The sequence below is a fragment of the Nocardioides palaemonis genome, assembly GCF_018275325.1.
Taxonomy (GTDB): domain Bacteria; phylum Actinomycetota; class Actinomycetes; order Propionibacteriales; family Nocardioidaceae; genus Nocardioides; species Nocardioides palaemonis.
The window spans coordinates 283,497-336,971 of sequence record NZ_JAGVQR010000003.1 but is presented as its reverse complement, the minus strand read 5'-3'; the positions used below and the strand labels follow the sequence as shown (position 1 = coordinate 336,971).

General features: G+C 73.3%; 62 protein-coding genes (2 of these 62 running past the window's edge). 29 read left to right on the top strand and 33 right to left on the bottom strand.

All coding sequences use genetic code 11. The annotated features are described in order from the left end of the window. Positions 1–402, top strand: the final stretch of a protein-coding gene (locus tag KDN32_RS13970; protein ID WP_211732858.1) for an AfsR/SARP family transcriptional regulator. 474 nt of this gene lie to the left of the window's left edge; 402 of the gene's 876 nt are visible here — the last part of the coding sequence; its start codon lies beyond the left edge, outside the window; the stop codon is at positions 400–402. A gap of 3 nt (positions 403–405) precedes the next feature. Here KDN32_RS13970 and KDN32_RS13965 read toward each other — a convergent pair whose 3' ends face one another. Then, positions 406–1,392, bottom strand: a complete 987-nt coding sequence (locus KDN32_RS13965) for an LLM class F420-dependent oxidoreductase (RefSeq protein ID WP_211732857.1) — start codon at positions 1,390–1,392, stop codon at positions 406–408. A 112-nt stretch (positions 1,393–1,504) separates the two neighbouring features. On the opposite strand from KDN32_RS13965, the gene KDN32_RS13960 reads away from it, so the two are divergent. After that, entirely contained in the window at positions 1,505–1,711 is a 207-nt protein-coding gene (locus KDN32_RS13960; protein ID WP_211732856.1) for a hypothetical protein, read from the top strand. 32 nt (positions 1,712–1,743) lie between these two features. After that, positions 1,744–2,400 (top strand): SDR family oxidoreductase, encoded by a 657-nt coding sequence (locus KDN32_RS13955; protein WP_211732855.1) that lies wholly within the window; start codon positions 1,744–1,746, stop codon positions 2,398–2,400. A 4-nt stretch (positions 2,401–2,404) separates the two neighbouring features. Here the strand turns inward: KDN32_RS13955 and KDN32_RS13950 are convergent, their stop codons facing one another. Together KDN32_RS13950 and paaZ are read right to left on the bottom strand one after the other, a co-directional pair. Next, positions 2,405–2,617 carry a PLDc N-terminal domain-containing protein gene (locus KDN32_RS13950; RefSeq protein ID WP_211732854.1) on the bottom strand — a complete coding sequence of 71 codons (213 nt, stop codon included), beginning with the start codon at positions 2,615–2,617 and terminating at the stop codon, positions 2,405–2,407. A gap of 23 nt (positions 2,618–2,640) precedes the next feature. Beyond that, entirely contained in the window at positions 2,641–4,707 is a 2,067-nt protein-coding gene (gene paaZ, locus KDN32_RS13945; protein ID WP_211732853.1) for a phenylacetic acid degradation bifunctional protein PaaZ, read from the bottom strand. 122 nt (positions 4,708–4,829) lie between these two features. Here paaZ and paaA point away from each other — a divergent pair, with 122 nt between their 5' ends. The 6 genes from paaA (at position 4,830) to paaI (ending at position 9,170) form a co-directional block, all read left to right on the top strand. After that, the gene (gene paaA, locus KDN32_RS13940) at positions 4,830–5,789 is read left to right on the top strand and encodes a 1,2-phenylacetyl-CoA epoxidase subunit PaaA (protein ID WP_211732852.1); all 960 of its coding nucleotides are present in this window, start codon (positions 4,830–4,832) and stop codon (positions 5,787–5,789) included. Continuing rightward, positions 5,786–6,148 (top strand): 1,2-phenylacetyl-CoA epoxidase subunit PaaB, encoded by a 363-nt coding sequence (paaB, locus tag KDN32_RS13935; protein ID WP_211732851.1) that lies wholly within the window; start codon positions 5,786–5,788, stop codon positions 6,146–6,148. Before paaA ends, paaB begins: the two co-directional genes overlap by 4 nt. Before the next feature lie 92 nt (positions 6,149–6,240). Next, complete coding sequence (gene paaC / locus KDN32_RS13930; RefSeq protein ID WP_211732850.1) at positions 6,241–7,179, top strand: 1,2-phenylacetyl-CoA epoxidase subunit PaaC; 939 nt, start codon at positions 6,241–6,243, stop codon at positions 7,177–7,179. Beyond that, positions 7,176–7,685 (top strand): 1,2-phenylacetyl-CoA epoxidase subunit PaaD, encoded by a 510-nt coding sequence (paaD, locus tag KDN32_RS13925; RefSeq protein ID WP_307854090.1) that lies wholly within the window; start codon positions 7,176–7,178, stop codon positions 7,683–7,685. Before paaC ends, paaD begins: the two co-directional genes overlap by 4 nt. Positions 7,686–7,687: 2 nt before the next feature. Beyond that, a complete protein-coding gene (gene paaE / locus KDN32_RS13920; RefSeq protein WP_211732848.1) occupies positions 7,688–8,737 on the top strand; it encodes a 1,2-phenylacetyl-CoA epoxidase subunit PaaE in 1,050 nt (349 codons plus the stop codon). Then, on the top strand, positions 8,730–9,170 hold the full coding sequence (gene paaI, locus KDN32_RS13915) for a hydroxyphenylacetyl-CoA thioesterase PaaI (RefSeq protein ID WP_211732847.1): 441 nt from the start codon (positions 8,730–8,732) through the stop codon (positions 9,168–9,170). Before paaE ends, paaI begins: the two co-directional genes overlap by 8 nt. On the opposite strand, the gene KDN32_RS13910 is transcribed toward paaI, so the two are convergent. Next, on the bottom strand, positions 9,139–9,768 hold the full coding sequence (locus KDN32_RS13910) for a TetR/AcrR family transcriptional regulator (protein ID WP_211732846.1): 630 nt from the start codon (positions 9,766–9,768) through the stop codon (positions 9,139–9,141). The genes paaI and KDN32_RS13910 overlap by 32 nt on opposite strands. A 238-nt stretch (positions 9,769–10,006) precedes the next feature. Between KDN32_RS13910 and KDN32_RS13905 the strand changes: the two genes are divergently transcribed. Both KDN32_RS13905 and KDN32_RS13900 read left to right on the top strand, forming a co-directional pair. Continuing rightward, positions 10,007–12,121, top strand: coding sequence for a DEAD/DEAH box helicase (locus tag KDN32_RS13905; RefSeq protein WP_249217057.1), 2,115 nt, complete (start codon positions 10,007–10,009; stop codon positions 12,119–12,121). 52 nt (positions 12,122–12,173) lie between these two features. Beyond that, positions 12,174–12,644 (top strand): DUF5709 domain-containing protein, encoded by a 471-nt coding sequence (locus KDN32_RS13900; RefSeq protein WP_211732844.1) that lies wholly within the window; start codon positions 12,174–12,176, stop codon positions 12,642–12,644. A gap of 347 nt (positions 12,645–12,991) precedes the next feature. On the opposite strand, the gene KDN32_RS22945 is transcribed toward KDN32_RS13900, so the two are convergent. The 8 genes from KDN32_RS22945 to KDN32_RS13865 all read right to left on the bottom strand — a co-directional run bounded on the left by KDN32_RS22945 (position 12,992) and on the right by KDN32_RS13865 (position 19,463). Beyond that, entirely contained in the window at positions 12,992–13,120 is a 129-nt protein-coding gene (locus KDN32_RS22945) for a hypothetical protein (RefSeq protein ID WP_283093537.1), read from the bottom strand. Between the two features lie 282 nt (positions 13,121–13,402). Beyond that, on the bottom strand, positions 13,403–14,179 hold the full coding sequence (locus tag KDN32_RS13895; protein ID WP_211732843.1) for a phosphotransferase enzyme family protein: 777 nt from the start codon (positions 14,177–14,179) through the stop codon (positions 13,403–13,405). Between the two features lie 51 nt (positions 14,180–14,230). Further along, positions 14,231–14,905, bottom strand: a complete 675-nt coding sequence (locus KDN32_RS13890) for a hypothetical protein (RefSeq protein ID WP_211732842.1) — start codon at positions 14,903–14,905, stop codon at positions 14,231–14,233. Positions 14,906–14,923: 18 nt separating this feature from the next. Beyond that, positions 14,924–15,667 carry an SDR family oxidoreductase gene (locus KDN32_RS13885; protein WP_211732841.1) on the bottom strand — a complete coding sequence of 248 codons (744 nt, stop codon included), beginning with the start codon at positions 15,665–15,667 and terminating at the stop codon, positions 14,924–14,926. Between the two features lie 7 nt (positions 15,668–15,674). Next, positions 15,675–16,343: a histidine phosphatase family protein gene (locus KDN32_RS13880; protein WP_211732840.1), complete on the bottom strand. Its 669-nt coding sequence runs from the start codon at positions 16,341–16,343 to the stop codon at positions 15,675–15,677. Then, the gene (locus tag KDN32_RS13875; protein ID WP_211732839.1) at positions 16,340–17,422 is read right to left on the bottom strand and encodes a phosphotransferase family protein; all 1,083 of its coding nucleotides are present in this window, start codon (positions 17,420–17,422) and stop codon (positions 16,340–16,342) included. The genes KDN32_RS13880 and KDN32_RS13875 overlap by 4 nt, the downstream gene beginning before the upstream one ends. Further along, the gene (locus KDN32_RS13870; RefSeq protein WP_211732838.1) at positions 17,419–18,216 is read right to left on the bottom strand and encodes an SDR family NAD(P)-dependent oxidoreductase; all 798 of its coding nucleotides are present in this window, start codon (positions 18,214–18,216) and stop codon (positions 17,419–17,421) included. Before KDN32_RS13870 ends, KDN32_RS13875 begins: the two co-directional genes overlap by 4 nt. After that, entirely contained in the window at positions 18,213–19,463 is a 1,251-nt protein-coding gene (locus KDN32_RS13865) for an acyl-CoA dehydrogenase family protein (protein ID WP_211732837.1), read from the bottom strand. Before KDN32_RS13865 ends, KDN32_RS13870 begins: the two co-directional genes overlap by 4 nt. A 40-nt stretch (positions 19,464–19,503) precedes the next feature. On the opposite strand from KDN32_RS13865, the gene KDN32_RS13860 reads away from it, so the two are divergent. Then, positions 19,504–20,097, top strand: coding sequence for a TetR/AcrR family transcriptional regulator (locus KDN32_RS13860; RefSeq protein WP_307854089.1), 594 nt, complete (start codon positions 19,504–19,506; stop codon positions 20,095–20,097). Here KDN32_RS13860 and KDN32_RS13855 read toward each other — a convergent pair whose 3' ends face one another. Together KDN32_RS13855 and KDN32_RS13850 are read right to left on the bottom strand one after the other, a co-directional pair. Further along, a complete protein-coding gene (locus KDN32_RS13855; protein WP_211732836.1) occupies positions 20,098–21,705 on the bottom strand; it encodes an MXAN_6640 family putative metalloprotease in 1,608 nt (535 codons plus the stop codon). A 62-nt stretch (positions 21,706–21,767) separates the two neighbouring features. Continuing rightward, on the bottom strand, positions 21,768–22,163 hold the full coding sequence (locus KDN32_RS13850) for an FAD synthase family protein (protein WP_211732835.1): 396 nt from the start codon (positions 22,161–22,163) through the stop codon (positions 21,768–21,770). A gap of 79 nt (positions 22,164–22,242) precedes the next feature. Between KDN32_RS13850 and KDN32_RS13845 the strand changes: the two genes are divergently transcribed. Together KDN32_RS13845 and KDN32_RS13840 are read left to right on the top strand one after the other, a co-directional pair. Then, positions 22,243–23,541, top strand: a complete 1,299-nt coding sequence (locus KDN32_RS13845; protein ID WP_211732834.1) for a DUF445 domain-containing protein — start codon at positions 22,243–22,245, stop codon at positions 23,539–23,541. Between the two features lie 4 nt (positions 23,542–23,545). Further along, entirely contained in the window at positions 23,546–23,803 is a 258-nt protein-coding gene (locus KDN32_RS13840; RefSeq protein WP_211732833.1) for an RNA-binding S4 domain-containing protein, read from the top strand. A gap of 6 nt (positions 23,804–23,809) precedes the next feature. Here KDN32_RS13840 and KDN32_RS13835 read toward each other — a convergent pair whose 3' ends face one another. Continuing rightward, positions 23,810–24,619 (bottom strand): ABC transporter permease, encoded by an 810-nt coding sequence (locus tag KDN32_RS13835; RefSeq protein WP_211732832.1) that lies wholly within the window; start codon positions 24,617–24,619, stop codon positions 23,810–23,812. Then, positions 24,616–25,512: an ABC transporter ATP-binding protein gene (locus tag KDN32_RS13830; RefSeq protein WP_211732831.1), complete on the bottom strand. Its 897-nt coding sequence runs from the start codon at positions 25,510–25,512 to the stop codon at positions 24,616–24,618. The genes KDN32_RS13835 and KDN32_RS13830 overlap by 4 nt, the downstream gene beginning before the upstream one ends. Positions 25,513–25,651: 139 nt before the next feature. Here KDN32_RS13830 and KDN32_RS13825 point away from each other — a divergent pair, with 139 nt between their 5' ends. Then, on the top strand, positions 25,652–26,839 hold the full coding sequence (locus KDN32_RS13825; protein ID WP_211732830.1) for a sensor histidine kinase: 1,188 nt from the start codon (positions 25,652–25,654) through the stop codon (positions 26,837–26,839). After that, positions 26,836–27,540 (top strand): response regulator transcription factor, encoded by a 705-nt coding sequence (locus KDN32_RS13820; protein ID WP_307854086.1) that lies wholly within the window; start codon positions 26,836–26,838, stop codon positions 27,538–27,540. The genes KDN32_RS13825 and KDN32_RS13820 overlap by 4 nt, the downstream gene beginning before the upstream one ends. A gap of 1 nt (position 27,541) precedes the next feature. Here the strand turns inward: KDN32_RS13820 and KDN32_RS13815 are convergent, their stop codons facing one another. The 7 genes from KDN32_RS13815 to KDN32_RS13785 all read right to left on the bottom strand — a co-directional run bounded on the left by KDN32_RS13815 (position 27,542) and on the right by KDN32_RS13785 (position 34,074). Beyond that, positions 27,542–27,913: an FKBP-type peptidyl-prolyl cis-trans isomerase gene (locus tag KDN32_RS13815; RefSeq protein WP_211732828.1), complete on the bottom strand. Its 372-nt coding sequence runs from the start codon at positions 27,911–27,913 to the stop codon at positions 27,542–27,544. Positions 27,914–27,935: 22 nt separating this feature from the next. Further along, positions 27,936–28,367, bottom strand: a complete 432-nt coding sequence (locus KDN32_RS13810; RefSeq protein WP_211732827.1) for a CBS domain-containing protein — start codon at positions 28,365–28,367, stop codon at positions 27,936–27,938. Positions 28,368–28,450: 83 nt separating this feature from the next. After that, positions 28,451–29,341, bottom strand: a complete 891-nt coding sequence (locus tag KDN32_RS13805; RefSeq protein WP_211732826.1) for an inositol monophosphatase family protein — start codon at positions 29,339–29,341, stop codon at positions 28,451–28,453. Positions 29,342–29,360: 19 nt separating this feature from the next. Beyond that, entirely contained in the window at positions 29,361–30,365 is a 1,005-nt protein-coding gene (gene rsgA / locus KDN32_RS13800) for a ribosome small subunit-dependent GTPase A (RefSeq protein WP_211732825.1), read from the bottom strand. Then, a complete protein-coding gene (aroA, locus tag KDN32_RS13795) occupies positions 30,362–31,660 on the bottom strand; it encodes a 3-phosphoshikimate 1-carboxyvinyltransferase (RefSeq protein ID WP_211732824.1) in 1,299 nt (432 codons plus the stop codon). The genes rsgA and aroA overlap by 4 nt, the downstream gene beginning before the upstream one ends. Before the next feature lie 18 nt (positions 31,661–31,678). Then, the gene (locus tag KDN32_RS13790; protein ID WP_211732823.1) at positions 31,679–32,209 is read right to left on the bottom strand and encodes a DoxX family membrane protein; all 531 of its coding nucleotides are present in this window, start codon (positions 32,207–32,209) and stop codon (positions 31,679–31,681) included. A gap of 65 nt (positions 32,210–32,274) precedes the next feature. Then, positions 32,275–34,074: a sigma-70 family RNA polymerase sigma factor gene (locus KDN32_RS13785; RefSeq protein ID WP_211732822.1), complete on the bottom strand. Its 1,800-nt coding sequence runs from the start codon at positions 34,072–34,074 to the stop codon at positions 32,275–32,277. 332 nt (positions 34,075–34,406) lie between these two features. Between KDN32_RS13785 and KDN32_RS13780 the strand changes: the two genes are divergently transcribed. From KDN32_RS13780 to KDN32_RS23535, 6 genes are all read left to right on the top strand, one after another. Beyond that, the gene (locus KDN32_RS13780) at positions 34,407–34,988 is read left to right on the top strand and encodes a hypothetical protein (protein ID WP_211732821.1); all 582 of its coding nucleotides are present in this window, start codon (positions 34,407–34,409) and stop codon (positions 34,986–34,988) included. A gap of 9 nt (positions 34,989–34,997) precedes the next feature. Continuing rightward, positions 34,998–35,759 carry an SOS response-associated peptidase gene (locus tag KDN32_RS13775; RefSeq protein WP_211732820.1) on the top strand — a complete coding sequence of 254 codons (762 nt, stop codon included), beginning with the start codon at positions 34,998–35,000 and terminating at the stop codon, positions 35,757–35,759. Further along, a complete protein-coding gene (locus KDN32_RS13770) occupies positions 35,756–36,418 on the top strand; it encodes an alpha/beta hydrolase family protein (RefSeq protein WP_211732819.1) in 663 nt (220 codons plus the stop codon). The genes KDN32_RS13775 and KDN32_RS13770 overlap by 4 nt, the downstream gene beginning before the upstream one ends. A 96-nt stretch (positions 36,419–36,514) precedes the next feature. Next, the gene (locus tag KDN32_RS13765; RefSeq protein ID WP_211732818.1) at positions 36,515–37,174 is read left to right on the top strand and encodes a sigma-70 family RNA polymerase sigma factor; all 660 of its coding nucleotides are present in this window, start codon (positions 36,515–36,517) and stop codon (positions 37,172–37,174) included. Beyond that, positions 37,171–37,461 (top strand): mycothiol system anti-sigma-R factor, encoded by a 291-nt coding sequence (gene rsrA / locus KDN32_RS13760; RefSeq protein WP_211732817.1) that lies wholly within the window; start codon positions 37,171–37,173, stop codon positions 37,459–37,461. Before KDN32_RS13765 ends, rsrA begins: the two co-directional genes overlap by 4 nt. Positions 37,462–37,536: 75 nt before the next feature. Further along, complete coding sequence (locus KDN32_RS23535) at positions 37,537–37,611, top strand: 50S ribosomal protein bL37 (protein ID WP_369759046.1); 75 nt, start codon at positions 37,537–37,539, stop codon at positions 37,609–37,611. 74 nt (positions 37,612–37,685) lie between these two features. Here the strand turns inward: KDN32_RS23535 and KDN32_RS13755 are convergent, their stop codons facing one another. After that, entirely contained in the window at positions 37,686–38,060 is a 375-nt protein-coding gene (locus KDN32_RS13755) for a thioesterase family protein (protein ID WP_211732816.1), read from the bottom strand. 68 nt (positions 38,061–38,128) lie between these two features. Here KDN32_RS13755 and KDN32_RS13750 point away from each other — a divergent pair, with 68 nt between their 5' ends. Further along, on the top strand, positions 38,129–38,665 hold the full coding sequence (locus tag KDN32_RS13750; RefSeq protein WP_249217056.1) for a SigE family RNA polymerase sigma factor: 537 nt from the start codon (positions 38,129–38,131) through the stop codon (positions 38,663–38,665). Continuing rightward, complete coding sequence (locus KDN32_RS13745; RefSeq protein ID WP_211732815.1) at positions 38,662–39,975, top strand: hypothetical protein; 1,314 nt, start codon at positions 38,662–38,664, stop codon at positions 39,973–39,975. Before KDN32_RS13750 ends, KDN32_RS13745 begins: the two co-directional genes overlap by 4 nt. Here the strand turns inward: KDN32_RS13745 and KDN32_RS13740 are convergent. The 3 genes from KDN32_RS13740 to KDN32_RS13730 are packed head-to-tail and all read right to left on the bottom strand — an operon-like array spanning position 39,957 to position 43,010. Beyond that, complete coding sequence (locus KDN32_RS13740; RefSeq protein ID WP_307854084.1) at positions 39,957–40,436, bottom strand: GNAT family N-acetyltransferase; 480 nt, start codon at positions 40,434–40,436, stop codon at positions 39,957–39,959. The genes KDN32_RS13745 and KDN32_RS13740 overlap by 19 nt on opposite strands. 17 nt (positions 40,437–40,453) lie before the next feature. After that, positions 40,454–42,145: an acetolactate synthase gene (locus KDN32_RS13735; protein ID WP_211732813.1), complete on the bottom strand. Its 1,692-nt coding sequence runs from the start codon at positions 42,143–42,145 to the stop codon at positions 40,454–40,456. A gap of 25 nt (positions 42,146–42,170) precedes the next feature. Continuing rightward, positions 42,171–43,010: a DUF2785 domain-containing protein gene (locus KDN32_RS13730; protein WP_211732812.1), complete on the bottom strand. Its 840-nt coding sequence runs from the start codon at positions 43,008–43,010 to the stop codon at positions 42,171–42,173. Positions 43,011–43,047: 37 nt separating this feature from the next. Here KDN32_RS13730 and KDN32_RS13725 point away from each other — a divergent pair, with 37 nt between their 5' ends. Beyond that, positions 43,048–44,526, top strand: coding sequence for a sensor histidine kinase (locus KDN32_RS13725; protein WP_211732811.1), 1,479 nt, complete (start codon positions 43,048–43,050; stop codon positions 44,524–44,526). A 15-nt stretch (positions 44,527–44,541) separates the two neighbouring features. Here KDN32_RS13725 and KDN32_RS13720 read toward each other — a convergent pair whose 3' ends face one another. Further along, entirely contained in the window at positions 44,542–44,793 is a 252-nt protein-coding gene (locus KDN32_RS13720) for a WhiB family transcriptional regulator (protein WP_056601527.1), read from the bottom strand. A gap of 187 nt (positions 44,794–44,980) precedes the next feature. Between KDN32_RS13720 and KDN32_RS13715 the strand changes: the two genes are divergently transcribed. Continuing rightward, on the top strand, positions 44,981–45,376 hold the full coding sequence (locus KDN32_RS13715) for a hypothetical protein (RefSeq protein ID WP_211732810.1): 396 nt from the start codon (positions 44,981–44,983) through the stop codon (positions 45,374–45,376). Here the strand turns inward: KDN32_RS13715 and KDN32_RS13710 are convergent. The 4 genes from KDN32_RS13710 to sodN all read right to left on the bottom strand — a co-directional run bounded on the left by KDN32_RS13710 (position 45,373) and on the right by sodN (position 47,874). Continuing rightward, positions 45,373–46,176, bottom strand: coding sequence for an RNA polymerase sigma factor SigF (locus KDN32_RS13710; protein ID WP_211732809.1), 804 nt, complete (start codon positions 46,174–46,176; stop codon positions 45,373–45,375). The genes KDN32_RS13715 and KDN32_RS13710 overlap by 4 nt on opposite strands. A gap of 1 nt (position 46,177) precedes the next feature. Further along, positions 46,178–46,591, bottom strand: coding sequence for an ATP-binding protein (locus KDN32_RS13705; protein WP_211732808.1), 414 nt, complete (start codon positions 46,589–46,591; stop codon positions 46,178–46,180). Between the two features lie 78 nt (positions 46,592–46,669). Beyond that, the gene (locus KDN32_RS13700; RefSeq protein ID WP_211732807.1) at positions 46,670–47,302 is read right to left on the bottom strand and encodes a GNAT family N-acetyltransferase; all 633 of its coding nucleotides are present in this window, start codon (positions 47,300–47,302) and stop codon (positions 46,670–46,672) included. Between the two features lie 170 nt (positions 47,303–47,472). Continuing rightward, positions 47,473–47,874: a superoxide dismutase, Ni gene (gene sodN, locus KDN32_RS13695; RefSeq protein ID WP_211732806.1), complete on the bottom strand. Its 402-nt coding sequence runs from the start codon at positions 47,872–47,874 to the stop codon at positions 47,473–47,475. Between the two features lie 149 nt (positions 47,875–48,023). Between sodN and KDN32_RS13690 the strand changes: the two genes are divergently transcribed. Both KDN32_RS13690 and KDN32_RS13685 read left to right on the top strand, forming a co-directional pair. Further along, positions 48,024–48,332, top strand: coding sequence for a S24/S26 family peptidase (locus KDN32_RS13690; RefSeq protein WP_307854083.1), 309 nt, complete (start codon positions 48,024–48,026; stop codon positions 48,330–48,332). A 20-nt stretch (positions 48,333–48,352) separates the two neighbouring features. Further along, positions 48,353–49,525: an NAD(P)-dependent malic enzyme gene (locus tag KDN32_RS13685; protein WP_211732805.1), complete on the top strand. Its 1,173-nt coding sequence runs from the start codon at positions 48,353–48,355 to the stop codon at positions 49,523–49,525. Positions 49,526–49,542: 17 nt separating this feature from the next. On the opposite strand, the gene KDN32_RS13680 is transcribed toward KDN32_RS13685, so the two are convergent. Beyond that, positions 49,543–52,956 (bottom strand): PKD domain-containing protein, encoded by a 3,414-nt coding sequence (locus KDN32_RS13680; protein ID WP_211732804.1) that lies wholly within the window; start codon positions 52,954–52,956, stop codon positions 49,543–49,545. Between the two features lie 117 nt (positions 52,957–53,073). Here KDN32_RS13680 and KDN32_RS23365 point away from each other — a divergent pair, with 117 nt between their 5' ends. Next, on the top strand, positions 53,074–53,475 hold the 5' end (the start) of the coding sequence (locus tag KDN32_RS23365; protein WP_211732803.1) for an alpha-amylase family glycosyl hydrolase. The gene runs 1,203 nt beyond the window's last position; the window shows 402 of its 1,605 coding nt (coding positions 1–402); it begins with the start codon at positions 53,074–53,076; its stop codon lies off the right edge, out of view.

Sequence of the window (53,475 nt, the reverse complement as noted above, 5' to 3'; positions counted from 1 at the left end):
GCCGGGGTCGCGCGCGAGCAGGGGGAGCCGCCCACGGCCGTACGCCTGGCTCGCGCCGCCCTGCGCTCGTCGCCCTACTGCGAGGGAGCACTGCGCGAGCTCATGTCGGCCCTGGCGGCCAGCGGCCAGACCGGACGAGCGGTCCAGGCCTTCGAGGAGGCCCGCGGGCGCTACGAGGCCGACCTGGGGGTGGGGCTCGGCCCGGAGACCGAGGAGCTCTACCTCCATCTCCTCCGTCCGCAGGCGACGCGGTCGGCCGGCACCGTGCCGGCCCTGATCCGGCTGCTGCGCGAGGCTCTGCAGGACCAGGCCGCCCTCGACCTCGACGACCCGGTGGTCCGCGACGTCAGCCTGGTGCTGATGCCGAAGCCGAAGCCGATGCCGGTCCCGCAGGCGGGGTGAGCGTCACGGGGCAGCCGACCGCAGCTTCTCCAGCAGCGGCCCGGCTGCCTCGGCGAGGAAGCGGTCCTGGCCCTCGTCGCCCACCTGCACGAGGGCGACGTCGGTGAAGCCCGCCTCCCAGAAGTCCGAGACCGCCTCGACGATCGCGTCGAGGTCGGGTCCGCAGGGGATGGACTCCGCGACGTCCTCGGGCCGCACGAACTGGGTCGCCCCCGAGAAGCCGGCGGGCGTCGGCAGGTCGGCGTTGACCTTCCAGCCGCCGGCGAACCACCGGAACTGCTCGTGGGCCCGGGTGATCGCGGCGTCGCGGTCGGGGTCCCAGCAGATCGGGATCTGACCGACCGCGCGGGCGCCGGAGCCGATGCGGGGTGCGCCCTCGGTGGCGTTCCACGACTCGACGAGGTCGGCGTCCGGCTCGACCGCGACCAGGTGGTCGGCCAGGGGAGCGAAGCGCTCGATGCCGCGGTCGCCGGCGACGGCCAGGGCGATGTCGACCCCCTGCTCGGGGAGGTCCCAGATGCGGGCGGAGTCGACCTGGAAGAACTCGCCGCGGTGGTTCACGAGCTCGCCGGTGTGCAGCGCACGGATCACCTCGATCGCCTCGGCGAGCATGTCCTGGCGCTCGGCGATCGCCGGCCACCCGGCGCCGACCACGTGCTCGTTGAGGTTCTCGCCGCTGCCCAGGCCCAGGGTGAAGCGTCCCTCGGCGAGCAGCTGCAGGGTCGCCGACTGCTGTGCGACGACGGCCGGGTGGTAGCGCAGCGTCGGACAGGTCACGTAGGTCATCAGGTCGACGCGTGAGGTCGCGTGGGCGACGGCCCCGAGCATGGTCCACGCGTGGGGTGCGTGGCCCTGCTCGGTGAGCCACGGGGAGAAGTGGTCGCTGGAGACCTCGAAGTCGAACCCGGCCTCCTCCGCGGCGACGGCGTAGCCGACCAGCTCGCGCGGCCCGCTCTGCTCGGTCATCAGGGTGTAGCCGAAGCGTGTCATGGTCTCGACGCTAGCCAGCGGCGCGGACCGGCCCACCACCCGCCGAGGTGGGCTGCGCGACGGTGCGGGCTGGTTGGCTGGGCGTGACCGACCACGTCGTCCAGGAGGACCGATGATCGACGCAGCCCATGACGCGAAGCCGACGGACGAGCAGGACGGCCAGGTGTCCGAGCTCGCCCAGGAGGCACCCGAGCCGATCAGCTCCGGGGACTCCGTCGCCGGGCAGCCGGAGCAGGAGTCCGGTGACGTCGAGGAGGGGGCCCAGGGGCCCAACGCGATCCCGGACGACCCCACCGGCAAGCACCCGCACCAGCCCTGACGACCCGGCAGGAGTGCGGTAGGAATGACCGCATGGGACGACCAGTGATCCTCGTCGTGGGTGCCGGACCCGGAGTGAGCGGCTCGGTGGCGCGCCGCTTCGCCGACGAGGGCCACGACGTGGCGCTCCTCGGGCGCGAGCAGCCGGTGCTCGACGACCTGGTGGCCGACCTCGAGCCGCGAGGGGTCGCCGTGGGCCATGCCGTCACCGACGTCACCGACGTCGCGGCCGCGCACGAGGCCGTACGCCGCTTCGGCGGGCACACCGGGCGCATCGATGTGCTGCACTTCAACCCCAGCGCCTACCGCGAGAAGGACCCGCTCGAGCTCACCGTCCCCGAGCTGCTCGAGGACGTCGCGCTCGGGGTCGGGGCGCTGCTCACGGTCGTGCAGGCGGCGCGGCCGTACATGTCGCGCGGCGCCCGGATCAGCGTCACCGGCAGCATGGCCGCCGACGAGCCGTGGGAGGGCGCGGCCTCGCTGGGCGTGCAGAAGGCCGGTGTGCGCAACCTCGTGCACAGCCTCGACCAGGCGCTCGCACCGGAGGGCATCCGTGCCGTCTCGGTGACGGTGCGCGGCACGCTGGCTCGCGAGGGTGCGTTCACGCCGGACCGCGTCGCCGACGCGATCTGGGACGCGGTCGCCCGCGACGAGGACGCGTGGACCAGCGAGGTCCCCTACGCGGGGTGAGCCGTCAGCGCCGACCGACCAGCAGGTAGGCGATCGGGCCGACGGGCTGCACCGAGAGCAGCGGCCCCCACAGCAGCTTGGGTCCGCGGACCATCGCGGCCGGTCGCTGCTTGAGGTCCTTGGCGCACCACGTGGTCAGGGCGACCTCGGCGAGGCCGGTCACCACGACGATCTTCTTCTGGGTGGGCGTCATGTCGGCCCAGGACTTCTTCGCCATGCCTCGCACCGTAGCGCGGCCGCTCAGGCCTGCCGGTCGTCCTGCTGGTCGTCCTGCTGGTCGTCGTGCTTGGCGACCAGCGTCAGCACGTCGTAGGTCGCGACCGGCTCGTCGTCGCCGTTGGTGACCAGCGCGTCCCAGCGCACCTCGCCGTAGTCGGCCGACGAGCGCGGCGTGACCTGCTTGACGGTGAGGGTGACGCGGATCGAGTCACCAGCCTTGACGGGGGTCAGGAACCGCAGGTTGTCGACGCCGAAGTTGGCCAGCACCGGGCCCGGGGCCGGGTCGACGAAGAGGCCCGCGGCCATCGACACGATGAGGTAGCCGTGGGCGACGATCCCGCCGAACAGCGGGTTCTGCGCGGCCGCCTCGGGATCGGTGTGGGCGTAGAAGGTGTCGCCGGTGAACTCCGCGAAGTGGTCGATGTCCTTCAGGGTGATGACCCGCGGCTCCGTGGCGACGGTGTCGCCGACGCGCAGCGTCGCGAGCGAGTGACGGAAGGGGTGCTCGGGCGTCAGCGTGCGCTGCGACCCGCGGGTCCAGCGGCCGGTCACGGCGGTCAGCATGTCGGGGGAGCCCTGGATCGCCGAGCGCTGCATGTGGTGCAGCACGCCCCGCACACCTCCGAGCTCCTCGCCGCCGCCGGCGCGGCCGGGACCGCCGTGCACCAGCATCGGCAGGGGGGAGCCGTGGCCGGTGGACTCCGGCGCGGCGTCGCGGTCGAGCACGAGGATGCGGCCGTGCCACGGCGCGAGGCCGAGGACGAGCGCGCGCGCGACGCTCGGGTCGTGGGTGACGACCGAGCCGGCCAGGGAACCCTTGCCGCGTGCGGCGAGGTCGACGGCCTCGTCGAGGGTGTCGTAGGACATCACCGTCGACACCGGTCCGAACGGCTCGACGTCGTGCGGCTCGACCGCGCCGGCGCGGGCGCGCAGCAGGACCGGCGCCATGAACGCGCCACGCTCGCCGTCGCCGAGGAAGCCGGAGGTCGCCGTGGGGTCGCCCAGCACGACGTCGGCCGACGAGCGGAGCGCCTCGACGGCCTTGCGGACCTCCTCGCGCTGGCCCAGCGAGGCCAGCGGGCCCATCCGGACCGACTCGTCGCCGGGGTCGCCGACGGTGATCGTGGCGAGCCTCGCGCGGATCGCCTCGGTCAGGTCGTCGGCCACCGCGGCGGGCACGATCACCCGGCGGATCGCGGTGCACTTCTGGCCGGCCTTGGCGGTCATCTCGGTGACGACGCCCCTGACGAAGAGGTCCCACTCCGGGTCGCCGGCGGCGACGTCGGGCCCGAGGACGGAGCAGTTGAGCGAGTCGGCCTCGACCTGGAGCGTCACGCCCCCGTGCAGCACCGACGGGTGCTGGCGCAGGATGCCCGCGGTGTGGGCCGAGCCGGTGAAGGCGACCGAGTCCTGGACCCCGAGGTGGTCGAGCAGGTCGCCGGCCGAGCCGGACAGCAGCTGGAGCGAGCCCTCGGGCAGGATGCCGGACTCGATGATCCGGCGCACGACGAGCTCGGTGAGGTAGGCCGTCTGGCTGGCCGGCTTGACGATCGACGGCAGACCGGCGACGAAGGCCGGGGCGAGCTTCTCGAGCATGCCCCAGACGGGGAAGTTGAACGCGTTGACCTGGACCGCGACGCCGGGGCGGGAGGTGTAGACGTGCTGGCCCATGAAGACACCGGTGCGCCCGAGCTGCTCGAGGTCGCCGTCGCAGACCACGACGTCGTTGGGCAGCTCGCGGCGGCTCTTGGACGAATAGCTGAACAACGTGGCGAAGCCGCCGTCGACATCGATCATCGAGTCGCGCCGCGTCGCGCCGGTGCGCAGCGACACCTCGTAGAGCTCGTCCTTGAGGCCGGTGAGGTGGGCCGCGAGCTCCTTGAGCAGCAGCGCCCGCTCGTGGAAGGTCATCGACCGGATCGCGGGCCCGCCCACGGTGCGTGCGTGGTGGGTCATCGCGCCGATGTCGAGCCCGGCGCTGGAGATCCGGGCGACCTCCTCGCCCGTGGCCGCGTCGAGCAGCGGATCGCCCTCCGAGGAGGAGGACCACCAGCGGCCGGCGGCGTAGCTCTCGAGCAGACGGGTCACGGGGTCTCCCTGGGTCGTGGGCGGTGTGCAGGCGGTGCTTTGCGTGCCACAGTGACTGGTGACACACTAATAGCAGACCGATCGGTCAGTAAATGGTGTCGGACCCCACCAGCGGAGGACGCATGACGATCACGGAGACCGCTCCCGACGAGGCCCTCCAGGCCCACTTCGAGGCCACCGTCGCACGCAACGAGCGGATCGAGCCGCGCGACTGGATGCCGGAGGGCTACCGCAGGACGCTCGTGCGGCAGATCGCCCAGCACGCGCACAGCGAGATCATCGGCATGCAGCCGGAGGGCAACTGGATCACCCGCGCGCCCAGCCTGCGCCGCAAGGCCATCTTGCTGGCGAAGGTCCAGGACGAGGCCGGGCACGGGCTCTACCTCTACTCCGCGGCCGAGACCCTCGGCGTCTCCCGGCTCGAGCTCACCGAGCTGCTGATCGCCGGCAAGCAGAAGTACTCCTCGATCTTCAACTACCCGACGCTGTCCTACGCCGACGTCGGCACCATCGGCTGGCTCGTCGACGGTGCTGCGATCTGCAACCAGGTGCCGCTGTGCCGCACCTCCTACGGTCCCTACGGCCGCGCGATGATCCGGGTCTGCAAGGAGGAGTCCTTCCACCAGCGCCAGGGCTACGAGCTGCTCGCGACCATGATGCGCGGCACCGACGCCCAGCGCGCGATGGTGCAGGAGTCGGTCGACCGGTTCTGGTGGCCCGCGCTGATGATGTTCGGCCCGCCGGACGACGCCTCGCCCAACACCGCCCAGTCGATGGCGTGGGGCATCAAGCGGCACACCAACGACGAGCTGCGGCAGAAGTTCGTCGACATGTCCGTCCCGCAGGCCGAGGCGCTCGGCGTCACGCTGCCCGACCCGGAGCTGCGGTGGAACGAGGAGCGCGGCCACCACGACTTCGGCCAGCCCGACTGGGAGGAGTTCATGGAGGGCGTGAAGGGCAACGGTCCGTGCAACGCGCAGCGGATGGCCCACCGCCGCCGTGCCCACGAGGACGGCGCCTGGGTGCGCGAGGCCGCGACGGCCTACGCCCGCAAGCAGGCCGGGAAGCAGGCCTCCGCATGAGCAACCTGTCCGCCGAGGGCGGCCACGGCGCCGTGCCGCTGGCCGGGGTTCCGACGGGGGAGGGCGTCCCCGCGCCCGAGCCGGAGTGGCCGCTCTACGAGGTGTTCGTGCGCGGCAAGCGCGGCCTCAACCACGTCCACGTCGGCTCGCTGCACGCCGCCGACGACCGGATGGCGGTGCTCCACGCCCGCGACGTCTACACCCGCCGCAACGAGGGCGTCAGCATCTGGGTGGTGCGGGCCGACGCGATCACCGCGTCGAGCCCCGACGAGAAGGACCCGATGTTCGCCCCGAGCGGCGACAAGGTCTACCGCCACCCGACGTTCTACGAGATCGCCGCCGACGTCCCCCATATGTGAGCCCACCCCACGACGTTCTCCTTCCCCCGCTGCGCTCCTCCAGGACAACGCCGCGGGGACCCCGACCCTCCTGACAACCTGCAGGTGAAGCCTTGGACTCCCACATCGACACCCCGCCCGAGGACGAGCACGACAGCGCCTACGCCGGGCTGCTCGTCAACGACGCCCACTGGGCGTTCGGCACCGACTTCGAGGACCCGCTGGCCGGGGTCGACACGACGATCCCCGACGGCGTCGACGCCGCGACGCTGGCGACGTACGCCCTCATGCTCGGCGACGACGCGCTGGTCATGTCGCACCGGATCTCGGAGTGGACCAGCAACGCGCCGGACCTCGAGGACGACATCGCGCTGTCCAACATCGCGCTCGACCTGCTCGGCCAGGCGCGGCTCCTGCTGGCCCGGGCCGCCCGGGCCGACGAGTCGCTGCTCCCGGCGCTCCCCGAGGGCGCGCCCACGCCTCCCGAGGACGCGCTCGCGTTCTTCCGCGAGGCCCACCAGCTCCGCAACGTCCGCCTCGCGGAGGTCGTCAACGGCGACTTCGCCGAGGCGACGGTGCGGGTGCTGCTCTTCTCGGTGTGGCGCCTGGCCCTCCTCGAGCGGCTGCGCGACAGCCGCGACCACGTCCTCGCCGCGGTGGCCGCGAAGGGCGTCAAGGAGGTCACCTACCACCGCGACTACGCCGCCCGCTGGTTCGTCACCCTGGCCGGAGGCACCGACGAGTCGCGGCGCCGGCTGGTCGCGGCGCTCGACCAGCTGTGGCCGCTGTGGCCCGAGCTCTTCGACACCCACCCGGTCGAGGCGGCCGCCGCCGAGGCCGGCGTCGGTGTCGACCCCGCCACCGCCAGCGTCGCCGCGGAGGCCGTGCTCGACCAGGTCCTCGGTGCCGCCGGGCTGGAGCGACCGCAGGTCGCCCGTCGCGCCGGGGTGCTCGGCCGTACAGGTCGCGACGGGATGCACGGCGAGCCGCTCGGCCGGATGCTGGCCGAGATGCAGTCTGTCGCCCGCGCCCACCCGACGGGGCTGTGGTGACCGTGGCCCGCACGGCGGAGCGGGCCCGCGCGGCGGCCGGACGGGTCACCGACCCCGAGCTGCCGATGCTGACCCTCGTCGACCTCGGCGTGCTGCGCGACGTCGACGTCGTCGGTGACGCGCACGTCGTCGTCGACATCACCCCCACCTACTCGGGCTGCCCGGCGATGGCCGCGATGCGCGACGACCTCGTCCGCGAGCTGTCGTCGGCCGGCTTCGACCGCGTCGAGGTGCGGGTCAGCCTCGACCCCGCGTGGACCACCGACTGGATCACCCCAGCCGGTCGCGCGGCGCTCGCCGCCGCCGGGATCTCACCGCCCGGGCCGGCGCCGCGCACCGACGGGCCGATCCCGCTGACCCTGCTGCCCACGGCCCGCCAGGTCCGGTGCCCGCAGTGCGACTCGCCCGCCACCGAGCTGGTCTCGGAGTTCGGGTCGACCGCGTGCAAGGCGCAGTACCGCTGCACGGCCTGCCTCGAGCCGTTCGACCACGTGAAGGAGATCTGAGCATGGCGTTCCACGCCCTGCGGGTGCGCGACGTCGAGCGCCTCACCGACGACTCGGCGGCCGTCAGTTTCGACGTCCCCGACGACCTGCGCGAGGTCTTCGACTTCGCGCCGGGGGAGTCCCTGACGCTGCGCCGGGTGGTCGACGGCGTCGAGCACCGGCGCACGTACTCGATCTGCGCGCCCGCTGGCGCCGCGCCGCGCATCGGGGTCCGGGCGATCCCGGGCGGCCTGTTCTCCACGTGGCTGCTCGACGACCTGGCGCCGGGGGAGACCGTGGAGGTCGCCGAGCCGTCGGGCAGCTTCCGGGCCGACCCCAGCCAGCCCGGGCGCCACCTCTGCATCGCGGCCGGGTCCGGCATCACCCCGATGCTGTCCATCGCCGCGTCCGTCCTGGCCAACCCGGACAGCACGGTCACCCTGCTCTACGGCAACCGCGAGACCACGTCGGTGATGTTCGCCGAGGAGCTCAGCGACCTCAAGAACCTGCACGGCCCGCGCTTCGACCTCGTGCACGTGCTGTCGCGCGAGCCGCGCGACGTCGAGCTGTTCTCGGGGCGGCTCGACGCCGACCGGCTGCGCCGGCTGCTGCCGCTCAAGGTGCCGCTCGGGGCCGTCGACCACGTCTGGCTCTGCGGCCCGCTCGGGCTGGTCCAGGACGCCCGCGCCGTGCTCGAGGAGCTCGGCGTGCCGCGGGAGAAGGTCCACTTCGAGCTGTTCTTCGTCGACGAGCCGCCGCCGCAGCTGCGCCACGCGGACCGCGTCGTCGAGGGCGTCACCAGCGACGTGACGGTCGTCCTCGACGGGCGTTCCACGACGCACGCGGTGCCGCGCGACCAGACCGTGCTCGACTCCGCGCAGGCGGTCCGCAGCGACCTGCCGTTCGCCTGCAAGGGGGGCGTCTGCGGCACCTGCCGCGCCCGGGTGGTCGAGGGCGAGGTGGAGATGGTCCGCAACTACGCCCTCGAGCCCGAGGAGGTCGAGCAGCAGTTCGTGCTGACCTGCCAGACCTATCCCGTCGGCGACGCCGTCACGGTCGACTTCGATGCCTGACCCGCTCGAGCCGGCCCGCGCCATGTGGGCGGCCGACGCGGCGAGCGCGGCGCTCGGGATCCGCCTGGACGACCTCGGCCCGGGGCGCGCCCGTGTCTCGATGGTGGTGCGCGACGACATGGTCAACGGGCACGACCTGTGCCACGGCGGGCTGATCGCCACGCTCGCCGACTCGGCGTTCGCCCTGGCCTGCAACTCCCGGGGTCCGGTCACGGTGGCCGCCGGTTTCACTGTCGACTTCGTGCAGCCCGGACGGCTCGGACAGACGCTGCACGCGGAGGCCCGGGAGGTGACCCTGCGCGGGCGGTCGGGTCTCTACGACGTCACGGTGCGTGCCGACGACCCGGAGGCAGGTGAGGTCGTCGCCGAGTTCCGCGGGCGCAGCCGCTCGCTCGGACGGCCTAGCGAGCCGGGCCCGCCGGCCGACGGCTGAGGCCGTCGAAGGCGAGCGCAACGACGGCGTCGGCGAGCGCCTCGGCGTCGACCTCCTGCGTGCCGGTGTGCACCCACTCGGTCAGCGAGTTGACCGTGCCGAAGAGCAGCCGGCTGACCAGCAGGGGGTCGAGGTCATCGCGCACCGCGCCGTCGGCGGCGGCCGCGCGGACCATGTCGGCGAGCCGCTCGTCGATGGTGCGGCGCCGGGCGAGGGCGTCCTTCTGGACCGGGGTGTTGCCGTGCACGCGCAGCAGCAGGGTGACGGCCGGGAGGTGCTCGACGAGGACCGTGACGCTGCGTCGCACGGCCGCGCGCAGTCGGGTGCCGGCATCGAGGTGGTCGTCGGCGGCGACCTCGTCGAGGGCACCGATGAGGGCGTCGAGGGCCTCGTCGATCGCGGTGCGCAGCAGGTGCTCCTTGCTGGGCACGTGGTGGTAGATCGCCGACTTGGTCAGCCCCAGCTCGCGCGCGACGTCGCCGACGCTGGTCGCGTCGTAGCCCTGCCGGTTGAACAGCTCGACCGCCGTGCGGAGCACGGCCTGCTGGTCGTGTCCCGGCCGGCCGCGGCGGGTGGTGGTCCCGGGACTGCCCTCCATGGGGGACACCGTCCCACATCGGCCGCGCCGATGTGCGGAAGAGTTAACGGTGCGGGACCGGCGGGGTCTACAGTGGTGGCAGCGTCCCGCGCCGTGCCGCACTGATCACCCCGGATCCACCGGCCCGTCTGCGACGCACTCGCTCCAACCTCCACGCCGTGGTGTGCAGGTCAGCGCCGACCCGGGCTCGCCTGCGCATGACCCACTGGCGACGCGTACCCAGTCCGGGAGGACCACCTTGGCCCAGCGCCAGCGCTCACGCGGCGGACGACGCACCCCTGCGCACGCCCGCCACAAGGACAACGAGGGCATCGTGCCCGTGCTCGCCCGCGCCGTGCGCGAGCTCGAGTCGGCCGTGCAGCGAGGTCCGCTCGCCCCGGGTCAACGGGTCCGCTTCCAGGTCGTCGCGCTGCTGGTCCGCGAGCACCGCGGCGACGTCAAGGGGTCGACCGTCCTCACCGACGCGCAGAAGGCCGACGAGCTCAAGCGCCTCGACGGGATCGCGACGATCCTCGCCAAGACCGCGACCCGTGACCCGTCCCTGTTCGGCCTGCTCTCCGAGGAGGCGGTGGTCACCGACAGCGCGCGCGACCTGCGCCTGGAGATGCTGCACAAGGCCGGCATCGAGCCGGTCGTCGAGGAGCCCAAGCCCGACGACGAGTCCGGTCCCGGCCTCGGCGAGCGCCGCGTGGTGCCGCGCTCGGTCGCCCAGCACCAGCTCGCCCACCCGTTCCTGGTCCCCGACTTCGGGATCGGTCGTGAGAAGCGCAGCGTCCACGGCCGGCTCTCGACCTGGGAGCTGCTCGGCCCGCTCTTCCGCTCCTTCGAGCTCGGCGGCTCGTCCTCGTGCATGGACCTGCCCGAGCCCACCACCCTCGCCGCGCCCGGCAAGCTGGAGTTGATGCCCCACCAGGCGGCGATGATCGCCTCCGCCGCCGAGGGCCACCGCACGTTCCTGCTCGCCGACGAGCCCGGCCTCGGCAAGACCGCGCAGGCGCTGCTCGCCGCGCAGGCCGCCGACGCGTACCCCCTGCTCGTCGTGTGCCCCAACGTCGTCAAGACCAACTGGGCGCGCGAGACCGAGCGCTGGACGCCGCGTCGTCGCGCGACCGTGATCCACGGCGACGGCGACCGGGTCGACGCGTTCGCGGACGTCATCGTCGTCAACTACGAGATCCTCGACCGGCACGTCGGCTGGCTCGGCCAGTTCGGCTTCCGCGGGATGGTCGTCGACGAGGCCCACTTCATCAAGAACAAGACCTCGCAGCGCTCACGCCACGTGCTCGAGCTCTCGGAGCGGCTGCGCGCGCGCACCGCGCGCCCGCTGCTGATGGCGCTGACCGGCACGCCGCTGATCAACGACATCGAGGACTTCCGCGCGATCTGGGAGTTCCTGGGCTGGATCGACGGGACCAAGCCGATGGCGCGGCTGATGGAGAGCCTCGAGGAGACCGACCTGACCCCGGCCGACCACGCGTTCTACCCCGCCGCCCGCAAGGCCGTCATCGACATGGGCATCGTGCGTCGCCGCAAGGTCGACGTCGCGGAGGACATCCCGGCCCGCCGGATCGCCGACATCCCCGTCGAGCTCGACGACGAGGACACCCGCTCGATCCGCGCGGCCGAGGAGGACCTGGCCCGCCGGCTGGTCCAGCGCTACAAGGCGGCGCTGGAGACGCGTCGTACGGGCTCGGTCGTCGAGGGGATCGACCACGAGCTGGTGCGCCGCGTCGCGACGTGGGAGCGCGAGGAGATGGACCAGGGCACCGGCGGCGAGAACGTCTTCTCGATGTTCCGCCGGATCGGTCGCGCGAAGGCCGGCCTCGCCGCCGACTACGCCGCGCAGCTGGCCCGCAACGTCGGCAAGGTGGTCTTCTTCGCCCGCCACGTCGACGTCATGGACATCGCGGAGGACACCTTCACCCGCCGCGGCCTCAAGCACACCTCGATCCGCGGCGACCAGACGCCGAAGGCGCGCGAGAAGGCGATCGAGGCGTTCGTCAACGACCCGAGCGTCCAGGTCATCGTCTGCTCGCTGGCCGCGGCCGGCGTCGGCGTCAACCTCCAGGTCGCCTCCAACGTGGTGCTCTCCGAGCTCTCCTGGACCGACGCCGAGCAGACCCAGGCCATCGACCGGGTGCACCGCATCGGCCAGAGCGACCCGGTGACGGCCTGGCGGATCATCGCCGCGCAGACCATCGACACCCGGATCGCCGAGCTCATCGACTCCAAGGCCGGCCTCGCCGCCCGGGCTCTCGACGGCTCCGACGAGGAGGTCTCGTCGTCGGCCAACATCCAGACCGAGGCCCTGGTGGCGCTGCTCACCGACGCCCTCGAGCGCGAGCTCGGCTGACCACACCCGTTCGGCCCTTGTCCCGCCCTGCCGGGTTGGACATGCTCGTGGCATGAGTGAGGACCGCGAGACCTACCTGGACATGTCGATCGACGACGAAGACCAGCTGCAGCCCGAGGACACCCTCGACGACGGTGACCTCAACGACGTGCTGGACCGCGGCTACTCCCCGCCGGACCGCGCCCCCAAGGGCTACGACGACTACCCGACCGAGGCCGAGCGGCTCCAGGGGGAGTCGCTCGACGAGAAGCTCGCGGAGGAGGAGCCGGACGTCGACCCCTACGCGGAGGAGGACGACGACTCCGACCACGAGGACGAGAACGCCCTCGACGAGGAGCTCGGCCTCGACGAGGCCGACGCCCGCACCGGCCGCCTGGTCCAGCCCGACGAGGGGCTGGGGGAGGACATGGACAAGCAGGAGCTGGCCATCGACGTCGGCATCGACGGCGCCGGCGCCTCCGCCGAGGAGGCGGCCATGCACATCACGCGGGGGCCCGACCCGGACGCGCGCGAGGACTACTGAGCACCCTTCTGAACGGCCGCACCGGAGGTCCGGTGCGGCTGTTGGTGCATCCTCGTGTGCGGTGCTTCCCGTCGGGGCGGGACGTCATGAGTTCTCGCGGTTCGAACCGAGACTTCTCATGACGTCGCGGCGGCGGTCGTGTGGTCCGGGCGGGTGCAGCCCCGCAGCACACGTGCGGTGGAGGTGGCCCCGCCCTGACGTCGGCGAGGGCGAGAACCGCCGTGCCGGGCCGGTGGGCCAGCGTCGTACACGTGTCCGAGTTCTGGCCCTCGAGCTGCTGGGCGGAGGTCGACAACTCGGACACGTGCGCCCGAGCGGGCAGCACACGCGTCAACGTCCGGCGACACTCATGCCGACGCGCGAGCCGCCACCGCGACAGCCGGCAGCACCACGTCGTACGCCGCCCCGCTGAGGTGCAGCCCGTCGTCGACGAACGCCCGCGCGCCGAGGGGCGTGAGGAGGCGGTCGGCGTGCACGACAGCGGCGCCCGCGCCTCGGCACGCGGCGACCGCGGCGTCCCGGTAGCCGTCGATGACGGCGTTCGTCCGGTCGCCCGCCCCGGTCAGGCGCGGCGTCGTTCGTGCCGACCGACAGCACCACGACGTCGTCGACGGTGAGGGCTGCCCCGGACACCTGCGCGGGGACGTCGAGGACCGAGGCACCGCCCACCGCCGCATTGCGGACGTCGGGCCCGATCACCGGGAGGTCCCGCCGGACCCGGGCCAGGTGGCTGTCGCCCAGGAGGACGATGCGGCTGCTCACGGCTGGAGGAGGTGGGCGTGGTCGCGCACCCACCGGACCTCGCCGGCCGCCCACTCCTGGCTGCCGTCGGCGACCCAGGTGCGCTGCGGCTCGACACCGGCCTCGGCCAGCGACAGCTCCAGCGCCATCGTCGCCTCCATCCGGGTCGCCACCGTCTCCGCGACGTCGAAGTCGGGCAGCCCGCCACCGTAGGCATCGAGGAACCCGCGGATCCGCGCCGCGCGGTCAGGGACCTCGGGGAAGTGGTGCCAGGTCAGGGCCATCTCGTCGTCGCGGGTCGGCGTGAACCACTGCAGGGCGTACGCCACGTCGTCGAGGCGGGGGCCGCGGTGCAGGAAGTCCCAGTCGATCAGGCCGACGGCCTCGTCGCCGCGCCAGACCATGTTCCACGGCCCGACGTCGCCGTGGCACCAGACTGCGGGCTCACCCGAGGACGCGACGTGGGGTGCGCCGAAGACCGCGCCCGCCGGGGGCTCCCAGCCGGCCGCCGCGTCGTGGATCGCCCGCAGCAGCCGCGCCGCCGACCGCAGCCCGGCCTCGGAGTGCTGGTGCCGCCAGCCGTCGCCGCCCGACTCGCCCTCGATCTCGCGCAGCGTCTCGACGTCGCCGGCGATTCCGAGCGGCTCGGGCACGCAGGTGAGCCCCTGGTCGTGCAGGTGGCGGAGGAACGCGTGCACCGTCGGGGTCCAGGCCGACGCCGGGCGGGTCACGACACCGCCCTCGAGGTCGACGGGGCGCAGTGCCCGGCTGACGGCGTCGTCGGTGGGAGCCATGCCCGGAACGTAGTGCGTCCGGGCCGTCAGGGCACGCGAGTTCCCGCCGGGTCAGGGCTGCGGGGACCGCGGCCGGAAGGACAGCGCCCGCACGTAGCCGTTGACGCAGCGCGCGACGACGACGGCCGCGTCACCGCGCTGCAGCGCGGCGGCGACCTCAGGGCCGCTCATCGCCACCTCCGTGGCCGCGGTGACACGGACCTTGATCCGCGCCCCGAGGAACGGCTGCGGGCCGTCGGTGACGTGCACGAAGGCGCGGTAGGGCGGCTCGTAGCCGCCCTCGGGGAGCACGCCGCCGTCGACGCCCGTCCAGTCGCCCACGAGGTCGAAGGTCCCGGGTCGTCGGCACGTCGGCTCGGTGAACCAGCGGTCGGTCCAGCGTGGCAGCTCGCGGCCCACCCGGACGTAGAGCGTGCTGTCGACGACCAGGGCCAGGTCCGCCGGAAGGTCGGTCAGCACGGCCGCGCTGGCAGGGGTGTCCGGCGGAGTCGTGCCCCGCCCGGTGTCGTCGCACCACTGCAGCGCGACGTCGACCTCCTCGCCCGTGACGTCCGGGTCGCGCACCAGCCCGAGGAAGCCGACGTAGTCCATCCCGTCGTGCTGCATCCGCGCCTCGCACAGCCCGCGCGACGACGAGGTGGTGCCGTCGCCGCCGGAGGAGCCGGCGGCCGCGCAGCCCGCGAGGAGCGCCAGCGCCGCGACGAGCACCCCCGTGGTCGACCTCATCCGGCGAGTATGACGGCCTCAGGCCATCCTCCGCAGCAGCCCGACCGGCAGCCGCTTCACGATGAACCCGAGCGGCACCCACGGCCACGCCGGCACGACGGCAGACGCCTTCTCCTTCTCGATCGCGTCGACCATCGCGCGCACGCCCTTCTCGGTGGAGACCATGAGCGGCGTGCGGGCCGACGTCCCGGACATCTCGGACTCGATGTAGCCGGGGTAGAGCACGGTCACCTTGATGCCCGTGCCGTGCACGTCGGCGCGGAAGCCCTCGGCGAGGTGGGCGACCGCGGCCTTCGTGGCGGCGTACGTCGTGATGTTGCGCGGCATCCCGCGCAGCGCGGAGAACGACGACACCATCACGAGGTGGCCGTGGCCCTGCGCCCGGAAGATCGCGGCGGCGGCCTCGGTCTGGGCGAGCGCGCCGATGACGTTGGTCTCTGCGGTCTGCCGGTTGGCGTCGAACCGGCCGGTGCCGAGCGGCTGGCCCTTGCCGAGCCCGGCGTTGACCACGACCCGGTCGAGGCCGCCGAGCTCGTCGCGGAACTCGTCGAAGACCCGGAACACCGCGTCGTGGTCGGTGACGTCGAGCGCCCGCACGGCCACCCGCCGGTCAGTGTGCGCGGCGAGGATCTCGGCACGGAGCTCCTCGAGCCGGTCGGTGCGCCGGGCGCAGAGGGCGAGGTCGTGGCCGCGGTCGGCGAGCTGGCGAGCCATCTCCGCGCCGAGGCCGCTGCTCGCGCCGGTGATGAGGGTGGTGGGCATCGGGGTCCTAGCGGTAGGTGACGAGGTCGGGGGAGAGGTGGTCGTGGGCGTTGAAGGAGACGAGGGTCGTCCCGCGCTGGCCGCGCACGACGGTCGAGGTGCCGGTGTTGACCGACACCGGGTTGAGCCGCAGCCAGAGGGCCGTCCGGGCGACGGCGTCGTCGGCGAGCAGGGAAGCGCACGCCCAGGCCACCGGTCCGCCGCTGGTGAGAACGACCGCGGTGCCCGAGCGCGGGAGGTCCGAGGCGAGCCGGTCCAGCGCCGTCGAGACGCGCGAGGTGAACGCGCCGAACGACTCGTCGTAGGCGTCGTCGTGGTCGCCGGAGGTCCACCGCAGCGTGGCCTCCTCGAACCAGCGCTGGAACGCGACCTTCTCCGACTCCCCGTCCACCGTGGACGGGCGATCGTGGACGGCGAGCACCTGGAGGTGGTCGAACTCGTCCCACCCGGGGTCGACGTCGACCTCCGAGTCCCACGTCGCGCCGGCCAGCACGCCGTCGGCGGTCTGTGCGTGCCGGCGCATCCGTCCGGTGACCACGAGGTCGGGACGTACGCCGCGCGCGGCCAGGGCGCGACCGAGGACGCGGGACTGCTCGTGCCCGGTGTCCGAGAGGTTGTCGTAGTCGGCCGCGCCGAAGGACGCCTGGCCGTGGCGCACCAGCAGGATGCTGCTCACGCCGCGGTGCCCCCCACGAGCCGGTCGAGGCGCCGGCCGATCACCTGCACGGCGGGTCCGAACAGCGCGTACATCTCGTTGGTGGTCTGGCCGTGGAAGAAGCGGTAGTAGATCTGCTGGGCGATCACCGCCATCCGGAACAGCCCGAAGACCTCGTAGAAGCGCCACTGCTCGGGCGTGACGGAGCGCCCGGTGCGCTCGGCGTACGCCGCGACCAGCTCGTCGCGGGTGAGCATCCCGGGCAGGTGCGTCGGGACCCGGCGCATCAGCTGGAACTCCTCGTCGTCGTCGGCCTGCACCCAGTAGGCCAGCGAGCCCGCGAGGTCCATCAGCGGGTCGCCGAGGGTGGCCATCTCCCAGTCGAGGACGCCCACGACGCGGGTCACGTCGTCGGGGTCGAGGACCAGGTTGTCGAGCTTGTAGTCGTTGTGGATCACGCAGGTCGCCACGTCGTCGGGCTGGTGGGCGTCGAGCCACGCCATCACCTGCTCCAGGTCCGGTACGTCCTCGGTGCGGGCGTTGCGGTAGCGCGTCGACCAGCCGTCGACCTGGCGGCGGACGTAGCCGTGGCCCTTGCCGAGGTCCGAGAGGCCGGCGGCGTCCGGATCGATGCCGTGCAGCTCGGCCAGCACGTCGACGGCGTGCAGGCACAGGGCGCGGGCCTGCTCGGGCGACAGCGGGACGTCGGCCGGCCACTCGCTGCGGGGGATCACGCCCTCGATGCGGTCCATCGCGTAGAAGTCCGCGCCCATCACCTCGGGGTCGTCGCAGAAGGCGACCATCGGCGCGACGTAGTCGAAGACCGGGGCGAGGCGGGACTGGATGAGGTGCTCGCGGTGCATGTCGTGTGCGCCGCGCGCCTTGGTGCCGCGCGGGGCGCGACGCACGATCAGGTCGCGGCCGGAGGGGAAGCGCAGCAGGTAGGTCAGGTTGGAGGCGCCGCCGGTGAACTGCCGCACCTCGGGCTCGCCGTCGAGCCCGGTGGCGTCGTCGGCGTGCGTGCGGATCCACTCCGCGACGCGTGCCACGTCGAACGCGTCCTCCTCGCGCACCTCGCGGGCGCCCGGCACGGCCGTCACCGCGCACCCCCGAGGGCGTCGAGCTTGGCTGCCTGGTCGCGCATCACCGCGTCGTAGCCGTGCCGGTCGGCCCACTTGAGGCGGAAGGCCTGACGAGCCGCCTCGTCGGGGACGATCACCTGCTCGCCCGCGTCGATCCCCGCGAGCACCGCTGCGGCGATCTCCTCCGCGGTGACCCGCGAGCGCTCGACCAGCTGGCCGACGACCTGGCCGACGACGTCGTCGGAGCCCTGCATCGAGTCCATCAGGTTCGTCCGGAAGTAGGACGGGCAGACCACGCTGGCGCGGATCCCGTAGGAGGCGAGCTCGTGGCCGCAGGTCTCGGTGAAGGCGACGACCGCGGCCTTCACCGCGTTGTAGGAGGCCATCCCGGCGGGGTGCACCAGCCCGGCGAGGGAGGCGACGTTGACGAGGTGGCCCGATCGCTGGTCCTTCAGCATCGGCACGAACGCCCGCGTCCCGCGCACCGCGCCGAACAGGTTGATGTCGGTGATCCACTGCCACTCCTCGAGCGTGCAGACGTCGACCCGTCCGCCGCCCGCGACCCCGGCGTTGTTGACCAGCACGTCCAGGCCGCCCCAGCGCTCGCGGACGGCGGCGACCGCGGCCTGCCAGTCGGCGTCGGAGGTGATGTCGAGGGGGTGGAGTGGTTTCAAGGCTCGCTCCGCTCGCTCCTCAACCACCGACGGAAGGTCGGTGGCCAGCACCTCGTCGCCGCGCTCGCGGAACGCCGCGGTCAGCGCGGCACCGAGCCCGGAGGCCGCCCCGGTGACCAGGACCCGGCGGCCGGTCACGCGTGCTTCCCGAGCTCGATCTTGGCGACCACGTTGCGGTGCACCTCATCGGGCCCGTCGGCCAGCCGCAGCGTGCGGGCGCCGACCCATGCGTTGGCGAGCGGGAAGTCGTCGGAGACGCCGGCACCGCCGTGCAGCTGGATCGCGGTGTCGATGACGTCGAGCGCCATGTTCGGGACCTCGACCTTGATCTCGCTCACCGCGGAGTACGCCTCGCGGCTCATGCCCTGGTCGAGCAGCCACGCGGCGTGCATCACCAGCAGCCGGGAGCGGTTGATCGCGATCCGGGCGTCCGCGATCCGCTCCCGGTTGCCGCCGAGGTTCGCGATCGGCTTGCCGAACGCGGTGCGCGAGACGGCGCGCGCGCAGCCGAGCTCGAGCGCGCGCTCGGCGAGCCCGATGGCGCGCATGCAGTGGTGCACCCGACCGGGGCCGAGGCGGCCCTGGGCGATCTCGAAGGCGCGGCCCGGGCCGAGCAGGATGTTGGACGCGGGCACCCGCACGTCGTCGAAGGACACCTCGCCGTGGCCGAGCGGCTCGTCGTAGTAGCCCATCGTGGTGAGCATCCGCTCGACCGTCACGCCGGGGGCGTCGCGGGGGACCAGCACCATCGTGTGCCGCGAGTGCCGGTCGGCGTCGGGGTCGGAGAGCCCCATGAACACCAGGACCTTGCAGTCGGGGTTGCCGACGCCGGTCGACCACCACTTGCGACCGTTGATGACGACCTCGTCGCCCTCGAGGCGGGCGGTCGCAGCCATGTTGGTGGCGTCGGAGGAGGCCACGTCCGGCTCGGTCATGCAGAACGCGCTGCGGATCTCCGCGCGGAGCAGGGGCTCGAGCCACTGCGCCTTCTGCTCCTCGGTCCCGTAGCGCAGCAGCACCTCCATGTTGCCCGTGTCGGGGGCGTTGGAGTTGAAGACCAGGGGAGCGAGGAAGGAGCGACCCATCGCCTCGGCGACCGGCGCGTAGTCGACGTTGCTCAGCCCCTCGCCGCCGTCGGTGCCGAAGTCGGCGGCGTAGCGACCGGCGTGCTCGGCCGGCAGGAAGAGGTTCCACAGGCCCTGGGCGCGCGCCTTCGCCTGCAGCTCGGCGATGACCGGGTCGGGGGTCCAGTGGTCACCGCCGGACTCGCGCAGCCGGGTGGTGCGGGCGTGCACCTCGGCCTCGACCGGCTCGACCTCGTCGGTGACGAACGTGCGCACGCGGGCCTGGAGGTCGGCGGCGCGGGGGGAGAGCGAGAAGTCCATGCGATTGACCTTCGCACACTGTTGAGCAATGCTCAACAGTGTGTCCGATCCCGAGGTCCCCGTCCGGCGCCGCCTGACGGCCGACGACCGGCGTCGACAGCTGGTCGGCATCGGGCTGGCGATGATCGTGGAGAAGCCGATCCAGGACCTGTCGCTCGACGACGTCGCCGCGGAGGCCGGCATCTCGCGCGGGCTGCTGTTCCACTACTTCGCGACCAAGACCGACTTCTACCTCGCGTGCGTCGCCGCGGCCGGGCGCCGGATGCTGCGCAACACCGCGCCCGACCCCGCGCTGCCCGGCGCGGAGCAGGCGGTCGAGACGACCCGCCTGATGGTGGAGCAGATCGAGCGCCGACGCGGGTTCTACCTCGCGCTGGTGCACGGGCACGCCGTCGCCGACCCGCGCGTCGGCGAGGTGATGGACTCGGTGCGCGACGGCAGCACCGACCGGGTGGTCGCGGCGCTCGACGTGCCGGCGCGGCAGCGCGACGTCGTGCGCGCGTGGTGGGCCTACACGGAGGACCGGGCGCTCACCTGGTCGGCAGTGCCGACCGGCGAGCGCCCGGTCCCGTTGTCCGTGCTGGTCGAGGAGTGCGTCGCCGCGCTCCACGCCCTGCTGGCGATCAGTCCGTGATCAGTGCTTCGTGACCCGACCGGTCACGGAGAACCTCATCTTGTCGTCGAGCGGGATGCCCCGGCACGACAGGGTGGTCCCCTTGTTGCAGCGGTAGCGGGTCGAGGCGTTGACCAGCGTCACGGTGACCATGACGACCTTCTTGCTGTTGAAGCTCACCTTCTTGCGGCCGTCACCGTTGTGGTTGAGCCTGACCTGCTTGACCTGGCGCTTGCCGTTGGCGAGGTGCACGACCACCACTGCCGCCGGCGAGGTGCGTCGCGCCGGGCCGTTGACCGAGACCGCGAGCTTCCACTTCTTGCCGTTGAGCTTCTTCGGGACGTAGCCGTAGCTGGTGGACGCCAGGTGGAAGATCTTGGTCGAGAACCGCTTGGACCGCTTCTTCTTGGTCAGCACCTTCCCGGCGAAGCGCGGGTACGCGTACTCGGCGCCCTCGGGGAAGTTGGCGGCCGGCGTCAGGTTGCCCGCGGCGAAGCGTGCGAAGTTCTTGGTGAACCCGCCCTTCTTCCGCAGGATCTTCTGCAGGGTCTGGATGCTGTTCTTGCCGCCGTCCTTCTTCAGGGAGCCGGCCTCCTGCCAGGCCTTCCTGACGATCTTGTTGCCGTACGTGGTCGAGAGGTACTCCCACCAGATCCACGTGCCGTACTGGAACGTCGCCGACTGGCTGAAGTAGTCGAGGGGAGCCGTGGGCACCAGGAGCGGGCTGGTCGCGAGGTACTGGCGGTTGTCGTTGACGTCCGTCGCGATGCGCTCCTCCATCCACGTCGCGGTGGACTCCATCATCCAGACGTCCTCGGCGTAGTCGTAGGCGTACTGGATGGCGTGGAAGAACTCGTGGGCGGCCGTGACGAGCTGGTTCGCCGCCGGGGTGGCGCTCGGGAACTCGGCCGTCGAGAAGTCGTTGTCGAGCGCGCAGTAGGCGGACGCCGTCCGCTTCGCGACGCGCGTCTCGGGCGCGCAGTAGCCGTAGATGCCCTGCGAGCCGAGGTTCTTGAGGTAGACGTCGAACTGGGGGCCGCCGCCTCGCGCGCCGTCGGTGAGCGGGGCGCGGTAGCCCAGGCTGTCGACCTCCTGGGTCCACACCTGGTCCATGACCGCGAGGGTCTGGTTGACCCACTCGACCGAGGGCGGCGCGTCCGGGCCGTTCGGCACGTAGTGGATGCACAGGCGTGCGTTGCAGACGGGCTGGGCCTCCGGGACCGTGTAGGGGCCTCCGGGGTCCCCGCTGGAGCCGTCGGTCGGGCGGGCGAGGAGGGCGTCGGCGCGCCGCCGCTGGGCGCCCGTGAGGGAGTCGCGCTTCATGAACAGGTCACGGAGGGCCAGGGTCGCGGAGGGGTCCCCGGCGCGGGCGTTGCCCTTGACGACGCGCAGCGCCGTGGACAGGGCACCGGCCGGCGTCAGCTCGGGGACCTCGGTGAGCCCGCTGCCGGTCGTCAGGCCGGGGTCGAACGAGAAGGTGGTCCGGGGCGAGACGTCGCTGGGCGACGCCGAGGGGTCGACCGAGAACGTGTCGCCCCGCCTCGCGGTGTCCGCGGCGACGGCAGGCGCGGACAGCGCAGCGCCACCCAGGAGTGCGACGGCGACAGCGGCGGTGATGGTTCTGCGCATGTTTCCCCTCATGGTTGTCATCTCGCGTCAGACCCTAACGCAGCAGGTCGTCCCCGGTACGCCTAGAGATCGGCGATGTGCTCGATGATCGCGGTGGTCGAGATCGCGGGCGTCCGCTCGAGGTAGACCACCTCGCAGACGTCGCCGAACTCGTCGAACTTCCCGGCCCAGTCGTCGCCCATCACGAGCACGTCGGCGCCGTGCTGGAGGATGTAGTCGCGCTTCTGCTCCAGGCTCTCCTCGACGAAGACGTCGTCGACGACCTTGAGGGCGCCGACGATGGCGAGCCGCTCCTTCTCGCTGAACACCGGGACCCGGCCCTTCTTGCGCTCGTTGAGGGCGTCGGCGGAGACGCCGACGACCAGTCGGTCGCCCAGGGCCGCGGCCCGTTCGAGCACGCGGAGGTGCCCGACGTGGAACACGTCGAACGTCCCGAAGGTGATCACGGTGCGAGGCATGCGGCGCATTCTGGCACGCGTCCCGCCCGGTGGCTTCCGAGCGTGGGCCGGTCACGGGGCGTGGGGGAGGATGGCCCGCATGACCGCCAGCCCGACCACCGCTCCCGCGAGCCGCCCCGGTCCCGTCCCGCTCATCACCCCGGACCCCGGCGCCGACGAGGCACGTCGGCGCGGCCTGCGGCAGATGCGCACCCTCGCGGTCGGGCTGCTGGTGCTCGCGGCGTGCGTCTACGTCGCCACGCTCGGCCGCGACGGCTTCTGGGGCTTCGTCAACGCCGGGGCCGAGGCGTCCATGGTGGGCGCGATCGCCGACTGGTTCGCGGTGACGGCCCTCTTCAAGCACCCGCTGGGGCTGCCGATCCCGCACACCGCGCTGGTGCCGCGGCGCAAGGACGAGCTCGGCAAGGGCCTCGAGGAGTTCGTGGGGGAGAACTTCCTGCAGGAGGAGATCATCCGCGAGCGGATCGCGGCGGCCACCATCTCGGCCCGCGTCGGCGACTGGCTCTCCGACCCCGCGAACGCGCGCCGGGTGGTCGACGAGGCGTCCGACGTCGCCGCGATCGCGCTCGGCAAGGTCCGCGACGAGCACGTCGCCGACCTCGTCACCCACGCCCTGGTGCCGCGGTTCCGCGAGGAGCCGATCTCGCCGCTGCTCGGCACGATGCTGATGGAGGTGCTGCGCGACGACCTGCACCACGGCCTGGTCGACCTCGCGCTGGACGAGATGCACCGGTGGCTCCTGGAGAACCCCGACACCTTCTCCAGCGTGCTGGAGGAGCGGGCGCCGTGGTGGGCACCGCCCAAGCTCAACGACGCGGTCACCTCGCGCCTGCACGTCCAGGCGCTCGCGTGGCTCGAGGACATCCGCGACGACCCGCACCACCGGGCCCGCGAGGCCCTCGACTCGATGCTCGGCCAGCTCGCCACCGACCTGCTGCACGACGACGAGACCCGCGCGCGCGCCGAGGCGCTCAAGGACCGGCTGCTCGACCACCCGCAGGTGGTCGCCACGGCCATCTCGCTGTGGAAGGCGATGCGCGCGGCGCTGCTCGCCTCGGTCCGCGACCGCGACGGCGCGGTGCGCCAGCGGCTGCTCGCCGAGCTCACCGCGTTCTCCGCCCGCCTGCGCGACGACCCCGCGCTGCGCGAGCGGCTCGACCGGTACGCCGCCGACAGCGCGGTGTTCCTCGTGGGGCGCTACGGCGCGGAGCTGACCACCGTCATCACCCACACCATCGAGCGGTGGGACGGCAAGGAGGCGGCCCGCCGCATCGAGCTGCACGTCGGGCGCGACCTGCAGTTCATCCGGATCAACGGCACGATCGTGGGCGGTCTGGTGGGCGTGCTGATCCACGCGCTGAGCCTGCTGGTTCACTGATCCCATGGCCCCCTCCGCCCCCGAGCCCATCGACGTACCGATCCGCGACGAGTCCATCCGGCTCGGGCAGTTCCTCAAGCTGGCCAACCTCGTGGAGACCGGCGCGGAGGCCAAGCCGGTGATCGCCGACGGCGCGGTGCAGGTCAACGGGGAGGTCGAGACGCGGCGGGGCCGCCAGCTCGCCCCCGGTGACGTGGTCACGCTCGGCGGGCTGGCGGCCCGGGTCGCCACCGGGGAGGTCGAGGTCGACGTCCCCTGGTGACAGGGTCTACTTCACCTCGCGGTTCAGCACCCGCCAGGTGCCGACCGCCAGCGGCAGCAGCACCCAGGCGGCGACGCCGGTGGCGAGCTGCGCCCAGTCCTGGCCGCCCATCTCGCCGGCGAACAGCGGGACGGTGACGCGGTCGAGGTTGAGCCAGGCGCCGGCGTCCTCGAGGCTGCTGACCAGCGTCGTCGCGATGCTCCAGACGCTCGGCAGCACCAGCACGGCCACGATGGCGATCGGGGTGTTGAGGAACAGCAGGCCGAACGCCACGCCCTGCAGGACGTAGAGCATCAGCGCGAGGGTGATGCCCCCGGCCGCCGCGAGGGGGAGGTCCCACTCGCCGGTGCCGGCGACGACGTTGACCAGCGCGGAGGCGACGAACGCGAACGCGAGCACGACGGCCGCGAAGGCCAGGCTGGCGAGCGCCTTGGCCAGCACGACGCGGCCGCGCCGCGGCTCCAGGGTGAAGGTGACCAGGCCGGTGCGCTGCGACCACTCCGCGGTCGCCGCCATCACGCCGAGGATCGGCAGGACCATCGCCATCGGGAGCGTCGCGAGCTGGAGCAGGCCGCTGAACGACGAGTCGTCGGCCGAGCCCCAGATGACGACCGCGACCAGGATGATCGCGGCGATCGCGGTCATGGCGACGATCATCCAGAAGCCGGCGCGGGTGTCGACCATCTTGCGGAGCTCGGCGCGCAGCGTGCGGCCGAACGGCACGCCCGGGCGGCCCTCGAGGGCGGTCGGAGCCGGCTGGCCGGCGGACGTGCCGCCGACGGCGGGTGCGGTGGTGGTGTCGAGGTCGGTGCTCATGCTGCGTCTCCTTCGCGTGAGGTGGCGGCCGTGAGGCCCAGGAACATCTCCTCGAGGCCCTCCGAGCCGCCGGAGCGCAGCTCGAGGAGCACGACCTGCTCGGCGGCCGCGATCTTGCCGACCACGGCGGCCTCGGCGTCGACCACCAGGCCGTTGCCGGTCCGGGTGTACGCCACCCCGGCCTGGTCGAGGAGGCCCGCGAGGCGGGCGTCGTCGGTGGAGTGGACGGAGGTGCCGCCCTTGCTCAGCAGTTCCTCCTTCGAGCCCATCGCCACGATCCGGCCGCGGCCGATCATGACCAGGTCGTCGGCGACGATCTGGACCTCGTGGAGCAGGTGGCTCGACAGCAGCACGGTGCCGCCGCCGTCGGCGAAGGTGCGCAGGAGCCCGCGCATCCAGTGGATGCCCTGCGGGTCGAGGCCGTTGGCCGGCTCGTCCAGGATCAGCACCTGCGGCTCGCCGAGCAGCGCCGCGGCCAGGCCGAGACGCTGGCGCATGCCGAGGGAGTAGTTGCGGACCCGGCGACCGGCCTCCTCGTCGGTCAGGCCGACGAGGGACAGCACCTCGTCGACGCGCTGCTTGCCGACGCCGACCGACACGGCCGCCACCCGCAGGACCTCGCGGCCGGTGCGGCCGGGGTGCTGGGCCGAGGCGTCGAGCATGACGCCGACCTGGCGGCCCGGGTTGTGCAGCTCGCGGTAGGGCTGGCCCAGGATGGTGGAGCGCCCGGAGGTGGCCGGGGTGAGCCCGGTCATCATCCGCATCGCGGTGGACTTGCCGGCGCCGTTGGGTCCGAGGAACCCGACGACGCTGCCGGGGCGCACCTCGAACGAGATGCCGTCCACGGCGGTGAACCCGCCGTAGCGCTTGGTGAGGTTCTCGACTGTGATCATGGCTCCAGCGTGGTCGACCGCGCGGTCCCGGGGCATCGGGCGCAGGGGTCGTCGGGGTCCGACCTCGGTATCGGCCGGGTGGCCGGGGCAATACCCGGGTCGGACGTCGGACGGTCCAGCCGGGCCCTACGCTCGGGGCATGGCGCGCCGACCGGAGGACCCCGCGCCCCGGGTGGGTCGCTGGGGGTCGGTCTGGCGCTACGCGCTGGCGCTCGCGATCAGCGCGCTGGTGTGGGCGGCGCCGCTGGCCAGCGCGACCGAGCGGGCCCCGGACGCCGCGATGACGTGGTTCCTGTGGGGCGACCCGGCCGTGGGGCTGCTGTCGTTCGTGCTGGTGCGCTGGCGCCACCGGCACCCGGCGGCGATCTCCCTGCTGCTGACGGCCTTCGGGTGCGTCTCCGCCTCGAGCGCCGGCCCGGCGTCGTGGGTCGTGGGGTCGCTGGCCTCGCACCGCCGGTGGCGGCTGCTGGCGCTGGTCCTGCCGCTGAGCATCCTGTCCGGGGTCGTGCAGGAGCGCGTGGGGATCTCCGAGGACGCGTTGCCGCTCTGGGTGGCGGTGGTCTTCGGCGTGCTGGTCAACGGCATCCTGCTCGCCACCGGCTACGCGATGGGCTCCCAGCGCCAGCTGGTCGAGTCCTACCGCGACCGGGCCCTCACCGCCGAGCGCGAGCAGCAGGCCCGGGTGGCCCAGGCGCAGGCCGCCGAGCGCACCAGGATCGCGCGGGAGATGCACGACGTGCTGGCCCACCGGATCTCGCTGGTCGCGATGAACGCCGGCACCCTGAGCTATCGCACCGACCTCTCGGCCGAGGAGCAGGCGACGGCCGCGCGCTCGATCGAGGAGAACGCCCACCGCGCGCTGTCCGACCTGCGCGCGGTGCTCGGCGTGCTGCGCGACCCGACCCGTCCCACCGACGGCGTGCCGGAGCGGCCGCAGCCGGGCATCGAGGCCGTCGCCGGACTGGTGGCCGAGGAGGCCGACGGGGGGATGCGCGTACGCCTCACCGACCGGGTCGAGGGCGAGGTGCCGGCCGCGACCGGTCGCACGGCCTACCGGATCGTGCAGGAGGCCCTCACCAACGTGCGCAAGCACGCCGCGGGGACCACCGTGACGGTCGACCTCGAGGGCGCGCCGGCCGACGGGCTCACCGTCTCGGTGCGCAACGCGGCACCGGTCGCCCGGCCACGCGGGCCGGCCCTGCCCGCGTCCGGCCTGGGGCTGATCGGGCTCGCCGAGCGGGCCGCCCTGGCCGGCGGCCGGATCAGCCACGGCACGGAGCCCACCGGCGGGTACGCCGTGCGGGCATGGATACCGTGGGACTCGTGAGCGGCACCTCGGGACACCCGGCCACGGGAGACGCCACCGCGCAGATCTCGCTCGCGGTCGTCGACGACGACCCGATGGTGCGCGCCGCGCTGGGGATGATGCTCGGCGGCGGGTCGGGGATCCGGGTCGTGGCCGAGGCGGGCGACGGCGAGGAGGCGCTCACGGTCGTGCCGGCCTCGGGTGCCGACGTGGTGCTGATGGACATCCGGATGCCGGTGCGCGACGGGCTCAGCGCCACCGAGGAGCTGCTGCGCGCCCACCCGGACCTGAAGGTCATCGTGCTGACGACGTTCGACACCGACGACATGGTCCTTCGGGCGCTGCGCACGGGCGCGGCGGGCTTCCTGCTCAAGGACACACCGCCGGCGCGGCTGGTCGAGGCGATCCGGACGGTGGCGTCCGGGCAGCCGATGCTGTCGCCGAGCGTGACCGCCCAGCTGATCGCGGCGGTGACGCGGTCCGAGCCGGAGGGCCGGGTGCGCGACCGGGCCCAGGAGGCGCAGGAGGCGCTGGCCGTGCTCACCGAGCGCGAGCGCGAGGTGGCGGGCGGCGTGGCCCGCGGGCTGAGCAACGCCGAGATCGCGGCGGAGCTCTACATGGGCGTGCCGACGGTGAAGACCCACGTCGGGCGGTTGTTCACCAAGCTGGGCGTCGAGAACCGGGTGCAGGTCGCGATCCTGGTGCACGACGCCCAGCAGTGAGTCAGCGGACCTCGAGCAGGTCGACCACGAAGATCAGGGTCTCGCCCGGCTTGATCACGCCGCCGGCGCCGCGGTCGCCGTAGCCGAGGTGCGGCGGGATGACGAGGCGGCGGCGACCGCCCACCTTCATGCCCTGCACGCCGGTGTCCCAGCCGGAGATGACCTGGCCGATGCCGAGGCGGAACTGCAGCGGGGTGCCGCGGTTGTAGGAGGCGTCGAACTCCTCGCCGGTCGAGTGGGCCACGCCCACGTAGTGGACCGAGACGGTCGACCCCGAGGTGGCCTCGGTGCCGTCGCCCTCCACGAGGTCGGTGACCTCGAGGTCGGCGGGCACCTCACCCATGTGCGGGTCGACGTCGGGCTTGTCGCTCATGCTTCTCCTTCTGGACGGGACTTCAGGTCTGGTGGACGTAGCTGTCGAGCTGGTCGCGCTCGAACTCGAGCTCGCCGATGCGGTTCTTGACCACGTCACCGATGGAGATGATGCCGGTCAGCCGTCCGTCGGCCACCACCGGGACGTGCCGGATGCGGTGGGCGGTCATGGTCTGCATCAGGTCGGTGAGCGCGTCGCCGGCCGAGCAGGTGCGGACGTCGGAGGTCATGATGTCGCGCACGACGGCGTCGAGGACGGCCTCGTCGGAGTGCAGGCGACGCACCACGTCGCGCTCGCTCACGATGCCGGTGACGGTCGCACCGTCGTCGCTGACCACGAGCGCGCCGACGTTGTGCTCGTGCAGCAGGGCGACGAGCTCGCGCACGGTCGCGTCCGGGCTGATGGTCACCACGTCCTGGCTGGGCTTGGCGTGGACCACGTCGCTGATCCTCATCGGTTCCACCTCTCCTCCGTGACCCGGTCGGCGGCCCGGCCGGTGTCCCACCGTAGCGAGGCAGCGGTCCGCAGGACAGGGCGTCAGTCGAGGACGGGCGGCGCCTGGCGGGCGCGCAGGCTGCTCACCGACCCGGGACCGCGCCGCGGCACGTCGGGGTCGGAGCCGTCGTCGTCGGTCGTGCCGAGGAAGGACAGGGCCGCGTCGTGGAGGTGGCCGTTGGACGCCAGGGCGTTCCCGCCCCACGGGCCGTCGGTGCCGTCGAGCGAGGTGAACCGCCCGCCGGCCTCGCGCACGATCACGTCGAGGGCGGCCATGTCGTAGAGCTGGAGCTCGGGCTCGGCGGCGAGGTCGACCGCGCCCTCGGCGAGCAGCATGTAGGACCAGAAGTCGCCGTAGGCGCGGGTGCGCCAGCAGCGGCGCGACAGCGACACGAAGTCGTCGAGCCGGTCGCGCTCGTCCCAGCCGGACAGCGAGGAATAGCTCAGCGACGCGTCCTCGAGGCGGCGCACGTCGGACACCTCGCACCGGGTGGCCTTCAGCAGCGACCGACCGGTCCACGCGCCGTTGCCGACCGACGCCCACCAGCGGCGCTGGAGCTGGGGCGCCGAGACCACGCCGAGGACCACCTCGTCGTCGACCGCGAGGGCGATGAGGGTCGCCCAGACCGGGACGCCGCGCACGAAGTTCTTGGTGCCGTCGATGGGGTCGACGATCCAGCGGCGCTGGCTGTGGCCGGTGGTGCCCTGCTCCTCGCCCACGACGGCGTCGCGCGAGCGGACCCGGGACAGCGTGCGGCGGATGCCCTCCTCAACGGCTTGGTCCGCGTCGGTGACGGGGGTCAGGTCGGGCTTGCTCATCACGTGCAGGTCGAGCGCCTTGAAGCGGGCCTGGGTGAGCGAGTCGGCGTCGTCGGCGAGCAGGTGCGCGAGCCTCAGGTCGTCGGTGTAGTCGGGGGAGCCGGAGAGGGGCATGGGCACAGGCTAGGCGCACTCACCAGTCGGTGGCGCCCTCGCGCGCGGCGAGGAGCCGTCGGAACGACTCCACGCGGTCGGGATCGGCGTGGCCCCGGGCGACCGCCTCGTCCAGCCCGCACTCGGGCTCCTCGGCCCCGTGGGTGCAGCCGCGGGGGCAGTCCTCGGTCATCTCCTCGAGGTCCGGGAACGCCTCGATGAGGTTCTCCGGCTGCACGTGCGCGAGCCCGAAGGACCGGATGCCGGGGGTGTCGATGATCCACCCGTCGGCCCCGGGGAGCTCGAGGAGGTACGCGCTGGTGGACGTGTGCCGGCCGCGTCCGGTGACGGCGTTGACGATCCCGACCTCGCGCCGGGCGTCGGGCACGAGGGCGTTGACGAGGGTGGACTTGCCGACGCCGCTGTGGCCGACCAGGACGCTGGTACGTCCCCGGAGCCGCTCGCGGAGGTCGGCGAGGTCGCCGGCGCGCTCGCCCTTCAGCTGGGTGACGACCCACGGCACGCCGAGCGAGCGGTAGGTCGACAGCAGGGTCTCGGGGTCGGCGAGGTCGGCCTTGGTGAGGCACAGCAGCGGGGACATGCCGGCGTCGTAGGCCGCGACGAGCGCGCGGTCGATCAGCCGCGGGCGCGGCTCGGGGTCGGCGAGGGCCGTGACGACGACGAGCTGGTCGGCGTTCGAGACGATGACCCGCTCGACGGGGTCGTCGTCGTCGGCGGTGCGGCGCAGGGTGGTGGTGCGCTCGACGACCTCCACGATCCGTGCCAGGGAGCCGTCGGCGCCGCTCGTGTCACCGACGACGCGGACGCGGTCGCCGACCACGACCCCCTTGCGACCCAGCGGACGCGACTTCATCGCCATCACCCGCCGGCCCTCGAGCAGGAGGGTGAACCGCCCGCGGTCGACGGTGACGACGCGGGCGTCGACGGCGTCGGCGTAGGTCGGGCGGTCCTTGGTGCGGGGGCGGGTGCGACGGCGGGGCCGCTCGTAGTGCTCGTGGTCGTGCTCGGAGTAGCGGCCGCTCACGAGGCGGCACCACCGTTGACGGCCAGGCTCCACGCCGCCGCGAAGTCGGGGAACGTCTTGGAGGTGGTGGCGACGTCCTCGACCAGCACGTCGTCGACGGCGAGGCCGAGGATCACGCCGGCGTGGGCCATCCGGTGGTCGGCGTAGGTGCGGAACGTCGCACCGTGGAGCGGTGCGGGTCGGATGGTGAGGCCGTCCTCGCGCTCGGTGACGTCGGCGCCCAGGCGACCGAGCTCGGTGGCCAGCGCGGTGATCCGGTCGGTCTCGTGGCCGCGGATGTGGGCCACGCCGCGCAGGTGGGAGGGCGACTCGGCGAGCACGCACAGCGCGGCGATCGCCGGGGTGAGCTCGCCGACGTCGTGCAGGTCGAGGTCGACGCCCTGCAGCCGGTCGGGACCTGACACGGTGAGGTCGCCGTCGCGGTGCACGACCTCGCAGCCCATGAGGGTGAGCACCTCGCGGAGCTCGTCGCCGGGCTGGGTGGTCTCCTCGGGCCAGTCCCGGACCGTCACCCGGCCCCCGGTGGCGGCACCGAGGGCGAGGAACGGGGCGGCGTTGGAGAGGTCGGGCTCGATGTCGTGGTCGACGGCTGCCACCGGCCCCGGTGCGACCGCCCAGCGGTTGGCGTCCCCGTCGTCGACGTCGACGCCGTGGCGGCGCAGCATCTGGACGGTCATCTCGATGTGCGGGAGCGAGGGGACGGGCTTGCCGACGTGGCGCACGTCGACGCCCCGGTCGTAGCGCGCACCGGCGAGGAGCAGGGCGGACACGAACTGCGACGACGCGCTGGCGTCGATGGTCACGGTGCCGCCGGCGACGGAACCCGTGCCGCGGACGTCGAAGGGCAGCGCCCCGCGACCGCCGTCGACGACGTCGACGCCGAGCGCGCTGAGGGCGGCGAGCATCGGACCGACGGGGCGCAGGCGCATGTGCGGGTCACCGTCGAAGCGCACGGTGCCGCGCGCCAGTCCGACGACCGGCGGGACGAACCGCATGACGGTGCCGGCGAGCCCGCAGTCGACGTCGGCGTCGCGGTCCCACGCCCGGGGCGTGACCTGCCAGTCGCCGTCGCGGTCCTCGACACCGGTCCCGAGCGCGCCGAGCGCGGCTGCCATCAGCAGGGTGTCGCGCGAGCGCAGCGGCCGCCGCACGACGCTGGGGCCGTCGGCGAGCGCGGCGAGCAGCAGCGCCCGGTTGGTCAGCGACTTGCTGCCGGGCAGCGAGACGACCCGGTCGACCGGCGCGGCGGGCCGGGGTGCCGGCCAGGGGTCGGGGGTCGGTGCGGGCTCACTCACCCGCGCACCCTATCGAGGTCAGGTGAGCTGGGCCTTGGCCAGTTTCGCCTCGCGGCGTGCGTCCTTCGCGACCTGCCTGGCCTCACGACGTACGTCGGCCGCGGCGCGGCGGGCACGCCAGGCCAGGCCGGGCTGGCCCTCGGTGTCGACTCCGGCGAGCAGCAGGCCGCCGAGGATGGAGGTGTTCTTGATGAACTGCAGGCGCTGCGCGGCCTTGGCCTTCGGGTCCGTCTCCTCCCAGAACCGGTGTCCGGCGAGGGTGGTCGGGACGAGGGAGGCGGCCAGCACGGTGGCGCTGATGCGGGGCGCCCGGCCGGTGGCGAGGGCGGCCGCGGCGACGATCTGGGCACCCGCGTTGATCCGCACCAGGGTGGTGGCGTCGGTGGGGATCGGCGCGCCCGGCGCCGCCTGCTTGGCCATCGGGACGACCTTGTCGGTCACCTTCTTGGCCTTCACGGCGTGGGCCTCGGAGTTGCGCAGGGCGTTGATACCCCCGGCGACGAAGATGGAGGCCAGCATGGGACGGGCGAGCAGCCGGGTGATCGTCATGGTCCTTGTCTACACGATCGCCGGGGGCGGTCGCCCCGTCCGCATGGGTGGAGGAGGGGTGGACGTCAGTCGAGGACGGCGCGCCAGGTGTTGTTGGCCGGGTCGGGGTCGTCCGCGGCCGGGGCGACGGTCGCCGTGATGCTCGCGCCCGGCAGCGCCAGCAGGGTGACCCCGACCGGTCCGGCCCCGCTCGCCACCGTGCAGGTCAGGCCGGTGCGCCGGACGTCGCAGCGCTGGTCGACGCCCCACACGGCCAGGACGCCGCGGAGCTCGACCTCGAGCACCCCGCTGGTGCCTGCTGCGAGGGCGCTGACGGAGATGCTCGCCCGCACGATCGGTGCCGAGCCCGCGATCGACCCGGTGACGGCGACGTCGACCGGGTCGGGGGTGGGCGGGGGATCCGGCGGCGGTGTGGGCGTCGGGGTGGGTGTGGGGGTCGGCGTGGGAGAGGGGGTGGGGGTCGGCGTCGGAGTGGGAGTGGGAGTGGGCGTGGGTGTGGGGGTCGGTGTGGGGGTGGGAGTGGGCGTGGGTGTGGGGGTCGGTGTGGGGGTGGGAGTGGGCGTCGGCGTCGGCGTGGGCGTCGCTGTGGGCGTGGGCGTGGGCGTGGGGGTCGGCGTCGGCGTGGCGGTCGGTGTTTGTGTCGGTGTGGGTGTCGAGGTGGGGGTGCCGGTCGACGTCGGGGTCGCAGACGGGCTGGACGTCGGCTCGGAGGTCGGCTCGGAGGTCGGCTCGGAGGTCGGAGCCAGGGCAGGCGCGGAGGACGCGGCGTCCGTCGTCGGCGGCGGGAGGAGGGCGGCAGGAGCGTCCGGTCGGCCGCGGTCGGACGCGCGTGAGCGGGACGCGCGGGACGACGGAGGCGTCGTGCCGGGGGAGGCGGGGGCCGTGGCGGCCGGTCGCTGACCGAGCGCCGCGCCGTCGGTGACCGTGCGGTCGGCCGTCCGGAGCCCGAGGGCGACGGCCCCACCGACCACCGTCACGCTGGCGGCGACTCCCACGACGGCTGCGGTGCCGGCGTTGGCGACGACGGTGTCCCGGACGCGACCGAGCAGGAGCCCGAGGCCGACGGGGACGGCTGCTCCGCCCGCCGCGCCCGCGACGTAGGCCGCGCCCGCGGACCCGAGCAGCAGGGGCGCCAGCAGGGCTCCGAGGTGGGAGTTGACCTCCGTGAGCTCGAGGTAGACCGCCGTGCAGCGGCGGCACTCCTCGAGGTGGCGCTCGACCTTGGCAGCGTCGCGCCGAGACGTCGCGTTGCGGACGTAGGCGCCGAGCTGGGAGTGGGTCCAGCGGCACGCGTCGTCCTCGAGCTCCGCGGCGTGCTGGGTGAGGTAGGCCTGACGCAGGCCCTCGCGCGCACGGTAGGCCAGCGCGGACACGGAGTTCGGCGTCATCCCGAGCAGCGGCGCGACGTCGGCGGGACGGTCGCCCTCGACCTCGGTGTGCCAGAGCACGAGCTGCCACCGCTCGGGCAGGGAGGCGAAGGCGGCGGCCGCCGCCGTGCTCTCGAAGCCCTCGACGGCGGTGTCGCGGAACGGGACCCCGGGGTCGAATGCCTCGATCTCGTCGGTCGTCTGCAGCCGGGAGCCGGAGCGGAACCGGTCGACCTGGAGGCGGCGCAGCGCGGTCAGCAGGTAGGCGCGGAACGCGACGTCCGGGCCACCCCCGCGTCGCAGCACGCCGAGCACCTTGATGAAGGCGTCGGAGACGAGGTCCTCGACGTCCCCGGCGGGGACGAGCTGGCGCGCGAGTCGTCGCGCGGCCTCGACGTGGCGCTCGAAGAGCACGCCGTAGGCGTCGACGTCCCCGCCGCGGACCGCCGAGATCAGCTCGGCGTCAGCGGGGGGCTCCACGCTCGTGGCAGTGCTCATGGCCGCTCCAGGACAGCACCCGGCACCGGCGTGCCGGGTGCTGGCGACTCTAGACCTCGCGCGGCGCTGCGGGGGCGCGTCGGAAGAAGTGGAGAAAATCGGTCTGGTCCGCGTCATGACTGCGGTCGGGGGCCGTCACACCGGGGAGAACGAGACCCAGTGGGGGGTGAGCCGTGAGGAACTTCGCCGGATGGTGGCGACGGACCGCGGCACCCGGTCCTGGGGCGAGCGGGCCTGGTGCACCGGGGACGCGGTCGGGGTTGCCGCACCGGTTCCGGGCCGTGGGGGAGGCGCTCGCCTCAGGAGCGGGCGTTCTCGACGTGTGCGCCGGAGTGGGTCGTGACCTGGCCCGTGACGGTGCGTCGCTGCAGGAGGTGCTGGAGGGGCTGAGGGAGACCACGCGTCGGGTGACGGGCCAGGACCCGCCCTACGACGTGGTCTCGGCCGTGGTCGGCGCGTGGGGCGAGACCACCCTCGGCTACCTCAACCAGCTGTCCTGCGACGACCCGCTCACCGGGCTCTCCAGCCAGGCGCACCTGCGCAGCCGGCTCGCCGAGCTGCACCGGGTCGGCGGCGAGGGCCTGCCCGGGCACGCGCTGGTCGTCTGCGCGCCGCCGCTCGGCGACCCGTCGGACGAGCCGGTCGACCACTTCACCCGCGCGATGCGGCTGGCCCGGACCGGCGAGATCGCGCGGACCGTGTTCGCCCGCGACGAGACCGTCGCGCGGCTCGGCAGCCACCGGGTCGCGGTGCTGACCCGGCGCGACGACCGCCTGGAGCGACGCGTACGGCTGCTGGAGACGCTCGTCGGCCCGGACCCGGCGACGGGTGTCGCGGTCCGCACCTGGGTCGAGGGGATCCCGGCGACCGACGAGACGACCGGCCTGCTGCTGGACCAGCTCGCCCGCGGCTAGGGTCGGAGCATGTGCGGACGCTACGCATCCTCGCGGGAGGCCGACGACCTGGTCGACGAGTTCGAGGTCGTCGAGAGCAGGGTCGCGGCCCCGCTGGCCGCGGACTACAACGTCGCGCCGACCAAGGAGGTCTACGCGGTCGTCGAGCGGCCGCCCTCGCGCGAGTCCGGGGAGCCGCCGCAGCGCCAGCTGCGGGTCCTGACGTGGGGCCTGGTGCCGTCGTGGGCCAAGGACCCCTCGATCGGCAACCGGATGATCAACGCCCGGATGGAGACGGTCGCGGAGAAGCCCGCCTACCGCAAGGCGTTCGCCACGCGACGTGCGCTGCTGCCGGCCGACGGCTACTTCGAGTGGTACCCGACCGAGCAGAAGGACGCAAAGGGCAAGCCCGTCAAGCAGCCCTTCTTCATCCGTCCCCGTGACGGCGGCGTGCTGGCGATAGCGGGCCTCTACGAGATCTGGCGCGACCCGTCGAAGGGCGACGACGACCCCGACCGGTTCCGGTGGACGTGCACGGTCCTCACGACGGAGGCCGAGGACTCGCTCGGCCACATCCACGACCGGATGCCGCTGATGGTCGAGCGCGAGCGCTGGGCGGCGTGGCTGGACCCGACGGTCCCCGGGGACACGTCCCTGCTGGTGCCGGCCGCACCCGGCCGGCTCGAGGCGTACGCCGTGCCGCGCCTGGTCAGCAACGTCCGCAACAACGGGCCCGAGCTCGTCGAGCCGCTCCCCGTCGAGCCAGACCAGCCCGAGGAGGAGGCCCGGTGAGGAAGGCGACGGTCCGCAGCGTCGACACCCCGCACGGCGAGGGTCGGCTGCACACGCGCCGGGCCCCGCGCCCGATCGCGACGCTGCTGCTGAGCCACGGCGCCGGTGGCGGCATCGAGTCGCGCGACCTCTGGGCGCTCGCCGACGCCCTGCCCGCGCAGGGCGTGAGCGTGGTGCTGTTCGAGCAGCCCTGGCGGGTGGCCGGGCGCAAGGTCGCCACCGCGCCGCCGACCCTCGACGCCGCGCTGCGCTGCGCCGCCGACGTGATGCGCGTGCGTACGCCCCTCGTCGTGGGCGGGCGGTCCGCGGGAGCGCGGTCGGCCGCCCGGACCGCGAGGTCGCTCGGCGCGAGCGGGTGCCTCGCGCTGTCCTTCCCGCTGCACCCGCCCGGGCGGACGGAGGCGACCCGGCTGCCGGAGCTGCTCGGCGTGGGCCTGCCGACGCTGGTCGTGCAGGGCGAGCGCGACCCGATGGGCCGCCCGGAGGAGTTCCCCGGTGACGCCAGGCACCTCGACCTGGTGGTGGTGCCGGGCGGGGACCACGGCCTCAAGGTGCCGGCGCGCGGTGAGGTCAGCCAGGACGAGGCGATGGGCATCGTGGTCGAGTCGACGCTGGAGTGGGTGGTGCGCGAGGTGGCCGGGAATCCTTCAGCGAGGTGACGTGTTGGGGCCTGTGTGCAGTCACTGACCCTCGAACGACCCGTAGGCCGAGAGCGCGGCATCGACGCTGCGTCCACAGCGCTACTGTGGGACGCGATGACTGAATCGCTCACGGACGACTCGTCCGCCACCGAGAAGCCCCTCGAGGAGGAGTCCACCGAGGAGCGCTCGGCGCGCTTCGAGCGCGACGCGCTCCCGTTCCTCGACCAGCTCTACGGCGCGGCGATGCGGATGACCCGCAACCCCGCCGACGCCGAGGACCTGGTGCAGGAGACCTTCGCGAAGGCCTACAGCGCCTTCCACCAGTTCAAGCCCGGCACCAACCTCAAGGCCTGGCTCTACCGGATCCTCACCAACACCTACATCAACTCCTACCGCAAGAAGCAGCGCCAGCCGCAGCAGTCGATGTCCGAGGACGTCGAGGACTGGCAGCTCGCCCGCGCCGAGTCGCACTCCTCGACCGGCCTGCGCTCGGCGGAGATGGAGGCGCTGGAGCACCTGCCCGACTCCGAGGTCAAGGACGCGCTCCAGCGGCTGCCCGAGGAGTTCCGCCTCGCGGTCTACCTCGCCGACGTCGAGGGCTTCCCCTACAAGGAGATCGCGGAGATCATGGACACCCCGATCGGCACCGTGATGTCGCGGCTGCACCGGGGACGTCGCCAGCTGCGCGACATGCTCGCCGACTACGTCCGCGCCAACGACCTGCTGCCGGCGGCGGCGGTCGACGCGGCCACCGAGGGGGGGAAGAAGGCATGAGCCCGCACGAGCACGGCTCGCACGAGCACGGACGCGACGACTGCGTCGACTACATCGAGCGCATCGTCTACCTCCTCGACAACGAGCTCGACCAGGCCGACTGCGCCGTCGTCGAGATGCACCTGCGCGAGTGCGGCCCCTGCCTCGAGCGCTACGACCTGCAGCGCGCGGTGAAGCAGCTGGTCCAGCGGTCCTGCTCGGAGGCCGCCCCGGAGTCGCTGCGCGACCGTGTGCGGCTGCAGCTGCGCGAGGTCAGCGTGCAGATCACCGAGCGCCGGGTCGACTGACCGACCCACACCCGATTCGCCCCCCACGGGGTGGTTTTGAGACACTGCCCCGAGCACCGATTCCAGGAGGACGACATGGGCAAGACCGGACGCAAGCGCCGCGCTCGCAAGAAGAAGGGCGCGAACCACGGCAAGCGCCCCAACGCCTGACGCGCTCAGCACGTCAATCGCCGAAGTCCCCGCCAGTGGCGGGGACTTTTGCATGTCCGGACCCGTCGACGTGGTCAGAGGCGGGACAAGAAGCGCTCCGCGTCGACGACGACGCGCGTGATCTCGCCGGCGGCGAGGACCTTGCCGGAGCGGGCGTCGCGCGCGGAGACGGTGAAGCGGTGCAGCCGACCGTCGACGTAGGCGCTGGAGGCGCTGACCTCGACCTCGGCGCCGACCGGGCTGGCGGCGAGGTGCTCGACCTGGACGCGGGTGCCGACGCTGGTCGAGCCGTCCGGCAGCACGGGGGCCACGCACGCGCAGGTCGCCGCCTCGAGCCAGGCGAGCAGCCGCGGCGTGCCGAGCACCGGCAGGGAGCCCGATCCCACCGCCTGGGCGGTGTCGTCGTCGCCGACGGTGAAGGTCAGCGTGGCGGGCTCGAGCTGCGACATGGCGGGGCCTTCCTCAACAAAAGCGTGGTGGTGGGGCAACCTGAGGGTCGCAGACACGTCTACCAGACATGAGCGCGAGGACCCTCCAGATGGTGCCCACGGTGGAGATCACCGAGCTCTACGCTGCCCACCGGCTGTCCCTCGTCCGGCTCGCGGTGCTGCTGGTCGACGACTTCGCCTCCGCCGAGGACGTGGTCCAGGACGCGTTCGCCGCGCTCGCCCGCCGCCCCGATGCCGTGCGCGACCCGTCGAAGGCGCTCGCCTACCTGCGCACGTCGGTGGTCAACACCGCCCGGTCGGCGCTGCGCCGCCGCCGTACGGCCCGGGCGTACTCACCACCCCACGAGCTCCCACCACCGACGCCCGAGGACAGCGCCGTGCTGGCCGAGGAGCACCGGGAGGTCATCGACGCGTTGCAGACCCTGGCGCCGCGCCAGCGCGAGGTGCTGGTGCTGCGCTACTGGTCGAACCTCTCCGAGGCGGAGATCGCCCGGACGCTCGACATCAGCCAGGGCACCGTCAAGTCGACCGCCAGCCGCGCGCTGGTGGCGCTGGAGAAGGCCATGACCCAGACCGCCGCGACCTCGGGGAAGGAGGAGCGATGAGCACCCACGACACGATCCCTGACCTCGAGGAGCGCCTGCGCGCAGCCCTCTCCGCCCGCGCGGAGCTGGTGCAGCCCGAGGACCTCGAGCCGCTCGCCGCGCCCGTGGTGGAGCTGCGGCCCGCCTGGCGCTCGCCCTGGGTCCTGCTCGCCACCGCGGCAGTCCTGCTGCTCGTGCTGGGTGTGGTCGCCCAGGGCATCGGCGGTCGACCGCGTTCCGACGACGACCTCGCTCCGCAGCCCGACGCCCCACGGGTCACGCTGCCGGCCGACGTGGGTCGGGACTGGGCGACGGGCCTCGAGTCCACCCCGGCCCGCGTGGACCTCGACGGCGACGGCACGAAGGAGAGGGTGCGGTTCCTCGCCGAGGACAACGGCACCTTCGACGGCCGGGTCCGCCTGCAGACCACACTCAGCAGCACCGGCGACGAGGCCTACGGTGTGGCGGACGTGGCGTCGACCATCGGCCTCGTCGGCGAGGGCGTCATCGATGCCGACGGCGACGGCGACCAGGAGCTGGTCGTCTACGACCCGTCCCTGGAGGACGGGCTGGCCGGGGCGCCACTCGTCTTCGACCACCGCGACGGGCTGCTGGTGCAGGCGGTCGCCGACGAGCCCGACCTGCTGCGCCGCGGCGACGTGCAGGTGCCGGGCAGCGAGACCGCGTTCTACGACCGCTACCGCACCTACCAGTACTGGATCGACGGCGGCACGCTCTACTCGGGACAGTCGCGGGACTCCTTCGCCCGCGCCGGGGACTACTCGACGCAGCTCCCCGGGACCCTCCTCGACACCTGGGCGTGGCGCCTCGACGAGGACGGCGTGCTGCACCCCGAGCCGGCCGGCTGCAAGGAGCAGGTCTTCGACGTCCAGGACTGTGGCCCGGGCTCGGGGGACCAGGTCCCCGACCTGACCCCGGCGACCGACGCGGTCGGGGCCGACGAGGTGGACGGGGTCGACGGCGACGCGCTGCGGGCCGCGACCGACGTCCCGGACCCGCGGGTCGCGGTCGTGCAGCCGGAGAGCATGTTCCTCGACGGCGAGGCCCTCGTGGTCACGTCCGCGACCGACCCCACCCGGGTCCAGCTGCTGGTCCAGCGCGAGGACGGCATCGTCGCGCTGGACCCGGTCGGCGAGGTGCCGCTGGGGGACACCGACGACAACCGCACCTGGCTGACCGCGGCCGGCCAGGTCGTGACGGCCACGCCGGTCGAGGACGGCACCTGGCAGCTCTGGTACTGGCACGCGGTCCGTGGCGACCGGGTGGTCGCACTCCCCGCCGTCACCGTGGGTCAGAACCGCTTGCCGTAGGCGATCAGCTCGACGCCCGGCAGCGGCGACCAGTCGCGCGACGGGTCGCGGTCGTAGCCGAGGCGGCGGTAGATCCGGTGCGCGTCGGTCATCTCGGCCAGCGTGGAGAGGGCCATGCCCACCGCGCCGTGGGCGCGGGCCCGGTCCTCGCAGAGCCGGGCGAGCGCGGTGCCGGCGCCCGCGCCGCGTGCGGCCGGGTCGACCGCCAGCATCCGGAACTCGCCCTCGTCGGCGCGGCTGACCTCGCGGAACGCCGACCCCGGCGGGCAGTAGGTGACGTTGCCGAGCAGCCGCTCGCCGTCGACCGCGACCCACAGCTCGCCTCCCGCCGCACGGGCGGCCGCGTCGCGCAGGACCGCCACGTAGGGGTCGGCCGGACCGAGGGTGAAGGCGGCGTAGGCGCGCACGGTCAGCTCGCCGACCTGCGCGTGCTCCTCCGGGCGGGCGAGCCTGATGTCCACGTGCACCCGGTCCCGCGTCAGATCCCGAACGTGTTGCGGGGGTAGGCCGCCTCGACGTCGGTGATCACGTTGACGAGGTACGGCACGCCCGCGGCGTACGCACGGTCGAGCGCGGGCCCGATCTGCTTCGGGTCGGTGACCGTCTCGCCGGCGCCGCCAAGTGCCCGCACCACCTCGTCGTAGGGCGTGCGCTGCGCCAGGTCTGCCACCACGTCGTAGCCGTAGAGCATCTGCATGGGGCCCTTCTCCAGGCCCCACGCGGAGTTGTTGCCCATCACCATCACGACCGGCAGGTCGTGGCGCACGAGCGTGTCGACGTCCATCAGCGAGAAGCCGGCCGCGCCGTCGCCGAGGAGCAGCGTCACCTGGGCGCTCGGGCGGGCGACCCGCGCGGCGATCGCCGCGCCGAGCCCGGCGCCGAGGCATCCGTACGGGCCCGGGTCGAGCCAGCCGCCGGGGCGCTGCGGCTCGACGTACTTGCCGGCGAAGGACACGAAGTCGCCGCCGTCGCCGATCACCACCGAGTCGTCGGCGAGCCGGGGGACCAGCTCGCCGTAGATGCGGGCCGGGTGGATCGGGTCGGCCTCCGCGGTCAGCAGCGCGGCGTCACGCTCGGTGGCGGCGCGCACCTGGTCGGCGAGCGACGTCGCCCAGTCGGACCAGTCGGGGCGGTCTCCGCGCTCGACCGCCGCCTGGAGGCCCTCGAGGACGGTGGTCAGGTCACCCGCCACCGAGCCGGCGAGGTCGGCGTGGCCGGAGACCTGGGCGGGGGAGTCGGCGATGTGCACCACGCGGGCGAACGCGCCGTCGGGGTTCTTCTCCGGCCCTCCGAAGACGCCGTAGCCCAGCCGGAAGTCGAGCGGCGTGCCGACGACGACCACCAGGTCGGCGCCGGCCAGCGCGGCGCCGCGCGCCTTGGTGACCAGAGAGCGGTGCCCGCCGGGGATCACGCCGCGACCCATGCCGTTGGTCAGGGTCGGGATGCCGAGGTCGTCGACGAGGCGGAGAGCGGCCTCCTCGGCGTGGTCGGCCCACACGTCGGTGCCGAGGACGAGGACGGGGCGGCGGGCGGCGGCGAGGAGGCGGGACACGGCAGCGATCGCGTCGGGGTCGGGCTCGATGCGCTCGCCGCGCCCCTCGCGCACCTCGCCCGAGGCGGGGGCGAAGAACTCGTCCATCGGCACGTCGACGAAGACCGGGCCGCGGTGGCTGGAGCGGGCGAGCGTGAACGCCTCGTCCATCCCGGGTGCGACGTCCGCGGCCGTCATCAGCGTCCTCGCCGACTTCGCGACCGGCGCGATGATCGGCGGCTGGTCGAGCTCCTGGAGCGACCCGGTGCCCCAGCGGTTCTGGGGGGCGCGCCCGCCCACGACGACCATCGGCGAGCCGGCGAACTGGGCCTGCGCGATCGCGCTGATGCCGTTGGTGACGCCCGGCCCGGCGGTCAGCACGGCCAGCCCCGGGACGCGGGTCAGCTTCCCGGTCGCCTCGGCGGCGAAGGCGGCGGTCTGCTCGTGGCGTACGTCGAGCAGCCGCATCGGGGGCTGCGCACCGGCCTGGTTGGCCTTCACCGCGCCGTCGTACATCGGGAAGACGTGGGCGCCCGAGAGGGTGAACATCGTCTCCACGCCGTGCGCGCGGGCGACGTGCACGGCGAGCTCGCCGCTGTGCCCCGTGGTCTGGCCGGTCTGCCCCGTGGTGTCCGTCATGCCACGCAGGCTAACGGCTCGGCCCTCAGAGGTAGGGGGCGTTCGACATCCGGAGCGCGTCGATGAGGACGAGGAGCAGGTCGGGGCGCACGAGCGGGGGGTCGGGCGCCAGCGACAGGTGCACGAACAGCGCCCGCAGGAAGGCCTGGGCGGTGGCGGTCGGGGCGAACGGGTCGTCGTCGACCGGCCCGCGGAAGGGGTTGCCGGCGGCGGCGACGCGGTGGATCCACGGCTCGAGCACGTCGGTGCCGAGGGTGTTGCGGCGCAGCACCTTCATCGTCGCCGACGCGACCCGGTCGGGCTCGCCGGACGCGAGCGGCTCGTCGGCGGGCTGCTGGAGCAGCCGCTCGGCGAGGACGTCGAGCAGGACCGCGTGCTCGGGGCCGGCCAGGTGGGGCGACCCGGCGAGCGCACCGATGGTGTCGGCGCCGTGGGCGACGGCGTGCGCCCAGCCCTTGCCGGGGACGAAGCCGCGGGCGTCCTGCTCGTCGAGGAACCAGACCGCGATCCGGTCGCCCCACTCCATCACCTTGGCGCCCGGGAGGAGGTGCTGCTCGTTGTCACGGCTCAGGCACTCGGCGAGCACCAGCGCACTGAAGCTGCGGCGGAAGACCGTGTCGGTGCCGCGCTCGCCGAGCCCGACGCCCAGCCCCGCCACCATGCCGTCGCCGAGCCCGATCAGCAGGTCGTCGTAGACGCCGCGCTCGATCCAGGTGGCGAGCGCGGGGTAGGCGGTGCCGTCGCGGACCTCCGGGTCGGTGGAGCCGAGCATCGTCGTCAGCTCGGCGGTCAGGTCGTCGAGCGGCCGGTCCGACGGGACCTCGAACCCGGCCGCCTGCACCTGGTTCCAGTACCCGATCGCCATGGACCCATCCTGCCAGCCAGCCCCCTAGGCTGCCTGCGTGCCCTCACTCCACGAGCTCGTGCGAGCCCACACCGACCTGGTCGAGGACGACATGGCCTGGCTGCAGCTGCTCATGGCGGACTGGCAGATCCTCGCCGACCTGTCCTTCGCCGACCTGGTGCTGTGGCTCCCCGACCGGGAGGGCCGGGGCTACTGGGCGGGCGGGCAGATGCGCCCGACGACCGGCCCGACGGCGCTCGTGGACGACGTGCTCGGCACCTTCATCCCGACGGGACGGCGCCGGATGCTCGACGAGGCCCTCGCCTCGGGGCGCCTGGTCCGCGAGGGTGACCCCGAGTGGCGCGACGACGTACCGGTGCGGGTCGAGGTGATCCCGGTGCGGCGCGCCGGAACGGTGATCGCGCTGGTGGCGCGCAACACCAACCTGATCGGCGTCCGCACGCCGAGCCGGCTCGAGCTGAGCTACCTGCAGACCGCTGCGGAGCTCACCCAGATGATCGCCGCCGGCCACTTCCCGCTGTCGGGGCAGCGCAGCGACCACGCCGACTCGCCGCGCGTCGGGGACGGCTTCGTCCGCCTGGACGCCGCAGGGCGCGTGGTCTACGCCAGCCCCAACGGCCTCTCGGCCTACCGCCGTCTCGGGCTGCAGGGCGACCTGTCAGGCCTGGTGCTCGCCGACCTCACCCGCGACCTGGTGCCCCCGCGCCGGCGCCCGGACGAGGAGACGCTCAGCGCGGTGCTCGGCGGCCGGGACGGCCGCGAGACCGAGGTCGGCACCGACGAGGTGACCCTCATCGTCCGCAGCATCCCGCTGCGGCCGCTCGGCGAGCGCAGCGGCGCGCTGCTGCTGGTGCGCGACGTGACCGAGCTGCGCCGACGCGACCGCGAGCTGGTGACCAAGGACGTCACGATCCGCGAGATCCACCACCGCGTGAAGAACAACCTGCAGACGGTGGCGGCGCTGCTGCGCCTGCAGGCACGACGTACGTCCGCCGACGACGCGAAGGCCGCGCTCGAGGAGGCGGTGCGCCGGGTGGGATCGATCGCGATCGTCCACGAGACGCTGAGCCACGCGGTCGAGGAGACCGTCGACTTCGACGCGATCGCCGACCGGCTCGGGTCGATGGTCGTCGACGTGAGCGGCGTCGAGGTGCCGGTGCGGGTGGTCCGCGAGGGGTCCTTCGGCAAGCTGCCGTCCGAGGCGGCGACGCCGCTGGCCATGGTGCTCACGGAGGTCCTGCAGAACGCCGTGGAGCACGGCTACGCTGAGGCGCCCCCGGAGGGACGCCCCGAGGTCGGGCGCGTGGTGGTCACCGCGCGCCGGATCGTCAGCCGGCTGCACGTCGTCGTCGAGGACGACGGCCAGGGCCTCCCGCCGGGGTTCGACGTGGACGCCTCGACCCAGCTGGGCCTGTCGATCGTGCGCACGCTGGTGGAGTCCGAGCTCGGGGGAGTCCTCGAGATCGGGCCGGGCGTGCGCGGCACGCGGGTCCAGGCGGACCTGCCGCTCGACTGAGCGGCTGGGTCGTGGTCAGGCGGTGCGGATGCGGGCGCGGGCGTTGCGGCGCTTGAGCGCGCGACGCTCGTCCTCGCTGAGGCCACCCCAGACGCCGTGGTCCTGGCCCGCCTCGAGGGCCCAGGCGAGGCACTGCTCGCGCACCTCGCACCGACGACACACCTGCTTCGCCTCCTCGATCTGGAGGATCGCGGGACCGGTGTTGCCGATCGGGAAGAACAGCTCAGGGTCCTCGTCGAGGCATGCAGAGCGGCTGCGCCAATCCATGGGGTGGGGGATCCCTCTTTCTACGTCACAGGCTGGTGCTGTTTGCGGACGATCAGCTGGCCCGGGCGCCGACGGGGGCGTGCGTGAGCACGTGGCGCAGCGACCAGACTGGCAAGACTTGATCGTTCACACAACCCCCGAGGGTGGTCGTGTCCGTCACAACCTGCCCCCGACTAGGGTTGCGGCCGTGTCCGAGACGCCCCGCATCCCGCCGCCGCTGGTGGTCGCCGCCTCGGTGACGGCGGTCGAGGCCGTGGTGATGGCCGGGCTCGGCCTGCTCGAGCTGGCCAACCTCCGCGCCGTCCGGCTCACCATGGGCGTGACGACGACGGCGTTCTTCCTGGCCGCGGCCGCGGGGCTCGGGTGGTGCGCCTGGTCCCTGTGGCGGGCGCGCCGGTGGGCCCGCGGACCGGTCGTGATGGCGCAGCTGATCGTCCTCGGGCTGGCCTGGAACCTGTGGGCCGACCCGACCCGGGTGCTCTCGGCGGTGCTCGCCGTCGTCGGCGTCGTGGTCATCGCGGGCCTCGTCCACCCCGCCAGCACGAAGGTGCTCGAGGTCGACGACCCCGACCGCGTGCTCTAGTCCTGCTCGAGCGAGGTTCGCAGCTGGGTGAGGGTGCGGGTGAGCAGCCGCGAGACGTGCATCTGCGAGACGCCGATCTCCTCGGCGATCTGCGACTGGGTCATGTTCTTGAAGAAGCGCAGCAGCAGGATCCGCTTCTCCCGCTCGCCGAGGCCCTCGAGGAGCGGCTTGATCGACTCGCGGATCTCGACGTGCTCGATGTTGGCGTCCTCGACCCCGAGGCTGGCGAGCATCGCGGGCGGCCCGTCGTCGGAGTCGTCGGACGCGTCGAGCGACAGCGTCGCGTAGGCGTGCGAGGACTCGATGCCCTCCATGACCTCCTCGACGCTGCAGCCGATGACCTCGGCGAGCTCGCGCGGCGTCGGGGAGCGGCCCAGCTTCTGGGTGAGCTCGCCGGTGGCGCCGCCGATCTGCATCCGCAGCTCCTGCAGGCGCCGCGGCACCCGGATCGCCCACCCCTTGTCGCGGAAGTGGCGCTTGATCTCGCCGATCACCGTCGGCGTGGCGTAGGTGGAGAACTCGACGCCGCGGTCGGTCTCGAACCGGTCGACCGCCTTGATCAGGCCGATCGTGCCGACCTGGACCAGGTCCTCGAACGGCTCACCGCGGTTGCGGAAGCGACGCGCGCAGTGCTCGACCAGCGTGAGGTGCAGGTGCACCAGGTCCTCGCGCGCGGCCGCGCGGTCGGGCGCGCCTGCTCCCGGGTCGTGCAGGACCGCGAACAGCTCGGCGCTGCGCGCGCGGACGTGGTCCAGCGCGCTCGGTGCCTCCATCGTGTCGTCCCCCGTGACGTCGCTCATGTCAGAGCTCGGCACCCGTCGTTCCCGCAGCGACCTGCGACGTCACGGTGAAGCGGACGCGGAAGCGCCCGTCCTCGGACCCGGCCGCAGCGTCCTGCGCCATCGTGTCCAGCACCTGCCAGGCGAAGCTCTCGGTGTCGAGCGGGGGGTCGTCCATCGCCTCGGCCTCGAGGGTGACGGTGAGCGAGCCGGCGCCGAAGTAGAACCGCGCCACCAGGTCGGTGCCGGGATCGGCCTCGGGGATGACCAGGGCGCTCGCCTCACCGATCGCGATCCGCAGGTCCTCGATGTCGTCGATGGTGAAGTCCAGCCGCGCGGCCAGGCCCGCGGCCGTCGTGCGCACGACCGAGGCGTACGCGCCCTCAGCAGGGAGCCGGAGCTCGACGTCGGCGCGGCCCCCGTGGTGATCTGCCATCTGCGTCAACGTCTCCGTCCTCCGAAGGCTCGTGTGCTTGCCACACACTAACCGGCGCCCGCGTCCTGCGGCTCCGGGTCAGCGCAACCAGGGGCACACCTGGTCGCGCACCCGCAGCGCGTGCCGGTGGTGCGGGTCTCGCAGCAGCGGGGCGGTCCGCGACGGCGACGCCGGTGGCGCGGGCGGCCGCGTGCCGTCGGGGTCGAGGTCGACCACCACGCCGTACGCGCCGTCGCCGTCGTCGTGCAGGGTCACCGGGCCGAGCCGGCGGAGCATGGCGAGCGACGCCGGGTTGTCCTTGAGCACCTCGGTCTCGATGCGGGTCACCCCGGCCGGGCGGTGGCGCACGAGGACGTCGAGGAGCGTGGTCGCGACGCCTCGGCCCTGCCACGCGTCGGTCACCGTCACGGCGAGGTCGGCGGCGTCGGTCACGTCGGCGTAGCGCACGATCCGCGCCAGCGCGACCGGGTCGAAGGTGTCCGGCGCGGTCTCGACGCACAGCACGAGCGCCACGTGGTCGACGCCGTCCACGTCGTCGACCAGGTGCTCCAGCATGGTCGGCGAGAGGTGGCGCACGGGTGCGAGGAACCGGCTGCGCCGCGTCTCGGGCGAGAGCTCGTCGAACGCGGCGCTCAGCTGCTCGCGGTCGCGGGGGAGGAGGGGCACGACGACGGCCCCGGTGCCGTCGGGCAGCGCGACCTCCTCGATCACGGCGTCCTCCTCGGGGTACGACGACGCCCCGGCCGCGGGGGCCGGGGCGTCAACGGCAGCGTGACGGAGACGGGGTCAGCTCAGACCGGAGCGGCAAGCCGCTGAGAAGAAGGCCGGAGCGGCAAGCCGCGGGAAGAAGGCCAGAACGGCCCCCGCTCCGCGGTGTCCGTTCAGGCCTTCTTCGTCTCCCAGAAGATCTCCGCGATCTCGTCGATCTTCGCGAGCAGCTCGTCGGCCTTGGCCGCGTCGAGCTCGCCCTTGGTGCCGGAGGCGCCCGCGAGCTTGGTGGCCTCGTTGACCAGCGTGTGCAGCTGCGGGTACTTCTCGAAGTGCGGGGGCTTGAAGTAGTCGGTCCAGAGCACCCACAGGTGGTGCTTGACCAGCTCGGAGCGCTGCTCCTTGATCACGATCGCGCGGGTGCGGAAGTCCGGGTCGTCGTTGTCGGCGACCTTGGCGATGATCGCCTTGATGGACTCGGCCTCGATGCGTGCCTGGGCGGGGTCGTAGACGCCGCAGGGCAGGTCGCAGTGGGCGGAGACCTCGACGGTCGGGGCAAGCAGGTGGCGAAGCATCGGGTTCCTCTCGGTCAGACAGGGGACTGCATCTGGCTGCGACACTACTCCGCGTGGAGCGGCGTCGGCAGCGGGGTCTCGCCCGCCAGGGTGGAGGTCGGGGTGATGGCCCGGGTGGTGGTCCGCGCGCGCCCTTCGGGACCGCGGTCGTGCGGGGCCGCTCGATGCTCCCCGCGCTGCGCGAGGGCGACCGGCTGCTCGTGCGCTACGCCGCTCGGGTGCGGCCCGGGGACCTCGTCGTCGCCCGGTTCGTCGACGGCACCCTGGCGGTGAAGCGGGCCGTCGAGCCACGGGCGCTGCGCGACGGCACGGCCGGGTGGTGGCTGCTCAGCGACAACCCCGACGAGGGCGTCGACTCCCGCCACCGCGGACCGGTCGCGACCCACGACGTGCTGGGCGTCGTACGCCTGCGGCTGTGGCCTTCACCACGCGTGGGACGGCGGCTCCGGAGGCCCTGAGCTGTGCCAGTATCGCCGGCATGGCAACGCACCCGCACGCTGGCGACCCGGTCTTCGACCTGCACCTCGGCGGCAAGATGGAGATCCTCTCCACGGCCGCGCTGGCCGGCCCGGAGGAGCTCTCCCTCGCCTACACGCCGGGCGTGGCGCGGGTGTGCGAGGCGATCGCCGCCGACCCGTCGATGACGCAGCACTACACGTGGGTGCCCAACACGGTCGCGGTCGTCACCGACGGCACCGCCGTCCTCGGCCTCGGTGACATCGGCCCCGCCGCCGCGATGCCGGTGATGGAGGGCAAGGCGGTGCTGTTCAAGCAGTTCGGCGGCGTCGACGCGGTGCCGATCTGCCTCGACACCACGGACACCGAGGAGATCATCGAGACCGTCGCCCGGCTGGCGCCGAGCTTCGGCGGGATCAACCTCGAGGACATCTCGGCGCCCCGCTGCTTCGAGATCGAGGCCCGGCTCAAGGAGCGCCTCGACATCCCGGTCTTCCACGACGACCAGCACGGCACCGCCGTCGTCGCCCTCGCGGCGCTCACCAACGCACTGCGCCTCACCGGCCGCGACCCGTCGACGGTGCGCGTGGTCGTGCAGGGCGCGGGCGCCGCGGGCGTCGCGGTCGCCCGGATCCTCCTCGAGGCCGGCATCCGCGACATCGCCGTGCTCGACCGGCAGGGCGTGCTCAACTCCGAGCGCGCGGACCTCACCGAGGTCAAGGCGGCGCTCGCCCGCGACACGGCCGACCGGCACGGCCGACGCGGCAGCCTCGCCGACGTGATGGCCGGGGCCGACGTCTACATCGGCGTCTCCGGCGGGCAGGTGCCCGAGGAGATCGTCGCCTCCATGGCGCCCGACGCGATCATCTTCGGCCTCGCCAACCCGACGCCCGAGGTGCACCCCGACCTCGCCCACAAGTACGCCCGCGTGGTGGCGACCGGCCGCTCGGACTTCCCGAACCAGATCAACAACGTGCTGGCCTTCCCCGGCATCTTCCGCGGCGCCTTCGACGTGCACGCCACGGCGATCACCGAGGGGATGAAGGTCGCCGCCGCCACGGCGCTCGCCGAGCTCGTCGGCGACGACCTGCGCGAGGACCTCGTCATCCCCTCGCCGTTCGACCCGCGGGTGCCCGGAGCGGTGCGCGAGGCGGTCGCGGCCGCTGCCCGGGCCGACGGTGTCGCCCGGCGCTGAGGCACCGCCCGCCGCGGTCACGGTGCCGGCGCCAGGACCACCGTCCAGCTGAGGCCGTTCGACGCGGCGTCCGTGGTGGCCGTGCGCCCGCCGACCCCGCCGGCCGGCACCCCGGAGCTGCTGTCGACGAGCAGCGCCGTGATGCGTCCGCCGCCCGCCCCGATGGCCTCCTCGCGGACGGTGGCGCCCGCGGGTGCCGTCCAGTCCGTGGTCGAGGAGGACTTGTCCGACCACGACTCGAGGACCCACGCACCGGCGGCGGCGGTGAGGGCGGGGCTGGTGTGCTGCGTGGTCCCGCGGTCGGTCGTGGAGCCGACGGCCGCCACCGGCGAGGACGGGTCGACGCCGGAGTAGGCCGACACGGTGAGGGCGAACTTCACGAGCGCGCTCGCCGGGGTGGTCACGGCGCGGCCGGCGTCGGCCGCGGTCGCGGTGCGGGTCCACACGGTGCTCGTCATCCCGCGCTGCTGCTCGCCCGCGACCCGCGTCCAGCCGGCCGGGTCGGAGACGGTCACGCCGTCGACGAAGGTGCCGACCAGGACCAGCTGGTCGCCGGCCACGACGCTGCCCGGCACGGTGACGCGGGGCGACGTGAGGTTGCCGGTCGCCGAGGCCGACGCACGGAAGGCGATGTCCGAGACCGCCGGCGGCGGGTCCGCTGCAACGGTCACCTGCCGGGTGGTCGCGTCGCTCGCGCCGGAGCCGTCGGTCACCTCGAGCCGGATGGTGTAGGTCCCGTCACCGGCGTAGGAGTGGCTCGCGAGGGGGCCCGTCGCCGTGCCGCCGTCCCCGAACGTCCAGGCGTAGGACGCCAGGTCGCCCTCCGGGTCGCTCGAGGTGCTGCCGTCCACCGTGCACGTCAGCTCGTCGCAGGTGGCGGTGAAGCGCGCGGTCGGCGCCTCGTTGACCGGCGGCGGCGCGGTGGAGCCGGGGCCGACGAACACCGCGCGCGCCCGCCAGTCGACGGTGTCGTCCACGAGCACGGCCTGACCGTGCGGCCCGTCCTCGAACGGGACGGCCAGCAGGTCGCCGGACGAGCGGCTGACGACGTACATCGTGTCGCCGTCGACGAACAGCCCGCCGGTGTCACTCCAGCTGCGGTCGCCGCCCGCGGTGAACGTCTCGCTCCCGACGATGCCGCTGTCAGCGTTGAACCAGCGCCAGCGCAGGGTGGCGTCGCCGGTGCGGGTGTAGTAGATGCGGTCGCCGGCGTAGGTCAGGCCGGTGAGGCTGCCGAGCTGGCCGTAGAAGTCGGGCACCCGACCGCGGTAGGTGTTGCCGGACCCGGTGTCGACGTTGCTCCAGCGCGGGTCGTTGTAGGGGTCGACGCGCTGGTCCGGGCCGGTGGCGTCCTCGGTGAAGGTGCGGCGGTGGAGGTAGCCGTCGGTCTGGGCGGTGAAGAGCGTGTCGCCGACGACGAAGGCGCCGCGGATGCTCGTCCAGTCGACGCCGCGCGTGTCGGTCGCGACCGGCGCGCCGGCGGTCGTGCCGTCGAACGGCACGGCGGTGAGGGAGCTGCCGGCCTGCGTCGGCGGCGGCAGGTCGCGGCGCACCACCTCGATGGCGTTGACGAGCGGGTTCTCCACGACGTGGGAGAAGTCGAGGTCGACGTTGCCGTCGCTGGTGAGGTCGAAGGACCGCATCGTGCCGCGCTGGTCGCCTGCCGCCGCCACGAGGTCGAGGTCGTCGAGCACGACCTGGCCCTCGAGGCTGACGTCGAAGGCACGCTGGCCGGCGGCGCTCGTGCAGGTGCAGCGGTTGGCGAGGAACAGGCGGACCTGGATCGGGAGGCCGGCCTGCACCGGTAGGTCCCACGACATCTGCGGGTCGTCGTTGGGTGACCAGCGCTCGGTGTCGAAGACCTGGCGCGGTGTGCTCGCCGGGACGGTGGCGTCGACACTCGGGACCGGGTCGTACGCCGCGGCGTTGCTGTTGGCGTTGCGCAGCGGGCTGGTGGCCTGGTCGTCCGCGGCCCAGGCCGGGCCGCCGTCGATCGCGGGCAGGGTCGGCCCGCCGGCGTTGACCCGGTGGAGCACGTTGCCCTGGTCGACGGTCTCCCGACCCCCGAGCAGGACGTCGCCGGGCAGGCCGGGCGTGGTCTCCGGGTGTGGCGCGACGCCGCCGGCCAGCGGGAAGAACGCGAGCCGCTCGCGGCGCCACTGCCGGTTGCCGATCCAGACGGTGTTGCTGCCGACCCAGAGGCCGTCCGGCGTGGCGTGGATGGCGTAGGCCGCCTCGCCGCGCGGGTTGCGGCCGGGGTTCCACGAGAGGGGGACGCCGGAGTCGGGGTCGTGGGCCGACAGGCCGGCGCGCGGCACCGCTCCTTGGCCGTTGCTGTCCTGGCCCTGGTGGTTGTTCATCCAGCGCTGGTGGCCACCGACGTAGACGGCGTTCTCGGTGACCTCGACGCCCCACAGGGTGTCGCCGCCCGCAGCGGAGGCCCAGGTGGGCTGGACGTCGTCGCCGGTGGCGTCGAACTCGAAGCGGGCGATGTTGTCGCACAGGGTGCCGGGGTTGCCGCCCCCGGTGGTCGCGACGACGAAGAACGAGCCGTCGGGGGAGACCGACAGGCCGCGCATGTAGCTGTCGAAGACGCCGTTGTAGCAGTAGGGCTCGTAGCGGCGGGTGCGCCAGTCGGGGTCGACCCGCGCGGTGGTGCCGCTCAGGTCGATCAGCACCGCCTGGTCGCGGGGGAGGCCGTCGGCCTGCTTGAAGTTGCCGATCACGGCGAGCGCGGTGCCGTCGCCGTTGGGTTCCATGTCGCGCACGCCGACCGCGCCCTGTGCGCCGCTGCCGCTGTCGTTGTGGTGGCCGCTGACGTCGACACCCATCATCGCGTCGAGCGCGCCGGTGCGCGGGTCGAGCGCGGCCAGTCCGCGGTGCTGCTGGCCGCCGGCGGTGGTGAAGGTGCCACCGACGAGCAGCCGGCCGCGGGCGAGGGCCATCGTCTCGATCCGGCCGTTGGTCGCAGGCGGGGTGAAGCCGGCGACCACCTGCCCGGTGGCGACGTCCAGCAACGTGACGTGGCTCTGCGCGACGTTGTTGACCCGGGTGAAGCGACCGGCGACGTAGACGGTGCCGGGATCGGGACCGGGGAGGACGTCCTCGACGGTGCCGTTGAGGACCGGGGCGAACCCGCCGACGAGCTGGCCGCTCGTCGCCCCGAACGCGACGATGCCGCTCGCAGCACGCGTGGCGCCGCCGGACGGCGTCACCTGGGTGAAGGTGCCGCCGACGACCATCGTGGAGCCGACCTGCGCGATGCCGAGCACCTCGCCGTTCGGGAAGCCGGGGGTGCCCGCGGCGGGGACCTGGCTGGGCATCACGTCGTGGCCGGGTGGAGCCGCCGTCGCGGGCGCCGGGCCGGTGGCCACCAGCCCCGCGAGGAGGAGGCCGGTCAGTGCGGTCAGGACGGTGGTGGACCTGGTCATCGTTCCCCCGGTGGTCGGTGTCCACCACAGGCCTACGTGGGGTCGTGCGGCGACCTCAACCCCGGCTCGGAGTGTTTGCCCAATAGTGGGGACGGTCGGCGTGCCTAGGATCTCGTCATGGCTGGAGACTGGTTGGCCGACGCGGTCGTCTACGAGATCTACCCGCAGTCCTTCGCGGACTCCGACGGCGACGGGGTCGGCGACCTGCGCGGGGTGATCGACCACCTCGACCACGTCGCCTCCCTCGGCGTCGACACGATCTGGTTCAACCCGTGCTTCGACTCGCCCTTCGTCGACGCGGGCTACGACGTGGCCGACTACCTCCGCGTCGCCCCGCGCTACGGCACCAACGACGACCTCGTCGAGCTCGTCGACGCGGCGCGCGAGCGCGGGATCCGGGTCCTGCTGGACCTCGTCGCCGGCCACACCTCGATCGAGCACCCGTGGTTCCAGGCCGAGCTGCACGCCGACGGCCCGAGCCCGGAGGGCGACCGGTACGTCTGGTGCGAGGAGCTGCCG

What these genes read in the sequence shown, in the direction of transcription:
- KDN32_RS13965 (WP_211732857.1), bottom strand. Translation starts at nt 1,392, where the DNA reads ATGACACGCTTCGGCTACACCCTGATGACCGAGCAGAGCGGGCCGCGC.
- KDN32_RS13685 (WP_211732805.1), top strand. Translation starts at nt 48,353, where the DNA reads ATGGCAACGCACCCGCACGCTGGCGACCCGGTCTTCGACCTGCACCTC.
- KDN32_RS13680 (WP_211732804.1), bottom strand. Translation starts at nt 52,956, where the DNA reads ATGACCAGGTCCACCACCGTCCTGACCGCACTGACCGGCCTCCTCCTC.
- KDN32_RS13890 (WP_211732842.1), bottom strand. Translation starts at nt 14,905, where the DNA reads ATGAGGTCGACCACGGGGGTGCTCGTCGCGGCGCTGGCGCTCCTCGCG.
- rsrA (WP_211732817.1), top strand. Translation starts at nt 37,171, where the DNA reads ATGAGCCCGCACGAGCACGGCTCGCACGAGCACGGACGCGACGACTGC.
- KDN32_RS13805 (WP_211732826.1), bottom strand. Translation starts at nt 29,341, where the DNA reads ATGCCCCTCTCCGGCTCCCCCGACTACACCGACGACCTGAGGCTCGCG.
- KDN32_RS13885 (WP_211732841.1), bottom strand. Translation starts at nt 15,667, where the DNA reads ATGCCCACCACCCTCATCACCGGCGCGAGCAGCGGCCTCGGCGCGGAG.
- KDN32_RS13865 (WP_211732837.1), bottom strand. Translation starts at nt 19,463, where the DNA reads ATGGACTTCTCGCTCTCCCCCCGCGCCGCCGACCTCCAGGCCCGCGTG.
- KDN32_RS13775 (WP_211732820.1), top strand. Translation starts at nt 34,998, where the DNA reads ATGTGCGGACGCTACGCATCCTCGCGGGAGGCCGACGACCTGGTCGAC.
- KDN32_RS13810 (WP_211732827.1), bottom strand. Translation starts at nt 28,367, where the DNA reads ATGAGGATCAGCGACGTGGTCCACGCCAAGCCCAGCCAGGACGTGGTG.
- KDN32_RS13825 (WP_211732830.1), top strand. Translation starts at nt 25,652, where the DNA reads ATGGCGCGCCGACCGGAGGACCCCGCGCCCCGGGTGGGTCGCTGGGGG.
- KDN32_RS13855 (WP_211732836.1), bottom strand. Translation starts at nt 21,705, where the DNA reads ATGCGCAGAACCATCACCGCCGCTGTCGCCGTCGCACTCCTGGGTGGC.
- KDN32_RS13815 (WP_211732828.1), bottom strand. Translation starts at nt 27,913, where the DNA reads ATGAGCGACAAGCCCGACGTCGACCCGCACATGGGTGAGGTGCCCGCC.
- paaA (WP_211732852.1), top strand. Translation starts at nt 4,830, where the DNA reads ATGACGATCACGGAGACCGCTCCCGACGAGGCCCTCCAGGCCCACTTC.
- KDN32_RS13960 (WP_211732856.1), top strand. Translation starts at nt 1,505, where the DNA reads ATGATCGACGCAGCCCATGACGCGAAGCCGACGGACGAGCAGGACGGC.
- sodN (WP_211732806.1), bottom strand. Translation starts at nt 47,874, where the DNA reads ATGCTTCGCCACCTGCTTGCCCCGACCGTCGAGGTCTCCGCCCACTGC.
- KDN32_RS13840 (WP_211732833.1), top strand. Translation starts at nt 23,546, where the DNA reads ATGGCCCCCTCCGCCCCCGAGCCCATCGACGTACCGATCCGCGACGAG.
- KDN32_RS13735 (WP_211732813.1), bottom strand. Translation starts at nt 42,145, where the DNA reads ATGACGGACACCACGGGGCAGACCGGCCAGACCACGGGGCACAGCGGC.
- KDN32_RS13830 (WP_211732831.1), bottom strand. Translation starts at nt 25,512, where the DNA reads ATGATCACAGTCGAGAACCTCACCAAGCGCTACGGCGGGTTCACCGCC.
- KDN32_RS13850 (WP_211732835.1), bottom strand. Translation starts at nt 22,163, where the DNA reads ATGCCTCGCACCGTGATCACCTTCGGGACGTTCGACGTGTTCCACGTC.
- KDN32_RS13745 (WP_211732815.1), top strand. Translation starts at nt 38,662, where the DNA reads ATGAGCACCCACGACACGATCCCTGACCTCGAGGAGCGCCTGCGCGCA.
- KDN32_RS13895 (WP_211732843.1), bottom strand. Translation starts at nt 14,179, where the DNA reads ATGGCTCCCACCGACGACGCCGTCAGCCGGGCACTGCGCCCCGTCGAC.
- KDN32_RS13900 (WP_211732844.1), top strand. Translation starts at nt 12,174, where the DNA reads ATGAGTGAGGACCGCGAGACCTACCTGGACATGTCGATCGACGACGAA.
- KDN32_RS13955 (WP_211732855.1), top strand. Translation starts at nt 1,744, where the DNA reads ATGGGACGACCAGTGATCCTCGTCGTGGGTGCCGGACCCGGAGTGAGC.
- KDN32_RS13785 (WP_211732822.1), bottom strand. Translation starts at nt 34,074, where the DNA reads ATGAGCACTGCCACGAGCGTGGAGCCCCCCGCTGACGCCGAGCTGATC.
- KDN32_RS13720 (WP_056601527.1), bottom strand. Translation starts at nt 44,793, where the DNA reads ATGGATTGGCGCAGCCGCTCTGCATGCCTCGACGAGGACCCTGAGCTG.
- KDN32_RS13730 (WP_211732812.1), bottom strand. Translation starts at nt 43,010, where the DNA reads ATGGCGATCGGGTACTGGAACCAGGTGCAGGCGGCCGGGTTCGAGGTC.
- KDN32_RS13790 (WP_211732823.1), bottom strand. Translation starts at nt 32,209, where the DNA reads ATGACGATCACCCGGCTGCTCGCCCGTCCCATGCTGGCCTCCATCTTC.
- KDN32_RS13950 (WP_211732854.1), bottom strand. Translation starts at nt 2,617, where the DNA reads ATGGCGAAGAAGTCCTGGGCCGACATGACGCCCACCCAGAAGAAGATC.
- paaE (WP_211732848.1), top strand. Translation starts at nt 7,688, where the DNA reads ATGGCGTTCCACGCCCTGCGGGTGCGCGACGTCGAGCGCCTCACCGAC.
- KDN32_RS13910 (WP_211732846.1), bottom strand. Translation starts at nt 9,768, where the DNA reads ATGGAGGGCAGTCCCGGGACCACCACCCGCCGCGGCCGGCCGGGACAC.
- KDN32_RS13710 (WP_211732809.1), bottom strand. Translation starts at nt 46,176, where the DNA reads ATGAGCGACGTCACGGGGGACGACACGATGGAGGCACCGAGCGCGCTG.
- KDN32_RS13750 (WP_249217056.1), top strand. Translation starts at nt 38,129, where the DNA reads ATGAGCGCGAGGACCCTCCAGATGGTGCCCACGGTGGAGATCACCGAG.
- paaI (WP_211732847.1), top strand. Translation starts at nt 8,730, where the DNA reads ATGCCTGACCCGCTCGAGCCGGCCCGCGCCATGTGGGCGGCCGACGCG.
- KDN32_RS13755 (WP_211732816.1), bottom strand. Translation starts at nt 38,060, where the DNA reads ATGTCGCAGCTCGAGCCCGCCACGCTGACCTTCACCGTCGGCGACGAC.
- KDN32_RS13765 (WP_211732818.1), top strand. Translation starts at nt 36,515, where the DNA reads ATGACTGAATCGCTCACGGACGACTCGTCCGCCACCGAGAAGCCCCTC.
- KDN32_RS13705 (WP_211732808.1), bottom strand. Translation starts at nt 46,591, where the DNA reads ATGGCAGATCACCACGGGGGCCGCGCCGACGTCGAGCTCCGGCTCCCT.
- KDN32_RS13835 (WP_211732832.1), bottom strand. Translation starts at nt 24,619, where the DNA reads ATGAGCACCGACCTCGACACCACCACCGCACCCGCCGTCGGCGGCACG.
- KDN32_RS13845 (WP_211732834.1), top strand. Translation starts at nt 22,243, where the DNA reads ATGACCGCCAGCCCGACCACCGCTCCCGCGAGCCGCCCCGGTCCCGTC.
- paaB (WP_211732851.1), top strand. Translation starts at nt 5,786, where the DNA reads ATGAGCAACCTGTCCGCCGAGGGCGGCCACGGCGCCGTGCCGCTGGCC.